Below are 52,039 nucleotides of genomic sequence, written 5' to 3'. Positions count from 1 at the left end.
TTTTAACAATAATATTTTAAGTAATGAACAACAAAGATATTTAATACGACATTCCATGTCGTATGGCTTACGCCAGTCGCTTATATCCTCGTGCTGAACCACGAGGTTTTACGCTCCAAGTGATAAATTTAAAAGCACTCGCGAATGATTGAAATGACAGCTCAGTCAAATCAATAATGTTGCTGTTTTTGTTTCTTTTGCTGCTGGTTGTCTTGTTGCTGTTGCTGATCATTTTGTTGTTGCTGCTGATCAGATTGCTGGTTTTGTTGATGCTGTTTACGAGACATTTCATTTCTCCTTTTTCATCATGATGAGTCATCAAGTATTTCTACTGAAGAACATCAACCAATGTACCCCCAATCCCTGCAAAGCCAAGCCAGTAAATGTGTCCAAATACTTCATTGTAAAATCGTCATGAAATTTTTACTAAGAAATCAATATCACAGCTTTTTTGTAATTACGAATATTCACGGGATAGGTGCTTTTCAAAACGTCTTGTTACATTCTAGCAATGTGAAAATCTATTTCTGTATGTAGCTACATACACTTCCCATCCTCTTTTTAAATGAATATTTAAAATTTGAGATAAAAAAAGACCCGCCTAAACGAGTCTTTTCACGCTATGTAAGCATTTATTCCATATTTTCAATCACCGCTTGCCCAAACTCTGAGCAACGCAATAACGTTGCATTTGGCATTAAGCGCTCAAAATCATAAGTGACCGTTTTTGCTGCAATCGCACCAGATATACCTTTGATAATTAAATCGGCAGCTTCAATCCAGCCCATATTACGGAGCATCATTTCCGCAGACAAAATAATCGAACCTGGATTCACTTTATCTTGTCCTGCATATTTTGGGGCTGTACCGTGCGTTGCTTCATATACTTGCACCGCCCCACCAATATTTGCACCTGGAGCAATACCTATTCCACCCACTTCAGCCGCCAAAGCATCTGAAATATAATCACCGTTTAAGTTTAATGTCGCAATGACTGAATAATCGGCAGGACGCATTAAAATTTGCTGCAAGAATGCATCCGCAATAACGTCTTTAATAATGATATCTTTGCCAGTTTTTGGGTTTTTAATTTTCACCCACGGCCCACCATCTAAAAGTTCACCACCAAATCGCTCTAGTGCAACCTCATAGCCCCACTCTTTAAATGCACCTTCAGTATATTTCATGATATTACCTTTATGCACTAAAGTGACACTCGGTTTGTCATTATCAATAGCAAACTGAATGGCTTTACGCACCAGTCGCTGTGTGCCTTCTTTAGACACCGGTTTAATGCCTATCCCGCAATTTTCTTCGAAACGAATATTGGTAACACCCATTTCTTCTTTTAAAAATTTAATAATTTTTTTCGCTTCGGGTGAATCTGCTTTCCACTCAATCCCCGCATAAATATCTTCTGAATTTTCTCGGAAAATCACCATATCGGTTAATTCAGGGTGTTGCACTGGTGAAGGTACACCTTCAAACCAACGAACTGGACGGACACATACGTATAAATCTAATTCTTGTCGCAGTGCAACATTAAGTGAACGAATCCCACCACCGACAGGTGTGGTTAATGGCCCTTTAATAGAAACCACATAATCTCTTAAGGCATCTAGTGTTTCTTCAGGCATATACGTGCCATAAATTTTGTTGGCTTTTTCGCCGCAATAAACTTCCATCCACTCAATAGAGCGCTTATCACCGTATGCTTTTTGCACAGCAGCATCTACCACTGCTTTCATTGCTGGTGTAATATCCACACCAATTCCATCTCCCTCAATAAATGGGATAATTGGATTTTTTGGTACATTCAGTGATAAATCTGCATTTACGGTAATTTTACTACCATCCGCAGGAACAACGATCTTCTGATAACCCATTATGTAGGTTCTCCCTCTATATCTCGCGATTTTGAAAATATTTACCGATTAGGCAATACTTTCCTCCTTTCTTATCGCATAATAGATTAATTGAAATTACCTTTTTTGGAGATTTATATGAGAAATAACATCATTTCTCTGTTTAATAAATCACCATATTTTCCATATTCATACATTTAAAGAAGTCATTTTTTATGAAAATCGTCATTCTTAACAAGCCATATGACGTGCTCTCCCAATTCCGTAAAGACGAAGCACACATGACCATGTCGGACTTCGTAGACGACCCTACTTTGCGTTTAGCAGGTCGCCTAGATATGGACTCGGAAGGTCTGGTTTTCCTCACAGATCATGGTGGTCTCAATCAATACATCACCAACCCTGCCAATAAAAAATTTAAAACGTACTTGGTGCAAGTTGAAGGTGATGTTACTGAAGAAGCTTTAGAGCAACTTCGTAAAGGTGTTGAGCTTAAGGATGGCATGACACTTCCAGCCAAAGCACATAAAGTTGAACAGCCTGAATGGTTATGGGAGCGCGATCCTCCTGTTCGTTTCCGCGCTTCAGTTCCAACGTCTTGGGTTGAAATTTCTATTTGTGAAGGTCGAAATCGTCAAGTACGTCGCATGACTGCTGCGGTTGGTTTCCCAACTTTACGTTTAATTCGTACGCAAATTGGTGGCATTAGTTTAGTTCAGATGCAACTAAAGCCAGGTGAAACAAAAGAGATCGAACCGTTACTTTATCCAGACTTCCAAAATGTGCCTGCCGAAGAACCATATCGTTCACGTTCTTATGTGAAAAAACCTGGTGGTACAGGTGGTAAGCCAATGGTTCGTAAGAACAAAGATGGTTCTGTTAAAAAGTCTGGTACTAAACGTATTTGGCAAATGGAAGAACATGAAAAGCCAAAACGTCGCACCAATGGTACAACCCGCCCAAATACCAAAGCGCCACGTGGACGTAATGGTCGTTAATCCAGTTATTTAAAAACTATTAAAAGCTCACATTCGTGGGCTTTTTTTTTATTTTTCACAAAAGTTTAGGAACGTAACAATTATTTAAGATTAATTTCATATTTTCTGTTTAAAATCAGTTATAACAATTTAAACGTTGAATATTTAAACAGAAATTATGAACACGCCATTTAATCGCGATAGAAATAAAGTGCTTGTAATTCATGATAACCGTGTTGGTCATTTGAATCCGTCTATTGCTGTGTCTGAAATGATTGAAAAAAGCTTTTTCCTGCAAGCTGAATTATTTCAGATTCCATTTTTATCAAAACATCTTGTAAGTCTTTTTAAAAAACTATCGAACTTCCCACGTTTATTTACAGCTGCGGCGCGTCTTATTTTTAAATTTCCAACACCAAATTTGGAGCATACAGATGTTATCGTATGCTCAGGTATGCCGAATTTAATTTATGCAGCATACTTGTCGCAACGCTTTAACATCCCTCTCATCTATGCAGGTGGAACAAGAAAATTTAATTGGCGTTTAATTGATTGGACCATAACGACTATCCCTGAAAATCATGCGGGGGAGACAGATTATTATTCCAACGGGTGCCGTACCTTCTAAAATTACCCGTTTAGTCAATATCCCTTCAAATCATGAAGCGTGTTTGCTCATTGGCGGTCCTACACATGAATATCCATTTAATGAAATTGATTTCATTCAAATGATTGAAAGTTTTGTTCAATTTGCGGAGATACATAAATTTAAAGCGACGGTGGTATGCTCACGACGTACACCAACACTGACTTCTAAGACCATCAGTTATTTACAAAGTAAAAATATTGAGCTCGTATGCCCTCAATCCTCAACCTCAATTTGTGATGTATTCAAACGTAGCGAATTCATATTTGTCACCGAGGACAGTGCAACCATGTTGTCTGAATCAATTCAAACTGGTCGAGTCGTAATTTCTGTTTGCCGTGAGGACTCAAAAACAGATGACATTATTCAAGGTTATTTGGATCACCAATTCATTCAAAGAAAGACTATTTCACAACTCACAGATGTTGAATTAACTTCGACTAAAATTGATCCTAAGCTTATAGAAACGATTATTACCCAACAACTTGCAGATGATTTAAAAGCACAATCAAAAAATCTAAGTTTTTATCAAAGCCATGTGAGCAAGTTAAAAATGTTATGACGCTCAATAGATAATAAAAAACCCATAAAAATATGGGTTTTTTATTTCGTTAATTGATTGAATTAAATATTCAACCACTTTTCAGCTTTGGCCTGATCATCAACCTTTAATTCAACTTCTGCAAGTTCAGTAATACCACCTTGAAGTTCAAACTGCATCAGCTCATCTCTTCGGAATGCAAACACTGTAAAGCGACCTTCACGTTTAGCAAATTTTTCCAATAATTTCGTTGTAGCTTTTATACCATCAATAGCAATAATCACATCATTTGCAGAAAGGCCTGCTTTTGCGGCCACGCAGTCGCGGCGTGCCTGTTGCACCAATACACCTTCTGGCTTATCCGCAAGTTTCAAGCCGAATGGGAGCGATTTGTCCTGCTTGAATGTATATGACACCCCAAACTCAGGGAATAATTGATCAAGTGGCAGCTCATCAGTAGTATTAATCAGATGGTTGATTTGCTCCAACCAGTTATCGCCCGTCAATTCATTACATAAATTAAAAATTGTACGTTCATTTACCTGAATGCCATTTTGCGCATTTTCAAACAACTTACGCATTAAAGCATCAAGGCTCGAACCACGTAAGCGTAAGCCAAGGTCTAAGCAAAGTGCAACTAAACAGCCTTTGTTGTAATAGCTCGTGCCCGCATTATTTGAGTTCTCATCTTGACGGTAGAATTTCACCCAAGCATCAAAACTCGACTCAGCCACCGTTTGAATTCCACGGCCTGGATTTTGCAAATAACGATCAATCTGTGCTTTTAACAATTTCAGATATGAATCTTGATTAATCACACCACTACGCAGCAAAATCAAGTCATCATAATATGAAGTAAATCCTTCAAAGATCCATAACAAAGACGTATAACTTTCCTTGTTAAGATCATAATTCACAAAATTTTCTGGACGAATAAATTTTACCAACCATGAATGGAAGTATTCATGACTGCATAAACCTAGGAAACGTTGATAATCTGCAGATGGCTCAACAGGTTCATCTGCTTTAGGCAAGTCATCACGTGGACTAATCAAACTTGTGCTATTTGGATGCTCAAGCCCACCATAGCTATTGCCTGTCGCCATGGTCATAAAGGTATAGTCTTTGAATGGTGCTGAACCAAACATGCTAATTTCTGTAGTACAGATTTTTTCAATGTCTTGCTGCATACGCTCAGCATTCATTGCATGCTGACCAGATACCACAAACTCATGCGGAATACCGCTAGCTTCAAAGCTAAAACGCGTTTGTTCTGCTAATTCAAAAGGTGCATCAATTAATTGAGCATAATTGTCCGCATATAAAGTATAGCGACCTTTTACAAAGCTCTTCGATTTTAGACCAGTTGCCAATTGGAAATGTTTAAGTTCTGGAGGTAAAAATACTTCGACTTCAATAGGCGTATTTTCCTGCCCATCCAGACCTAAACATGCACATGCTGGATTGACATACAAACGTGTTTGATCAACATAAGCACCACGTACAGACAAGTCATAAGCATATACATCGTATTCAACTGTAATTAGCTCATGGTCGGTATTAAATAAGCGCCATTTATTCTTTTCAAATTTTTCAATTTGTAATAATCGACCATCTTCATCATAAGCACGAACAGCTTCAATATGCTTTGAAAATTCGCGAATCAGGTAGCTTCCCGGTATCCAAGTAGGCAAAGAAAGCACTTGCGTAGGGTTCGCTAGAAAACGCGCAGTCACATGGACTAAATGCTGACGATAATCGTCGAATTCGATTTGATAATGCAACATCATGGGCAATATAAAATAATTGAAAGATAACTTATCAATTAGCTTAACATTTTTTACAACTGAATGCGGAACTGTCGCAATTGTCTACAATTTTGACTAGTCAGCAGAAAAAAAAAGGCATAGCATGCCTAAAAATTTTTTCGTTTTACCACCAACGGAATGGTTGGTTAAGGAACCTCATTGAAACCCGTGATCTACCTCATCGCGTTGCTTAGTTTTCTATGCTCCACGATAGCAAATGCCACCCTATTAAATGTTATGCCTGAAACTGTCGAAGCAGAAGCTTGGACCATTTTAGACCCTCAATCTGGCCAAGTGATTGCGGAGCATAATAGTCATGTGCAACGTGCACCAGCATCCCTAACCAAAATGATGGTGGGTTATATCGCATTAAAAGAAATTCAAGCTGGCCATCTACGTAAAGATGAAATTTTAACCGCAACGCCTGTGGTACAAATCGTGCAATGGGATGAATCGCAAATGTACCTTAAACAAGGTGAGCAAATCTCTGTAGATCAGTTGCTTGCTGGTTTAGTGGTTATGTCTGCAAATGATGCAGCCGTTACTTTAGCGGAACGTATTTCAGGTGATGTTCCTCGCTTTATTGATCGCATGAACAAAGAAGCAAAAGCTTTAGGTATGAAGGATACACACTTTCAAAATCCAGCTGGCATTACCATGCCTGATCATTACTCTTCAGCAGCTGATCTTGCGCGTTTAGCTCAAGCACTGGTTACCGAAACACCAGATTATCTTTATTATTCAAAACAACAAAGTTTTAGCTATAACCAGCGATTTCATCGCGCCACCAATATTTTACTCAAACAAGATCCTTCAGTAGATGGTCTTAAAACGGGCTTTACAAAAGCAGCTGGCTACAATTTAGCACTTACCGCCAATCGACCTATGGCAAATATAGAAGCACCAGAGCGTCGTTTAATTGTGGTAGTCATGGGTGCTAAAAGCGGAATTAAACGTGCTGAAGTTGCTCATCGTTTAATGAACCTAGCTTATACCTATACACGTAATGAAGTTGCGATTAAAGATAAACAATTGATTGCTGAATTGCCTGTAGTGAAATCAACCTTGAAAATGTTTAAAGTTGAAACCAAAAAACCTAAACTTATCACCACCTCTCTATACGATCAGGCTTATGCCATTGATCTTCAAGCATTTGATCAACTTCAACAACGCATTATGCTCAATACAGGCAATGGACAAATTCAAGCTATTGAACCACTGCATGAAACGCAAACCAAAATGAATGTAGAAATGAACAAACAGGAACTCACTGCACCACTTGCTGAAGTGATGAAATTAGCCACTGTTTCGGTCTATCAAAATAATAAATTAATCAATACCTTTGATATTGAAGATAATGTTCAAATTGAAGAAGCTAATATTTTTGAACGTTTCTTTATGTGGATTAAAAGCTTATTCAGTATTTTTTCAAATGAAACTACTGAACTGAAAACCTACCCAATTGGTCAGTGATGTGATTATGTAACTTGTAAGACAATTCGTTATTCAGCTAAAAAAGAAGATGGCATACTCTTGTCATCTTCCTTTTCTTAAAATAATAAATAGGTATATCAATGAATAACGCGGATAATTCCAAGTTACATCATATCGTTATTGTCGGTGGTGGTGCGGGCGGTCTGGAGCTGGTCACACAACTAGGCGACTTACTCGGTAAGAAAAAAAAAGCACGTATAACACTGGTTGACATGAAACTGACCCATGTTTGGAAACCACTGCTACATGAAATTGCAGCAGGAACGATGTCAATTAGTGATGAAGAAATTAACTACTATGCACATGCGGCAAAACATCATTATGAATTTGTTTTAGCTAAACTTGAAAACGTTGATCCATCCAAAAAAACAATTCAACTCAGTAAAGTCCAGCAAGGTAAATACGAAGCCCAAAATGAGCAACTTGATTTAGCTTATGACACACTTGTGCTTGCGGTAGGCTCTGTTTCAAATGACTTCAACACACCAGGGGTTTATGAACATTGTCATTACCTCGACAGCTTGCAACAAGCTGAAGTTTTTCAACAAGACCTTCTACAGCTGTATCTAGATGCACAAAATAGCGATGCTCAACGTGAACTTAAAATTGCCATTATTGGCGCAGGCGCGACTGGCGTAGAGTTGTCAGCAGAACTTGTGCAAGCCAAGCACAATTTTTATAAATATGGTTTAAACAAAATTCATCCGAAAAGTGTTCAAATTAATCTGATTGAAGGTGCAGATAGAATTTTACCTGCCCTGCCGGAAAAAATGGCTGAGCATGCCAAACAACAACTAGAACGCATGAAAGTTGAAGTATTAACTGCGAAGCGTGTTGAAAAAGTAGATGCTGAAAAAGTTTATTTTAATGATGGCAGCAGCATTAATGCTGAACTCAAAGTATGGGCAGCTGGTATAAAAACCCCTGAAGTGATTCATAAATTAGATGGCTTTGAAAAAGATCGTATGGGCCGTCTCAGTGTTTATGCCACCTTACAAACCAAAGCACATCCAGATATTTTCGCCTTTGGTGATTGTGCACACTGCCAACCGCGCGCAGATGAGCCTGTATTAGGCCCGAGAGCGCAGGTTGCAAGTCAGCAAGCATCGTTCCTAGTAGACTGCTTAAAGGCACGTTTACGCGGGGAACAGCTCCCTATGTTTGTATTCTCAGACAAAGGTTCGTTGGTTTCATTGAGTAAACATAAAGCGGTCGGTGAATTATTAGGTCAAGTCAATGTACAAGGCTTTGTTGCAAAATCAATGTACGTTTCGCTTTATCGCATGCATCAAGCGACGATTTATGGTTATACCCATGCAGGTTTGCTGACAGCTAAAGATTTTGTTACACGAAAAATTGCACCAAAAATAAAATTACATTGAAATTCAAATAATCGTCCCTATTTAAGATGAAAGCATTATAAATGTCCAAAAATTGCATTTTTTTGATAAATTTAGTCTACAAAAATGCAATTTCACTTTATGATGTAACCCTTAAAAAATTGAATGGATCAATAACATGACTGCTATTGCAAATAACTCTGTGGTTTCTTTCCACTACACATTGACTAATGCTGAGGGTGAAACTCTTGACCAATCTCAAGGTGAACCACTAGCGTATTTGCACGGCGCTGGCAACATCATCCCAGGTCTTGAAAAAGCACTTGAAGGTAAAACAGTTGGTGAAAAATTCACTGTAAATGTACCTGCTGCTGAAGGTTATGGCGAATACAACCCAGACCTAGTTCAAGAAGTTCCTGCGCAAATGTTCCAAGGCGTAGATAACATCCAAGCGGGCATGCAATTCCAAGCTCAAACTGATGATGGCGTTCAAATCGTTACTGTTAAATCTGTTGAAGGCGACAACGTAATCGTTGATGCGAACTTCCCACTTGCTGGCCAAGATTTAACTTTCGAAGTTGAAATCGTTGAAATCCGTGAAGCTTCTGCTGAAGAACTTGACCACGGTCACGTACACGGTGCAGGTGGTCACCATCACTAAGATCTTTTAGATCTACACCAAAAAGGCAAAGTTTTTACTTTGCCTTTTTATTGCTTTCAAAAAAGCAATTCAATGTTAGACGATTTATAAATAAAAAAGGCAGACCGAAGCCTGCTTTTTTTTACACCAAACAATTATTTACGTTGGTTATAGAGTTGTTGTGCCGCTGGCAAGTTTTTACGCATAGCTTCGATACGTTGTGAGTTTGAAGGGTGAGTAGAAAGGAAAGACGAACCACCAGCCCCTTCAAGTTTGTTCATTTTTTCCCAAAGTGTAATTGCCGCCTGCGGGTTATAACCTGCACGTGCCATCAACATTAAACCACCTTGGTCAGCACGACTTTCTAATGAACGTGAATATGGCAAACCTACACCAATTTGACTACCCAACTGCGCAGCAGCTGTACCCAATTGACCAACATTATTACCTGCTGCACTTAAACCAATATTTAACGCTAAATCCGTTAAGGCTTGCGCACCCAACTTACTTTTCGCATGTTCTTCTAAAGCATGCACCATCTCATGTCCCATAACTGCTGCAATTTCAGCATCAGTCAGGTTTAATTTATTTACAATACCTGTATAGAACACCACTTTACCTCCTGGTGCTACAAAGGCATTAACTTGATCTGATTTCATCACAGCCAGTTGCCATTGGAAAGCCTGACCGGTTTGATTCATTTGATCTGCATAAGGACGCAGTTTTTGGAATACAGTATTAATGCGCTTATATGTACTCGAAGAGGTATCGAGCTGATTTTTAGAACGTGCGTCGGTAACCATTTGGTTATAACTTTGAGTTGCCTGAGCATTTAATGTCGCAGTATCAGCACCTGCCATATCTGCAACAGTTGCACAACCAGAAACAGTCAATACGCCTGCTACGCATAAGCTTGTTAGAATTATTTTCTTCACTGAAATTACTCCAGACCGTTAAAATATAAGTAAATAATTGTGACATTATATTCTGAAGGTCAGAAGCAGAAAACGAAGATATAGCGACTTATAATAGTATTTATGTAACTTTATTTAGCCAAAAACTGAATGATCAACCAATACGCCAAGCAAATTACATTCAACACCAAATATACATGTAACACGGGCTTAATTTTTTGCTCAAGCACGACGTCATTACGTTTAAGAAATAGATAAGCATTTTGAATTAAAACTATAGGCACCAAAATACAAGCAATAATGACAGATAAACCAATTAGTGCTTGATAGATCACTTGTGGATCTTGTGTTTGTCCACGAATAATCATCATGGCGATGGTTGGTGCGCCGCCCATCGCAAACAATAATGAATAAAAAATTGTGGTGGAAATATTTTTCTGCATCCTGCACTACACTCCTCTTTCAAGTTTGCATTTTAGCAAGTCCACATACCGTGTATAGCTCACCAAAATGCAACTTTAGTCTCGAAACTTTAGACAATCATCAAAATAAATTAACGACGTACCACTGCTGGCGATGCATTTTTATAATATTGCTGCGCTTCAGGCATCATTTTTTTCATGGCTGCAATCCGGTCATTGTTACTTGGATGCGTTGACATAAACTTGCTCAGTGCGTCATTACCACGATTGTCATTCGCGTTCATTTTTGTCCAAAGTGAAATTGCAGCTTCTGGGTTATAACCCGCTTTCGCCATCATCACGAGACCGCCTTTGTCTGCGCGGCTTTCTAAATTACGTGAATATGGCAGTCCAACGCCAAATTGACTCCCCAAGTCCAATAAGGTCGCACCATAACCACCTGCTGCATTTCCAACGTATTGCGCACCAATACCGACAGCAAGATTCGTTAATGCAGTTGCACCAATTTTATTTTTTGAATGCTCTTCTAAAGCATGAACCATCTCATGCCCCATAATGGCTGCAACTTCATCATCCGTCAGTTTTAAGGTTTCAACGATACCAGTATAAAACACCACTTTTCCGCCCGGAGCGACATAGGCATTAATTTCTTTTGATTTAATTACTGCCACTTTCCAATCAAAAGCCTGCCCAGTCTGGTTCATTTGATCAGCGAAAGGTTTCATTTTCAGGAAGACGCGATTTACTTTTTGATATGTTGCAGACTTCGTATCCAATACTTGTTTACTTTGCGCGTCCTTTAACATCGCATTATACGACTGTGTTGCTTGTAGATTTAAAGTTGCAGAATCTGCACCTGCTAAATCGGCAATCGTGGTACAACCGGTAAATGATACTGCTACAGCTAAACATGCCAAAGTTTTCTTATAATTCATAATGATCTCTAGTTATTTATAAAGAATGTCAAATATATACAAAAAAATTAATCTCTCAATATTTTTACATATTTTTTTAAAATCTTTTTGAATCAATATGTTTTATTTAACAATTCAATTTATTATTCATTTTAACTAAAACAATTTATATAAAAAAAGCCTCGCATGAGCGAGGCCTTTCAACGTCTGAGTTCTAATGCGTATTAAGCATCGAATGGGTGACGTAGAATAATCGTTTCATCACGGTCTGGACCAGTTGAAATGATGTCGATTGGACATTCAATTAACTGCTCAAGGCGTTTAACGTAGTTTATAGCTGCTTCAGGCAATTGATCAATTGATTTTGCACCGAAAGTAGACTCAGACCAACCTGGCATAGTTTCATAGATTGGTTTTAAAGTTTCAAATGCAAGCGCATCAGAAGAACCGATACAACCCGAATCTGCTGCTTCGTAACCTACACAGATTTTCACTTCTTCTAAACCATCAAGAACGTCAAGTTTAGTTAAGCAAATACCAGAAAGTGAGTTCACTTCTACAGAACGGCGAAGGATTTCAGCATCGAACCAACCACAACGACGTTGACGACCAGTAGACGCACCAAATTCTGAACCAACAGTACCCAAGTGTTTACCGATTGCATCACCAACATCATTCGCTGCATCGTAAACAAGTTCTGTAGGGAATGGACCAGCACCTACACGAGTTGTGTATGCTTTAGTAATACCCAATACATAGTCAAGGTGCAAAGGACCAAGACCTGAACCCGAGCTTACGCCGCCCGCAGTTGTGTTTGAAGACGTTACATATGGATATGTACCATGGTCAACGTCAAGAAGTGAACCTTGAGCGCCTTCAAACATGATATTGTCACCGTTTTTACGGTATTTATGCAATTCGCCTGTTACATCCATCACTAATGGAGCAACCACTTTACGCCATTCGTCACAAAGCGCGATTACGTCTTCTAATTTAACTGCTTCTACGCCGTAGAATTGAGTCAATTGGAAGTTATGGTATTCAAGCAGCTCTTCAAGTTGAGCTTTAAGATGATCACCACCACGTACCAAGTCCGCAACACGTACTGCACGACGAGCCACTTTATCTTCATACGCTGGACCAATACCACGACCTGTAGTACCGATTTTCGCATTACCACGTTTTTTCTCACGCGCTTGGTCAAGTGCGATGTGGTTTGGAAGAATTAAAGGACAGTTTGGAGAAATACGTAAACGTTCTTTAACTGGCACGCCTTCTTTCTCTAAAACATCCATTTCATGGATAAGTGCTTCAGGAGAAAGAACAACACCGTTACCAATTAAGCACAATACGTTTTCACGTAAAATACCAGATGGAATGAGGTGTAATACAGTTTTCTTACCACCAACCACAAGTGTATGACCTGCGTTGTGTCCGCCTTGATAACGAACTACCGCAGCCGCTTGATCTGTGAGCAGGTCGACGATCTTACCTTTACCTTCGTCGCCCCATTGGGTACCAAGTACCACAACATTCTTGCCCATAATAGCCTCATTGCATCATGCTGTTAAAATTGAAAAACGTTTATGTGAGATACACATCACGCGATTAAATTTGTTTGATTGTCCACTCGCCATTTGCATTCACCAATTGATGGCTTGCAGATGAAACTGAGCTTAAATCATCATTACCTAACAATTGAACCACACTGAAACCTTCGTTTCGTGCTGATGCAATTGCATTTAATAAATCTGCTTCAATACCTTTGGGTGCAACCAAAACTTTAGCACTCTGAACTTGACCCGCAGTTAATGCATATAAGTCACAAGAGAAGCCTGTTGCTGGACGTGCACGACCAAAATGTTCACCAATACCATCATAGCGACCACCTTGAGCCAGTGGTGCAGCACGGTTTGGTGCATAAACGGCATACATTAAACCAGTGTGGTAGTGATATGAACGAAGTTCAACGACATCGATACCAATATGTAGTTCTGGCCAACGCGCCTGAATTGCGGCTTGTGTCGATTTCACTGCATCAAATGCAAGTTTAAATGCTTCGTTATTTAAAACTTCAGCACTTAAATTTGCTTGTAACGCATCTAAATCACTTGCAAAACGACCTAAGGTATAAAAATCTTGACCGAATTGAAGCGTTTGTGTGAATTCAGCCAACTCAGGCAAAGCTTTACGTTGATACAAGTCAGAAAGCTGACGTTCAATCGCTTTACTTAAACCAGCTTGCTTAACCAAGCTACGGAATAAACCGACATGCCCTAAATCTAGATGGATACCGTCTGAATGACCTGCTGTTTGAAGCAAGTTAATCATGACATCGATCAACTCAACGTCAGCATCAATGCTGTCCGAACCAAAAAGTTCTGCACCTAATTGTAATGGTGCACGTGTGGTATTAAATCCCTGAGGCTTAGTATGTAACACTGTTCCAGCGTAGCAATAACGAGCTACACCTTCGACAGGATGTACATGCGCATCAATACGAGCCACTTGTGGTGTCATATCGGCACGCACACCAAGTAAACGACCAGACAACTGATCGATAACTTTAAAAGTGGCTAAGTCTAAATCTTGATTCGATTCTGAAAGAGAAGATAGAGATTCGATGTATTCAATGAATGGCGTGTACACCAACTGATAACCTCGAGATGCGAGGAAATCTAATGCTTTACGACGCAAAGATTCAATCACTTGCGCCTGTTCTGGCAGTACATCAGCTACACCATCAGGTAATAACCATGTCTCTGAAATGGGCATGTTGTAAACCTAAATTCATGTCAGCGCGGAACGAATCCGCATAAAAAAATCGGGAGCACACCCGATTTCTCCTAGTTTAGCACGATAGTTTTCAGCTTGCACATGACTTTTTTATAAAAGATGCATAACTACTTATAGAATAATCAGACTTACTTCTTAATATTCATAAATAATTGTTTATTATTACCTTTTAAATTTCACAACCAAATTTATTTCAACCATTTGATAAAATATCATTCACTAATCTATACAATAAATACACTTTGAAGGACTATTTACAAAAATTCTTAGCGTTCAAACATTTAGCTTTAAAACCTAAAAATTTATTCCAATGGCAATGCCGTGGTCTTTTTCACCGTCTGTAAAGGAATTTCAGTTTTGACATTTTGCACACATTCAATTTGTGTTAAATGATGAATTTGAAACTTACGATAAGCTTCCAAATCGGCAACTACAATTCTTAAAAAGAAGTCACAATCGCCTGCCATGAGTTGACATTCCACTACTTCTGGCATGGTTTGGATCGCATCCACAAAACCATTCACAGTTTTTGCATCCTGCCCTTTCAACCAAATACGCGCAAAAACCGTCAGCCCAAGATTTAGTTTATTGGCATTTAACAGTGCAACATATTTTTCGATATAACCGTCATCTTCAAGCTGTTTGACCCGACGCAAACATGGCGATGGAGATAATCCTACCAATTGCGCAAGTTCATTATTTTGCAATTTTCCATTTATCTGCAATTCCTGCAAAATGCGCTTATCAATCTGATCCATCTTTTAACACTAAATTCCAAATTTATTTATATTTTAGCAATATTAGTTTAAACATAAAGCTAAAGATGCAAAAATCAGCGCCTAATTTCCATAAAATCCACCTAAAATAGCTGTTCTAATTATTTTAATGCAAAGAGCTTAAGCATGTTGTTGTTTAGAAACACCACATCACACTCAACTTCGTCACCGCAAGTGCTCGAGTTTAAGCGTGGACTCAAAACATCAATTCCTTTGCTCTTAGGCATCACACCGTTTGCATTGGTTTTAGGCGCTCAAGCCACTCAAAAAGGCTTCAGTACACTCGAAGTTCCATTACTCACAGGTTTAAACTTTGCTGGTGGCTCTGAATTTGCCATTTTAGAAATGTGGACTAATCCCCCCAATATTTTGATGTTGGTTTTCATTACATTTTTAGTGAATTGTCGACATTTATTGATGGGAGCAAGTTTAGTACCGTATTTACGTCATCTCCCGAATAAAACTGTTTTTCCAGCCTTATTCTTTATGGTGGATGAAAGTTGGGCCGTGGGTTTAGCAGATGCACAAAAAAAAGCACAATTGGTCGGTTATCACCGCGCATTTAGCATGATGTTTTATGCGGGTTTGTGCTTTGCCCTTTATTTAATGTGGGTCGGGTTCACCACTTTAGGTGCTGTGATCGGTCCTGTATTAGGCGATATCAATCGCTTCGGATTTGACATGGCATTCCCTGCTGTTTTTTTAGTGCTGTTACGCAGTATGTGGAAAGGCATGAGCGCAGCTCGTCCATGGCTGATTAGTCTCATCACCGCAGCACTTGCCTATTTGTATTTACCTTCGGGCTGGTATGTTCCAATTGGTGCTATCAGTGGCATTGTCTCTGCCTTTTTCTTGATTGGAGATGAGGCATGATTCACACACCGACCGTAATCGCTATTCTATTCATTGCTGCGACAACCTATCTCACCCGCATATTGGGCTATGTTTTATTGAAAAATCGTAGCTTAACCAATAAGCAACGTCAAATCATGGAAGTTGTACCTGGCTGTGTGCTCATTTCTGTGATCGCGCCATATTTCGTGAAAGATAATCCAGCAGATATGATTGCCATAATTATTACGCTGATTGCCGCTTCACGCTTTTCACTTTTACCAACCGTTGCTATCAGTATGGCTTCTGCCGCACTTTTGCGTTTGGTTTTAATCTGAAAATCAAAAAACACCATAGCGGGCTCGTCATGGTGTTTTAAAAGTGTGTGCTTTCTTTTCAACATTTGCTCATAATTGAGATAAATATCAATCCGATTTCACCATTTGACTAAGCAATGTCACGAGTTCGGCATTTTGCAATTCAACTTTTTGTAATTTTTGCGTGGTCTGATCAAGTACTTCTTGTTGCGTATGCATTTTTTTCGCCAGATCTTGCATAATTTCTAAAGTCTTTTTTAAATTCGCTTCTAAATGCGCTACTTTTTCTTCGAGTGGTAATGTTTCATGTGCAGTGGATTGTGAAACGTCACGATTAAATTGCAGCCAAATCAAAAATATGACAGCCAATGACAATAATAAAATGAATCCCCAAAGTAACATCAGCATCATGCGTAAAACTCTTATTACATTTATTTGTATTTCATCTTACTAAAATCAATTGATATTAAGTAAAGAATTTAATGTTTTTCAATATTTTTTAGGTCATTAACTTGCGAAGATGTATTTCAATTATCAATGAAAAATCTAAGCGTCATGTAAAAAAGCACCTCCTTTGAGATGCTTTAAACTTATTTTTCTTTATGCAGCATGAAAACTTTCACACAGATCAAGTAAACGATTTGCATAGCCCCATTCATTATCATACCAAGCAAAAACTTTCACTTGATTACCCACCACCATGGTTTGGGTTAAATCCACAATTAGTGAGTAAGGTGAATGATTAAAGTCGGACGATACTAAGGGCTCATCCGTCACTTGCATGATTTCTACATAATCGTGCTGTGCAGCCTTTACTAAGACTTCATTGATACGGTGTACTGTTACAGGCGATTGTGCAATAAAAGTTAAATCAATTGCGGCCACATTGATGGTTGGTACGCGAATTGAATATCCATCTATACGCCCTTCCATTTTAGGCATCACGCGTTTAAGTGCACCCAAAGCCGAAGATGTGGTCGGAATAATATTTTGACCTGAAGCACGGGCACGACGTAAATCACGATGTGCGTGATCCAAAACAGATTGATCAGCGGTGACTGCATGGATTTCAGTCATCAATGCCGTTTCTATACCGAAGGCATCATCAATAATTTTCACTAAAGGTACTAAGGCTTGCGTAGTACATGACACACTAGAAATAATTTGATCACTGGCTTTGACTTCGTAATGATTTACACCATAAACAATCGCAGCATCAACGGTATCAAAAGGCGCTGCACCAATAATCACGCGTTTAGCACCCGCAGTTAGATGTTGAGTGGCTGCTTCGCGTGAGCGAAATAGACCTGTACATTCAAGTACCACATCGACACCGAGTAACTGCCAAGGCAAATTCTGCGGTTTGGCTTCATTCAATATTTGGACATTTAAATGTGCATCTGCATAACGAATATCGAGAAAAATTTTGTTATTTTCTTCAATAATTTCAACATTCCCAGCAAAGCGGCCATGTGTTGTATCGTATTTAAACAAATGCACCATGGTCTCAACATCAGCAATATCATTAATGGCAACAATTTCATAATGAAATTCTTTAGGATTTTCAAACCATGCACGTAAAACATTACGTCCGATTCGACCAAATCCGTTAATTGCCACTCGTTGCATGACTTACCCTTCATTTTGAAACAGTTATAAAGCGCTTATATATTAAAGGATTTCAACAATAATTCGTAATCATTAATTCTCTTAATACTTATTAAAATGGGTGTTGAGTGAAAACATTCAAAATAGCTTTTCGACTTTATAATGAAGAAAAATATTCTATAGACCATAAATCACAATGATGAAGCAAACACTACAACCATTTTATTTGTTCTGGCAAAAGCTTAAACCTACAAAGCTCTTTTACGCTTCCATCTCAATATTTTTGATATTTTTATTAGGTTCAACCGAGACTACAGCGCAAATATATCAACACTGTTCATCAGCGGATATACAAAAATTACAGCGCCTATTCTCAGACAATAATTCCGCCAATACCAATAAACCTGTATTTCAGGACTGCATTCAACTTCAGCATAGTCGTCGATTATTAGCCCTTTCTAGTAATGCGACTGACGTGATTCAGGACAATGCGGGCAATTATGATCTAAATCTTTATCTTATAGATAAAGGCACATTTCAAGTACTAAAAGTATTTAAGTCACCTAAAGGCATTGTGCCTACGACACGTTTAGATAAGGTTCAATTTGATCTCACCCCCTATGCAAAAGATCAGGACTTGGTGGGTATTGCTTTAAAACAATCGCACATAGGCGGTATTCATTCATCAAGACGATTGCTTTACCTATATGCCATTCAAACTGATTCAAAAATTTTAGCTGTCTTAAATGGACTAATGACCAACTACAACAGCAGTACACAAAGTGCTTGTGATGACTGGAATACTGAAGAATTGAAGCGCACCTTGCACATCAGCAATCAAACCCATAAGGGCTTCCCTATTTTCTTAATCAAAGAGTCGAGCATTAGCAGCCATTACAATCACAAAAACTGCAAAGCGTCCGCTGAACATGACCAAGGTCGTTATCAGCTCAAATTTGATGGCAAGGAATTCCCCATTCAACACATAAAAAAGACAGATCCTGACTTATAAGCTGATTCATTCACGCCTTTAAAATTTGAAAATGCGTTTAGGATTTAAGTAAAATTTCATCTCAAATTTCATCTCAAATTTCACCCTAAATTTATAAATAAACCAAAGTACCATTGAGTAAAAACTGCCAAAATTTTCACAACCATAATGAAAATGAATCAATTCAAATGAATTATATAAAAAGTCATATAGTTCATTGAAAATCATTGGTCGCTACGCCTTTTTCCGTTATAATTTAGCGTTTTTAAATTTTATGTCAGCATCTCAAGCCAGCTTTAAAATTTTGTAAGACTTGCTTGATATGCTATTACCAAATCGAAATTAGGAGAGACTTGGTTGTGAGTACTCGTTTTATGACATCAGCTGAAATTCGCGAAGCTTTTTTAAGCTACTTTGAATCGCAAGGGCATACACGTGTCGCGTCGAGTTCTCTGGTACCTGCCAACGACCCAACATTATTGTTCACCAACGCGGGTATGAACCAGTTCAAAGACTGCTTCCTTGGTCTTGAAAAACGTGACTACGTTCGTGCTACATCTTCACAAAAATGTGTACGTGCAGGTGGTAAACACAACGATTTAGACAACGTTGGTTATACAGCGCGTCACCATACATTCTTTGAAATGTTGGGTAACTTCTCATTTGGTGATTACTTTAAACGTGATGCAATCAAATTCGCATGGGACTTTTTAACTGGCGAACAATGGTTAGCACTTCCAAAAGATAAACTATATGCCACTGTTTACCATACCGATGATGAAGCTTTTGATATCTGGAACAAAGAAATTGGTCTAGATGCTTCTCGTATCATCCGTATTGGTGATAACAAAGGCGAAAAATACGCATCAGATAACTTCTGGGCAATGGGCGATACAGGTCCATGTGGTCCATGTTCTGAAATCTTCTTTGACCATGGCGATCACATTTGGGGTGGCTTACCAGGCACGCCTGAAGAAGATGGCGACCGTTTCATTGAAATTTGGAACAACGTATTCATGCAGTTTAACCGTACTGCTGATGGCGTATTACACCCGCTTCCTGCACCTTCTGTAGATACAGGTATGGGCTTAGAGCGTATTTCTGCGGTTTTACAACACGTAAACTCAAACTACGAAATCGATCTATTCCAAAACTTACTCAAAGACGCTGCACAAATTATTGGTTTAGATACATCTGAACTTGAAGCGAAAGCACAAGCAGAAAATAAACCTGTTGAATACCCTGCTTCTCTTAAAGTGGTTGCTGACCACGCGCGTTCATGCTGCTTCCTCATTGCAGATGGTGTTAACCCATCAAACGAAGGTCGTGGTTATGTACTTCGCCGGATTATTCGCCGTGCAGTGCGTCACGGTAATAAATTAGGTGCGACTGGTTCATTCTTCCACAAAATGCTTCAACCATTAATTAATGTAATGGGCGCTGCATACCCTGAGCTTGAAGCACAAAAAGCGCGTATCGAAGCACAGCTTTTGAAAGAAGAAGAACAGTTTGCTAAAACACTTGAGCAAGGTTTGAAATTGCTTGAAGGTGAATTGGCTCAACTGAAAGGTTCAGTGATTCCAGGCGAAACCGTATTTAAACTCTATGACACTTATGGCTTCCCAACTGACTTAACTGCTGACATCGCACGTGAACGTGATTTAACGATTGATGAAGCTGGCTTTGAAGTTGAAATGGCTGCTCAACGTCAACGTGCACGTGATGCTGGTAAATTTGCAGTTGACTACAACAGCATTGTTAAGGTTGATGGCGAAACTCAATTTGATGGCTATGAAGCAACTCAAGGTCAAGGTCAAATTGTTGCGATCTATAAAGATGGCGAACAAGTTGACGAAGTGTTTGAAGGCGACGAAGCACTGATCGTACTGAACCAAACACCGTTCTATGCAGAAAGTGGTGGTCAAGTTGGCGATACAGGTATCTTCAAAAACGAAACTGGTATTTTTGAAGTACAAGACACCAAAAAATCTGGTGGTGCTTTTGTACACCAAGGCATCGTGACCATGGGCAACTTAAAGGCTGCTCAAGCGGTAGAAGCAATTGTTAAAGCTGATTTGCGTGACGCAACTGCCCGCAACCACTCTGCAACTCACCTTCTACATGCAGCGCTCCGCAAAGTACTGGGTACACATGTACAACAAAAGGGTTCATTGGTTGCAAGCGAACTATTACGTTTCGACTTTGCTAATGACCAACCTGTGTCATTTGAACAACTGCAAGAAATCGAACGTATTGTTAATGCTGAAGTGATTGCTAACACTGCTGTTTCTACTGAACTTTTAGACATCGATGCTGCCAAAGAAAAAGGCGCAATGATGTTGTTCGGTGAAAAGTATGGCGACGAAGTACGTGTATTGTCTATGGGTTCAATCTCTGAAGATAAAAACTTCTCCATTGAACTTTGTGGCGGTATTCATGTAAAACGCACCGGTGATATTGGTCTATTCAAAATCACGTCTGAAGGTGGTGTTGCTGCTGGCGTACGCCGTATAGAAGCTGTTACAGGCACAAAAGCAGTTGAAGTAGCACAAAAAGCTGATCGTGATATTCACGCAATCAACGATTTGTTAAAAGCACAAAAAGATCAAACTTTAGAAAAAGTTGAAGTGCTTTCTCACACAGCATCTAGCTTGCAAAAGCAAATTGAACAATTGAACCAAAAACTAGCGAGTTTCCAAGCTGCTGAGCTTTTAGGTCAAGTTCAAGACATCGCAGGCCGCAAAACATTAATTACAACAGTAAACAATGTAGATGCGAAATCACTGCGTAACTTACATGACGGTGTTAAATCTAAGTTAGACAATGCCGTTATCGTGATTGCTGCTGTAGATGCCGACAAAGTCAGCTTGATTGCTTCAGTGGCGAAAGAATACACAGCAACTGTAAAAGCGGGTGACATCATCAAGCACCTTGGTCAAGAACTTGGTGGTAAAGGTGGTGGTAAACCTGACATGGCTCAAGGTGGTGCGCCATATAGCGACAAACTTGAAGCTGTAATGACTGACCTTGTTGCATGGTTAGCTGCAAAATAAGACCAAAAGTCCTATCGCCTAAGGTGACTCTCCTTACCTTAGGCCAATCAACCGGTTTAAGTAGTGTGTTTTTTAATGCTGGATCCTACTTAAACCACGTTGATGCGTATACACGCAAACTCAATCATTCATGTTGAAAGCAACATTCAACCTCTGGTTATATGATGAAGATGGAGTCTAAAAGGCTGTGTTCACTTGAACCACCTGCGGACACAAAGTATCTATTGAACAAAACCTACCTCGGCATTGTTCAGGAGCTACGTGGTATATTAAAACCGCACTCAATTGTGGTCTTAAAATATGTGTAAGTGCTTTAAGTCTTTAGACTTATTTACTTGGTAAGGATAGTTATGGCATTAATCGTTCAAAAATATGGCGGTACCTCAATGGGTACTCCAGAGCGCATTTTAAATGTTGCTCGTCGTGTAAAGCGTTGGCATGATCACGGTCACAAAGTTGTGGTTGTTGTATCTGCAATGAGTGGCGAAACCAATCGTCTACTTGCTTTAGCGAAAGCCATTACCGAAACCCCTGATCCACGCGAATTAGACCAAATGGTGTCTACAGGTGAACAGGTAACGATTTCTATGTTAGCAATGGCACTTAACTCAATTGGTGTTGAAGCTAAATCTCTTACAGGCCGTCAAGTTGGTATTAAAACCGACAGCGCGTTCAATAAAGCACGTATTGAATCTATTGACACAGATGTCCTCACCTCCAACCTAGATGCCGGTCGTGTACTTGTTGTTGCTGGTTTCCAAGGTTTTGATGCTGATGGCAATACAACCACTTTAGGTCGTGGCGGCTCAGATACTTCTGGTGTGGCACTTGCTGCAGCACTCAAAGCAGATGAATGCCAAATCTACACAGACGTTGATGGTGTTTACACCACTGACCCACGTGTCGCTCCAAAAGCGAAAAAAGTTGATCGTATTTCTTTTGAAGAAATGCTGGAAATGGCATCACTTGGTTCAAAAGTCCTTCAAATTCGCTCTGTAGAATTTGCAGGTAAATACCAAGTGCCTTTACGCGTATTATCAAGTTTTGATAATGACGATGATGGCGCATTCGACGAAGACTTTAAACAAAACGTCGGTACACTAATCACCACAGAAGCGGAAGATAACATGGAACAACCAATCATCTCAGGCATCGCATTCAACCGTGATGAAGCTAAATTAACAATTCTTGGTGTTCCAGACGAACCAGGTATTGCAGCAAACATTTTGTGCCCAATTGGCGATGCAAACATCGAAATCGATATGATCATCCAAAATGTTGAAGAAGATGGTACAACTGATTTTACGTTCACTGTTAACCGTAGCGAACTTGCAAAAGCTAAATCAATTCTTGAAGCAACTGCTCAAGAAATTGGCGCACGTGAAGTTGCTACACGTTCAGACATCGTTAAAGTATCAATCGTTGGTGTTGGTATGCGTTCGCATGCTGGTGTCGCAAGCAAAATGTTTACAGCACTTGCAAAAGAAGGTATCAACATTTTGATGATCTCTACATCTGAAATCAAAATTTCAGTGATCATTGAAGAAAACTACTTAGAACTTGCTGTACGTGCACTGCACACAGCATTCGGTCTTGACCGCGAAACTGGTGAATCAAGCGTTCGTGCTTAATTAACCATGCAAGGTGTCAATTTTTGTCATTGTTAGACAGATTTTGAAAAACATCGTAAAAATACAGAGCCACTATAGTTTTTTTTATAGTGGCTCTGTTATATTAACCCTGAGGATTTTGAAAAAATTTAATTAGAATTGTATCTGTCACAATGAATGTTTCAGATGTTCTGTTAAAATTTTTTTGCTTTTACAGGTTATGAATTTTACATAATTGATCAATTGCAGGTTTTGCATTTTGCAAGGAGATAAACATGCTGATTCTGACTCGTCGTGTCGGAGAAACATTAATGATTGGGGACCAAGTCAGCGTGACTGTACTTGGGGTTAAAGGTAATCAGGTTCGTATTGGTGTGAATGCACCAAAAGAAGTATCTGTACACCGCGAAGAAATCTACCAACGCATTCAACATGAACGTGCGATGCACGAACATCTCCAAAATATTGATCAAGAATATCAACCTTCTTTCGAAGAAGGTGATTTTCCACAGAACAATTATAATCGTTAAGATTAAATGCGTTTCAAAAATAAAGCGGCTTATTAGCCGCTTTAAATTTATCTAAAATATTCTTCTCAAATCTCACAATGAGATAAAGCTTAAGCTTTCGCCTCTAGAACTTTACGTACCGGACCAAAGCTACGACGGTGCTCATCAATAACACCAAACTCAGCTATCGCTTCAAAATGCGCTTTAGTCGGATAGCCTTTATGCTTTGCAAAACCATACTGCGGATATTTTGCATCAAGTTCTACCATTTCATGGTCTCGAGTAACTTTTGCTAAAATACTGGCAGCCGAAATTTCAGCATGTATTGCATCACCACCAACCACGGCATCACAGCTCATGCTAAGCCCTTGTGGGACTTTATTGCCATCAACCAGCACGTGATCAGGTTGAATTGCCAATTGTTCAACAGCACGACGCATTGCTAAGAGAGAAGCTTGCAAAATATTGATCTCGTCAATTTCAGCAGCCGAACTTTCAGCAATCGCCCAAGCCAATGCTTTTTCTTTAATTTCGACAAACAGTTTTTCCCGTTTTTTTTCGGTGAGCTTTTTAGAGTCATTTAATCCCTCAATTGGATTATTTGGATCTAAAATAACAGCTGCCGCCACAACTGAACCCACCAATGGGCCACGCCCTGCCTCATCTGCACCAGCTACTTTCATTTCTTTTCTCACACAATAAAAAACGACCCTCTTGCGCCAAAACCAGCTCAGCGTAGAGGATCGTTTTATTTCAATACTTAGTTTTTGAGTGTTTCAACTACGCATGCATTTAATGTATTCGTAACAATTTTAGCTGCAAGATTTGCTTGTGACGTTTTATCCATTGCCGCAACAACTAAATCTGTAGCAGTAACACTGGTCGTCGCTTTTTCACCGACACATGAACATACTTCAGTTTGAAGTTCAGACTTTTGAGTCTCAGTTAAAACTTTAGAAGCAGTTTTCCAATATGTATTGTTATTTAATTCAGTTACGCATTTCGCTTGCACGCCTACTTTAACCGCCATCATTGCAAGACTATTGGTCGTTGTTGCAGCCGAAGTACCTGTACCAGTGGTACCTGTTGCAGCACATGCAGAAAGAACTAAGGTAAGTGGCGCTAGAACTGCAGCTAATTTTTTCACAGATGAATCCTTTGTTATGTTAATCAGTGGGCGTATTGTGCACCAACTCGCCCTATAAACGGTAAGTCTATTTAAAAATAATGCTGTAATTGTGTAGTTTAACAGCAAAATCAGTGTTGCAAATTCTCAATACTGTGTCTCAGTTACATGTATGTTTTCAAGCACAAGAATGCTTTAATATCTTTCATCGTATAAATTTTTTACTTTTCAAAATGAACAATAATTCGCAATATTACACGCGTACTGCTCAAATTCTACATTGGTTAATGGCTATTATTTTTATTGGTGCATGGATCATTGGCTTTTATAGTGGAAACTTTTTAAGTTATGACGTCGATGGTAGTTTTAAAGGTCAAGTCATTACCTTACATAAAAATATTGCAACGACCATCATTTTCCTTGTAGTCATTCGTATTTTTTGGCGATACACCCATCCTGCCCCTGAACTCCCAAATACAATGTCTAAAAATATGAAGACATTAGCTCACTTTGGCCATTTAGCACTGTATTTTATGTTACTAGCACTTCCAATTACTGGTTGTTTATTTAGTTGGAGCGCTGGACACCCTGCGCCTGTGCTGTATTTATTTGAAATTCCACGTTTAGTACAAGACAATCCCGAATTACTTGCGATTGTTAAACCTTTACATATTTGGATTTCTTGGGCTGCTGGAGTACTGTTAGTTGGCCATATTCTTGCAGCATTAAAACATCACTTTATTGATAAAGACCACGTACTCAAAAGCATGACGCAACAACCGAAATAGAGTATTCGAACTTTATTTTTTTCCAAAATTTAAAAAGCCACTTTATCGTGGCTTTTTAAATCCTAATAGTCTTAATTTAGTGCCTGCTGCGCACAACCACGTAGACTATTTAAAACCGCTTTTGAAATTAATTTATTTTTTTCAGATTCACTTACCGCGGCTGTCATCAAATCTTTAGCTGTCATTTCATCCATTGCATGTTCACTCACACACTGGCAAATGGCTGTTTGATTGTCTTTCTTTTGCGCCGCACTCATAAACATAGATGCTCCTTTCCACACTTTAGATGCATTCAGTTCTTGCCCACACTGATATTCGATAACAGGTTTCAACATTTTTTGACTGAGACTTTGCGACTTTTCCGCCATTGCAGCAGAGCTCAATCCCACTGTTAAAACAGCAACGATTAAGTTGAAAGAAAAAATTGACGATGATTTCATGACAGATAACTTAGACAAATAAAAAAGGCAGTGAGGATTCACTGCCTAAGTAGTATACGCCGATGTTTAATTCAACGCCTTGATCTTTTCTACCCAAGTTTGCTTATCTTCATCTGATATGAATGACGCTTCAAATGAATTAATAGCAAGCTGTTTCAATTCATCATTATCTAATGCTAGCGCTTCTGCAATAGCAATAAAATTATCATTCATATAGCCACCAAAATATGATGGATCATCTGAATTGACAGTGACATGTACACCTTGCTGCAATAAGCGACGAATATTATGATCAGCCATATCATTCACCACACAAAGTTTTAAATTACTCAGTGGGCAAACGGTTAATGGCATTTTTTCAGCAATGAGACGCTGCATCAATTTAGGGTCTTCTTCAGAACGAACGCCATGATCGACACGGTTCACTTTTAATAAGTCTAGCGCTTCCCAAACGTATTCTGCGGGACCTTCTTCACCAGCATGTGCAACCACCAAGAAACCTTCTTCACGTGCTTGTGCAAATACACGCTCAAATTTAGAAGGTGGATGTCCAACCTCACTCGAGTCTAAACCCACACCAATAATTTGTTCTTTATATGGCAATGCTTGTTGCAATGTTTCAAATGCCGCTTCTTCTGACAAATGGCGTAAGAAGCACATAATCAAATGTGAGCTAATTCCAAATTTTGCTTTTGCATCGTCACAAGCACGTTGCAAACCATTTATAACTGTCGCAAATGCAACACCACGATCGGTATGGGTTTGTGGATCAAAGAACATCTCAGTATGAACCACATGATCTGCTGCACATTTTTTAAAATATGCCATCGCTAGATCATAGAAATCTTGTTCAACAATCAGGACATTTGCACCCGCATAATAAATGTCGAGGAATGATTGTAGATTGTGAAAGTTATATGCTTGTTTTACTTCCTCAACCGATTTATACGGGATTTCAATCTGGTTGCGCTGTGCTATAGCAAACATTAACTCAGGCTCAAATGTGCCTTCAATATGTACATGCAATTCAGCTTTAGGCATGCGTTGAATCAGCTCAAGTTGGTTCATATCCTAACCTCGTAAAATTCATGTTCAGAAAATAAAAAAGGGTGTAAACAACGTTTACACCCTCCTGTGTTTAGGGTGTATTAACCACCAAACAACGCAAATTTAAGTGCCCAAAGTACAGCAATAATCCATACCATATACGGTACAGTTGCTGCTTTACCTGTGAACAATTTCACTAATGCGTAGCTAATAAAGCCCATCGCAATACCGTCTGCAATTGAGTATGTAAACGGCATGAAAATAATCGTTAAAAATGCTGGAACGGCTTCAGTAATATCATCCCATTCAATGTGAACGATACCTTGAATCATCAACACACCAACGAACAGTAGTGCTGGCGCAGTCGCAAAACCAGGTACAGATTGTGCAAGCGGTGCCAAGAATAAACACAGCAAAAACAACACTGCAACAACAACAGCAGTTAAGCCAGTACGACCACCCGCAGCAACACCTGCAGAAGATTCAATATAAGGTGTTGTTGAAGATGTACCTAATGCAGCACCTGCAACAATCGCTGATGAGTCAGCAAATAACGCTTTTTTCAGACGTGGTAATTTTCCATCTTTTAACAAGCCTGCACGGTGAGAAACACCCACCAATGTACCTGTAGAGTCAAACAAATCGACTAAGAAGAAGACAAAAATTACACCAATCAAGCTTGCTTCAAACAAACCAGAGAAGTCCATTTGCATAAATGTCGGTGCAATTGATGGAATATGACCAACAACGCCTTGGAATTCATTAAAGCCAAACATGGTTGCAATAGCAGTAATTGCAAGGATACTGATGATGATCGCACCACGCACCTTGAACTGATGCATAATGACAATCAATAGGAAGCCAAGCAAAGCCAACAGTACAGATGGTTGACCCAAATCACCCAAGCCAACTAGAGTTGCTTCATTCTTCACAATAATGCCAGCATTTTTTAATGCAACTAAAGCAAGGAACAAACCAATACCACCGCCAATCGCAAGTTTAAGTGACATTGGGATTGAATTGACAATCGCCTCACGAATCTTAAACATACTGATTGCGATAAAGATTAAACCTGATACAAATACTGCTGCTAATGCAGTTTGCCAAGGTACACCCATTCCTAAACATACAGAATAAGTAAAGTACGCGTTTAATCCCATACCGGGCGCAAGTGCAATTGGATAGTTAGCTACAAGCCCCATAACCAAACAGCCGATAGCTGCGGCTAAACAGGTTGCAACGAAGACAGCCCCATGATCCATCCCTGTAGCGGACAAAATCATTGGATTGACAATAATGATGTAACACATCGTAAGGAATGTAGTTACACCTGCAATCACTTCTGTTTTAAACGTCGTTTTGTTTTCACTCAGTTTAAACAGGCGTTCAAGCATATTTTCGGAAGATGGATTAGGAGTCGTCATGACCTAGCCCCTATTAAGTAAACTTTATGCCTTTGGCATTCCACAAAATTAATCATGATGTTTTCCCATCATTAATTTTGTAGAAATTCTAGCAATGTACATGCCAGCAAGGCTGATTTAGGGTTTAAAACAATCCTTTTTTCAGCATATTACACACTGAAAAATGCAAACAAAAAAGCTGCATAACCATATGCAGCCTTATTTTAACTCCATTTAATCAGACTTAAATTCAATAAAATCTGACCAAATGTATGAGCAGCAAAATTATAACACATTGATTTTTTAATGTTTCCACAATTTCATCGCAATATTAATCTAGTAAATTTAAATCACTGTTTTAATTATATGTTTATGTATTATTATATATAAAAATAATGTATCTTGACCTATAAGCTATTATTTATGTCTTGTTTAGACATTGTTTCAGAATAAGCAAATTTTGCTTGTTCAGTACGATTAAAAGTCTGATCATCATATTCATTGAATACTTGATCAGCTTCCTGTTGCTTTTTTAATTCAGCATTTTTATAAACAGAAAACCCTAGATAGCAAACACTCAACATTAAGATTGGTATAATTAGTTTTTTCATAACTAAAAATTATTCTTGATTAAACTTTGAATTATCATAACAAAAATTACACATCATTATGTGACATAAATCACACTATTTTGAATTATTTTTAATATTCTTTGCTGTTTTGTGTATAAACCGTAAAAAATGTAATTCAATTTTCACGTTAAGTTTGTGTGATCCATGCCAAGATTCAGGTATTTTAGTCTTTTTTATTTATTAAAAAATTATAAAAAACAATTATATTCAATGACTTAATCTTATTTTTAAGATTCTATTATTTTTGAATGGTATAAACGCATTTTATATTCTGATACACAACTTGAGAATTTTGCGATCAATGTCATTTTATTTGTCTTCTTATCGAAAAATTTACTTTCCGATAAGTGGCTGATCAGCACTCAACACAAATCGCTAAAAAATACCACACCTCAAATTTATTAATAAAATTCAAAGTGTGGCATTGCTAAAATGTAAAATTAAGCTGCTTGTTCATCACGCTTAAAGACCAATTCACCTTTAAGTGAACTCTCCGCATCAAAATAATAACCATCAGTATTGAAGGATTTGATGTCTTCTGCTCGTTCAATTTTATTTTCGAGTAAATAACGCGCCATGAGTCCGCGTGCTTTTTTAGCATAGAAACTAATGACTTTATACTTTCCATTTTTTTGATCAAGGAATACAGGCTTAATAATTTCAGCTTTGATCTTCGACTCTTTCACAGACTTGTAGTATTCATCAGAGGCAATATTCACCAGAAGTTCTGATTCAGCCTGTGCCAAATCTGCATTAATGGTCTCTGTAATCGTATTACCCCAAAACTCATATAAGTTATTGCCGCGAGTATTTTTAAGTTTGGTTCCCATTTCCAAACGATAAGGCATCATTAAATCAAGCGGTCGTAATAAACCATAAAGGCCTGACAACATACGTAAATGTTTTTGAGCATAATCAATATCTTGCTTCTCTAACTGATATGCATTCAAGCCTGTATACACATCACCTTTAAAGGCAAAAATAGCTTGACGGGCATTCGCAAAATTAAATTCAGGTTGCCAATCACGGAAACGCTCTGCATTTAGAGTGGCTATTTTTTCGCTTACGCTCATTAAACTGGCAATTTCACTTGCGGATAATTTGCTAGCCACTTCAATTAATTCTTGAGAGTGATCAAGCAACCGTGGTTGGGTAAATTTTTCTGTCGGTAATGCAGTTTCATAATCCAAAGTTTTTGCAGGAGAAATTAAAGCGAGCATAAACAACCTGATTAAATTTTAATTAAATAAACTATAACAGTTGCGTTATTTCAAAGCCAATCTGTGTTTTTGATAAACATAATCTGTAAACTATGCGACTCTCCCGCTTTCACATTTTAGTCATTATGTCAGAACAACTGTTCATTCAAGGGCCTGTTGGTCAGCTTGAAATTTTTATTGATTATCCACAGGGTGAAGTGAAAGGATTCGCGGTAGTTACACACCCTCACCCACTGCAAGGTGGCACACCACAGCACAAAGTCCCTGTACTATTAGCACAAATGTTTTTAGAACGTGGCTATGTGGTTTATCGCCCTAGTTTTCGCGGTTCTGGCCAAAGTGCTGGAATACATGATGAAGGCAATGGTGAAACCAAAGACACCATGCTAGTGATTGAATATGCACGCAGCCAACATCCTAACTTGCCATTTTATGCAGGTGGTTTTAGTTTTGGTGCGAATGTAATGACAAAATGCTATGCGTTGTTACCTATCGAATTACAACCTGTACAGACCATTTTATGTGGTTTACCAACCACGACAGTTGCAGGTGTTCGTCACTATGTAACCCCTCATATTAAGGGTGATATTCTCTTTATCCATGGTGAAGAAGATAATGTAACCCTGTTGTCTGACCTCATTCAGTGGGCTAAACCTCAGCGCCATTTAATTACCGTTTTACCGGGTGCAAATCATTTCTTTACGGGTTACTTAAAACAGCTCCGTATTGCAATTTCGCGCTTTTTAGTTTGATCCCAATTTGTATCAAAATTAATAGAATAAAAAGTCAGTCTCGCTGGCTTTTTATTCTTAATTTTTAGGTATTTCAATAAATATGTAACTTTCAAACTGAATTTAAATAAGTGTTTAATTGCTTGATGGCCAAGCAAATAGAATAAAAAGACTAAAAGATATTTATAAAATGTCAGAATGAAATATTGTTTTAAATATAACTTTTCATTAAAAATACAGAAAAAAATATACAACAATAATTTTCCAAGGGGAAACATGAAATTTATCATCGCCATAATAGCCAGCATGATCATTGCATTGTTGGTTTATTACTTTAATTCAAAGTCAGAAACGCCAACAGCTATACCTGCATCCACAGTCTCTGCTGAAAGTGGTCCTAAAGCCTATTTAACTGCATCTTATAAAATGAATGTACAAGGTCGAGACTTCAACTTGAAGATGGTATATGACTTTCCAAATACGGATATATGCCAAGCTCAACTCAATAGCTCTGAATCAAGTAGCATGATTTCAACATTCAAACAGCGCTGTGACAACGATTCTGTCTGCCAAGCTGCTGAAGTTTCTTCGTGTTCAACGTTTACCGATCAAAAATACAAAGACATGCTCGATAAAAATTATCATGATACGCACTATATTCATATTAGTGATCCTAAAATCGCTAATCAGCGTGGTGTGATTGTATTTTGGGGTTTGAATGAAAGTGAAGCATCAGGCATGTGTGACCATATGAAAAAAGGCAATCGCACAATTAACCCTCTGATTATTGAATGTTTATAAAACGCTGTTCAATAAATAAAAAAAGCAGCTGATTGCTGCTTTTTTTATATCAGTTTTTAACACGTTACTTATTAATGGTTTTCCATTGAAATTCACTATAGCTTTCATTTTCCTTTAAAGTATTTTCAACCGCTTGTGCTAATTGATTCAGCAAACTTTGTTCAGTAATTCTATCTAGCCAGTCTTGATCTTCATCTGGATAAGAGGTGATTTCACAGACCAAACGACCCGCCTCGTCTTTGCCTTGGCACATGACAGAAAGTGGCAATTCATGTTGATCAACACTTACTGCAATTTGGTCACCACTTTGCGAAAGGGTTTGAAAACCATATTTCTCAAGCTTACTTGCTAAAAACTCAGCCACTTGAGTTTGAGTATCCACCGTCGTATCCGCAAGATCTTGTTCACTGTTTGCAGTAAATTGTAGTTTTCTCATTACGCTATCCAAAGGCTTTATTGTTGTATGGTTTTAGCATAAGCAATAAATACAAAACAGCCAAGCATTTGCTTGGCTGTTGTCTAACAAATATACAATTTCTGTGAAATATTTTTTATTCACTTACTGCAATTTCAAGACCTGCTTGCGTTGTAAGCTCAGTAAATGTTGGGAAACTTGTTGCAACAGTTTCTGTACCCAGAATATTAATTTCACCAGAAGTTCGTAAACCTGCCATAGAGAAGCTCATGGCAATACGGTGATCATGATGTGATTCAATTTGACCACCTGTGAAAATAGCACCCCACTCACCAGACTTACCTTTACCTTCAATGATAATGCCATCGTCAGTCGGTGTGCATTCAATACCCATAATTTTCAGGCCATCAGCCATCACTTGAATACGGTCTGACTCTTTTACGCGCAGTTCAGCTGCACCTGTTAAAATTGTTTGACCTTCCGCACATGCAGCAGCAATAAATAACGCTGGGAATTCATCAATCGCCAATGGCACTTGATCTTCTGGCATATGAATGCCTTTGAGTGTACGTGAACCACGAATACGAATGTCTGCAATTGGTTCACCGCCTGCAATACGTTCATTTTCAACCGTCAGATCAGCACCCATTTGTTTTAAAATTTCAATCACACCAGTACGTGTCGGGTTAATCCCCACCGCTTCCAGAGTGACATCCGAACCTTCGGTAATTGCTGCACCAACCATAAAGAATGCAGCTGATGAAATGTCTGATGGAACTTGAATATCAGTACCCACTAGCTTTCCACCGCCTTGCAGTGAAATACGGTTACCCTCAGTTTTCACTTCATAACCAAAAGCACGCAGCATACGCTCTGAATGGTCGCGTGTAGGTTCAGGTTCAGTCACAACTGTTTCACCTTCAGCCCATAAACCTGCCAATAAAATACCTGATTTTACTTGTGCAGATGCCATTGGCAAGTCGTAATGAATCCCCTTTAGCTTTTGACTTCCTGAAATCGAAACTGGTGGTGTACCACGTTCACCTGTAGTCTGAATTTGCGCACCCATTTCACGTAAAGGTTTTGCAATACGCTCCATTGGGCGTTTAGACAATGAAGCATCGCCCGTCATAACCGAGTCAAACTGTTGTGCAGACAACATGCCTGAAAGCAGACGCATTGAAGTACCTGAGTTACCCATATATAACGCACTTGCAGGCGCTTTTAAGCCATGCATGCCTACGCCGTGAATGGTGACTTCACCATTTTTCGGGCCTTCAATACTCACGCCCATATCACGGAAAGCTTGTAATGTTGCTAACGCGTCTTCACCTTCAAGGAAACCTGTTACATGAGTCGTTCCCTCTGCAATGGCACCAAACATGATGGAACGATGTGACACAGATTTATCACCTGGCACAGTAAATTTACCTTGGAATTTCTTAACACCTGGTAAAATTTTGAATTGCTGTGTCGTCACTTTGTTTTTCTCCATCAGTGGTTTCTTTGCGAGCATGTGATTGAAATGCTGACGTGCTGCTTGTGCATGCCCCAGCAATCCCATCAATGCTTGTGAATTTTCATCTTCAATCAGTTTACGTAGAACGGCCAATTGTCTTTCAAAGCCATCCACCGCATTTAAAATTGCCTTTTTATTAGCAAAAAAGATGTCATGCCACATATGTGGGTCGCTTGCAGCAATTCGTGAAAAATCACGAAAGCCACCAGCGGCATAACGGAAAATATCTAAATTGTCTTCTCGGTTAGCCAGCTGCTCTACCAAGTTAAATGCCATTAAATGTGGAAGATGACTGGTATGGGCCAACACTTCATCGTGTTTTTCCACATCCATACAAATCACTTCCGCTTTGGCAGCTTGCCACAATCGAATCAGTTTCTCTACTGCCCAGTCTGCACTGCTTGGTAACGGCGTCAAAATGACTTTGTGATTTACGAATAAATCAACCTTACCTGCGTGTACACCAGTATGCTCAGCGCCTGCAATTGGATGACCTGGAACAAAACCAGCTGGCAATTGCTCACCATAAACCGCTTTGGCAGCATCAACAACATTTCCCTTGGTGCTACCAACATCTGTAATAATGGTCTGTTCAGACAAATACGGTTTGATAATTTCCAAGACTTTTTGCGTTGCACGGACAGGCAATGCAAGAACAACCAGGTCTGCACCTTTGACCGCTTCAGCGGGGTCGTTATAGCCCTGCTGAATCAGACCTAAATTTTTAGCATCGTCCAAAGTTTTTTGTGAGCGTGTAGACGCCACAATTTCTTTGGCCAAGCCTTCTGCAACAATGACACGAGCCAGACTTGAGCCAATGAGCCCAAGCCCAATAAAAGCAACTTTTTCGAATAGTGGCACAGACATAACTTACGCTTTTGCCTCTAGGCCCAATACTTTAGCCAATGCAGCGAGGAATTTTGCATTTTCAGCTTCAGTGCCAATAGACACACGAAGATGTTCTGCAATACCTACAGGACGTACAATCACACCTTCTTTTAATAAAGCGTTGAATGTTTGTGCAGGATCTGCTTTTACATTTACTAAAATGAAGTTGGCACGTGAAGGTTCATAGTCTAAGCCTAAAGCCTCAAAACCTGCTTCAAGCTGAGCCATACCTGCTTTATTGACAACACGTGATTTTTCAATAAACGCTTCGTCTTTAAGTGCAGCAACCGCAGCAACCATTGCTAAATGGTTGACGTTGAACGGCTGACGAATACGATTTAAGAAGTCGGTTACTTCAACTGACGCGAGTGCAAAACCAATCCGTAGTGCAGCCAGGCCATAGCACTTAGACATGGTACGGCTCACAATTAAGTTTGCGTATTGGTCTAAGAATTTCAAGCTATTGAAGTTTTCTGGGAAATATTCCACATACGCTTCATCTAATACCACAATCACATTTGCAGGCACATTTTGCATGAATGCTTCAAATTCAGCTTCTTCAAACCAAGTCCCTGTTGGGTTATTTGGATTGGCAATGAAGATCAATTTAGTATTAGCTTTAACCGCAGCAGCCATTGCCTCTAGATCATGTGAGAAGCCTTTCGCAGGGACTTCAATTGCTTCAGCATTAATTGCTTGAGTCACCAAACTATAAACAGCAAATGCATGTTGGCTATAAACAACTGAATCATTTTCAGAAACGAATGCGCGAGCAAAAATTTCCAGAAGATCGTTTGAACCATTACCCAAAGTAATACGGTTATGCGCTACACCAAATTGTTTTTCAACTTGGTCTTTTAGAATAAAACCGCCACCATCCGGATATCGACCAATTTCAGCAAGTTCAGCAGCAACAGCTTCTTTAACTTTATCTGAACAACCCAATGGGTTTTCATTTGATGCGAGTTTGACGATATCAGTAATACCCAACTCACGCTCAAGTTCACTAATTGGTTTACCTGGTTGATAAGGCTTTAACTTTGCAATGCCTTCATTGGCTGGGACAAACGTCATTTTACACTTCCGGTTATTTCAAGTGATGAAGGTGATCAACTCCTGTTGAAGCTGATCACAGTTGTGATCTTAAAGAACAGCAATCGGATATGAACCCAATACACGAATTTCTTTTACTAACGGACGAATTTCTTCAATTGCCGCTTTCACGTTTTCTTGCTCAACATGACCTTCTAAGTCCACAAAAAATACATAAGCCCATTTTTCAGGCAATGCAGGACGGGTTTCGATACTGGTTAAGCTGATGTTGTGCTTGGCAAACGGTGCAAGAATTTCAAGTAATGCCCCTGCACGGTCATGTGCAGAAATCAACAATGAAGTTTTATCATTGCCCGATTGCGGTACTTTCTCACGGCCAATCACTAAGAAACGTGTGGTGTTTTCTGGGTTGTCTTCAATATTGCTATGCAAAATTTCTAGATTGTAGATATTCGCTGCCACTTCAGATGCAATTGCAGCAGAGTGCCATTCATTACGAATACGACGCGCAGCTTCTGCGTTTGAGCTTAAAGCCACACGTTCTACACCTGGATAATGTGCATCTAACCAACTACGGCATTGTGCTAACGTTTGTTGATGCGCATAAATTTGCTTAATGCTGTCTTTACGAGTGTTTTCAGACACCAGAAATTGGTGGTGAATACGAAGTTCAACTTCACCAATCACATTGAGATGTGAAGATTTGAAGCAATCTAGGGTATGGTTCACTACACCTTCAGATGAGTTTTCAACTGGCACAAGACCATAGTGCGCACTGCCTGCTTCTACTTCGCGGAATACTTCATCAATCGTTGGAAGTGGGCGAACAACAGCATCTTGACCAAAATGTTTTAAAACAGCCGAATGCGTATAAGTTCCGACTGGACCTAAAAACGCAATACTTTGTGGTGCTTCAAGTGCCAAACATGCCGACATGATCTCACGAAATAAACGCGCCATAGTCACATCAGATAATGGCCCTTCATTACGATCCATAACTTTACGTAAAACTTGTGCTTCACGTTCAGGACGATAAAACAGTGGATTCTCTTCAGCAGCAAATTTTGCTTTTGCAACTGCTTCTGCCAGTTTCGCACGACGGTTGATAAGTTGTTGAATCTGCATATCAACAGAGTCAATATCATCACGAATCTGAACTAAGTCAAGAGAAGTCGTAGTGTTCTGATCATCGTGGATCATTGTTATGTCGCCCTTCAAAAATATTTTGCAAACAGTATAACAATAGTTAGCTTTCAATTGTTGCGCAATACGACTTTGATTGATTCAGTCTTAAAAACATACAGTTGATTAAACCATCATCAGTTCAACTGAAGAACCAAAACAGGTAAATTGATCAACTTAGCAATTTTTGTTGAATATGAATTGAAAGAACCATCATTCGGAGAATTTGGACATTTTTAAATAAAATTTCTTAGCAAAAGTTCAAGCCAAATAATCTTTAAAACAAACCTAAGTAATCTGTGCCACATACCAGCTAAAAGACTCTACATACTGCAATAACTTGAAACGAATACAGGTGATTTAAAACAAACTGTCATTGGTCATCTTTTCAGTGATTTATGCTTTACCATCACCTAATATTTACAGACGTTGACGCATTGATAACAAATAAGACAGACATTTATCTGAATTTAGATATAGTCGTTTAGAACTAAAACAAAAATAGTCTCAAAGGGTACGGTTATGCACAAAAGAATTGCTGTGTTGGTGACCTATGATTTTGAAGATGTCGAATATATTGAACCTGTAGAGGCATTCAGAGCTGCTCGACATAGTATTATCAATATCGAAGAACAGGTCGGTAAAATTGTTTATGGGATGAAACGCCAATCCCAAATCACTATTGATCAAAGCATTGATGATGCTTCCGTACATGAATTTGATGCGCTGTTTATACCGGGTGGATTTTCACCAGACAAACTGGCATTAGATGATCGCTTTTTATATTTCGTTCGTCACTTTGCTGATAGCCAAAAACCTATTCTGACCAGCTGTCATGGCCCTTTACTGTTATTAGAGGCAGGTGTCGTCAAAGGTCGACATTTGGCTAATATTCAAACATTAAATGAAGACTTATTAGAAGCAGGTGCTGTTTTATCCGATTTACCTGTCGTCAATGACTGTAATTTATATATTACCTCACGCAGCACATCGGACACCCCTAAGTTTATAGATGTGTGTTTACAAGTATTGGGGCAACCTCACCCGCCTATTCAATAATTTCCTTCTACTATTGAATAAAAAAAAGCGGAACTGAATCCGCTTTTTTTTATTCACAAGAACTAATTCTAAGTAACGATCATCTGCTGTTATTTAACGACCTAAAATACTACGTGCAACAATCTCTTTCATAATTTCGTTCGTACCACCATAGATTTGTTGGATACGTGCATCTACAAAGAAACGTGATATCGGATATTCCGTCATGTAGCCATAACCGCCAAATAACTGCAACAAATTATCGGCAACTTTCATTTGCATATCCGTAGCGAAACTCTTCAACGCAGCCGCAGTTTCAACATCAAGTTTACCTTGCATATACAATTCTACGTTTTGGTTATAAAAAGCTGCTGTTGCCAGTTCATCAATTTTTGCTTGCGCCAAAACAAAACGTGTATTTTGGAATTGACCAATTGCCTGCCCAAATGCTTGGCGTTCTTTGACATATTGTGTTGCCACATCAATTGAACCACGAATAGCGCCAATTGCAGTCGAAGCAATTGCTGTACGTTCTCGAGGAAGCTCTTGCATTAAATATGCAAAACCATGCCCTGCCTGCCCTAAAAGTTGTTCCTTTGGTACTTTGACATTGTCATAGAAAAGCTCAGATGTATCTTGTGCATGTAAGCCTATTTTGTCTAGATTCGTGCCTTTTTTAAAGCCTTCCAAATGTGTATCCACCAATAACAGCGATACACCTTTGGCACGTGCTTGAGGATCTGTTTTTGCTGCTAATACTACTAAGTCAGCATGCTGGCCATTTGAAATAAAAGTTTTTGAACCATTTAAAAGATAATGATCACCTTGCAAAATTGCACTACTGCGCATGGACTGTAAATCTGAACCTGCACCCGGTTCAGTCATCCCAATTGCGCCCACCACTTCACCGCTAACCATTTTCGGTAGCCAATATTGCTTTTGCTCTTCATTGGCAATATGCAGAATATATGGTGCTGCAATTTCAGAATGACATGAAATACCGGTAGATAGAGCACTAAAGCCAGCACGAGCAGATTCTTCCACCAACATGAGTGAATAATGTGTCGGAACGCCATAACCACCATATTCTTCAGGAACATCTACACATAAGAAACCATTTTCACCCAACGCACTCCACACAGAACGCGGCATGATGCCCTCTCGTTCCCATTGCTCATAATGTGGTGCGACCTGCTCAGCTAAAAAGCGGCGGAAATTATCACGAAATAATTCTAAATCTGCATCATACGCCAGCATATTATTGCTTCCTTGTATTTCAATTTGTTGTTTTGTTGAGCCACATCCTATTGCACTTTTAAGGTAGCGTCATGCTGAAAAACTAAAGCGTTCAAAATTATTCATCATCATTTAAGCTTAAAAAAAAGGAAGCCGAAGCTTCCTTTTATCACAGCACAATCAGCATATGCTTTTATGCATGATTTGCTTCACTTGCCATTTGCTTATCAATTTCTTCAGGGTTAGCCAAAGCATAGTCCAATTTTTCTTTGTCTAATTGACCTACCCATTTTGCAACCACCAATGTTGCTAATGAGTTACCCACAAGGTTAGTCAACGCACGAGCTTCTGACATGAAACGGTCAATACCAAGAATCAATGCCAAACCAGCAACAGGAATATGACCAACAGCAGACAATGTTGCAGCCATAACAATGAAGCCTGAACCTGTTACACCAGCAGCACCTTTAGATGAAATCAATAACACCAATAACAAGGTAATTTGGTGAGAGATATCAAGTGGTGTATTTGTTGCTTGTGCAATAAAGATCGCAGCCATGGTTAAGTAAATTGAAGTACCGTCTAAGTTAAATGAATAACCTGTTGGAATAACCAAGCCTACAACTGATTTTTCAGCGCCTGCAAGCTCAAGTTTTTTCAACATACGCGGTAGTACAGATTCAGAAGATGATGTACCCAATACAATCAATAACTCTTCACGAATCATACGAATCATTTTCAAAATACTGAAACCGCAAATACGTGCAATCGTACCCAGTACAAGGAAAATAAATAGTAGACAAGTAATATAGAAACAGATGATTAATTGACCCAATTGAGCCAATGAACCGATACCATATTTACCAATGGTAAATGCCATTGCACCGAACGCACCAATTGGCGCAAGTTTCATGATCATGTTTACGATGTTAAAGAACACGTGAGAAACTTGATCGATGAATTTCAATACAGGTTTACCTGCATCGCCCAATTTATGTAGCGCGAAACCAAATAAAATAGCGAATAACAATACTTGTAGAATTTCACCTTCAGCGAAAGCACCCACAACAGTATTCGGAATAATATTCATGAAGAAGTCGATGGTCGACTGAGATTCACCTGAAGCAACATATTTAGAAATACCTGAGGTATCTAATGTTGCAGGGTCAATGTTCATGCCTACGCCTGGTTTTGCAATGTTAATTACAAGCAAACCAATAATCAGTGCGATAGTCGAAACGATTTCAAAGTAAAGTAAAGCAACACCACCGGTTTTACCGACAGATTTCATGCTTTCCATACCCGCGATACCACTTACAACGGTACAGAAAATTACTGGAGCGATGATCATTTTGATCAAACGAATGAATGCATCACCTAAAGGTTTAAGTTGCTCACCTAAACCTGGAACATATTGCTCTGCACCATTAATAATTTGCGTACCACTTGGTGAGAAATGCCCCACTAAGATACCCGCAATAATGGCAACAATCACTTGAAAATACAGCGACTTATAAATTGGTTTTTTAGCCATGACATTACTTCACGATATATTTCTAAGCTAGAAATATTCAGTTTTTGTCTATTTTAAAAAAATAAACAGCCCAAAACTCTTTTATCCAAGTAAAAGAGCACCAAAGCATCTAGAACACTAAATACTGTAAAAAAACTAAACTGTGCACGAGTGATGAAATTGCGATCACTTCAAGACCTGACATCAAATCAGTGAATTGAACAGGAGATGAAACACATACTAAAGTAGGTTAAATTTTACCTGTTTTTTATTGGCTTGTTTTGCTGCAAATGTTAATTTGGGTTAAATAATAATCGCAACTCATTATACTATAGTCTAATAAAGCTCATTTTTAACCATAATATAAAGCTGAAAAATACCACCTATAGAAGTAAACTATCCTTAAGTCCTAGTTTTAAGCCGAATTTTTACATGAACAATAAACGAAATATCTATAAAGATTTTGAACATCCATTTGCCCAATTTGTTCGAATTGTGGGTAAAGGTAAAAATGGGGCCCGTTCACTGACTTATGATGAAGCCTATCAAGCATTCAGCATGATCTTAAAAGATGAAGTTTTAGACGTACAATTAGGCGCTTTTTTAATGTTATTGCGCGTAAAAGAAGAATCTGTAGATGAATTAACGGGTTTTGTACAAGCAACACGTGATCAACTCAGCTTTAAACCGCTTGATGTCGATTTAGATTGGTCATCCTATGCAGGCAAACGTAAACATTATCCATGGTTTTTATTGGCAGCATTAACACTTGCAAAACATGGTTATAAAATTGTGATGCATGGTGCATCTGGTCACACCATTAACCGCCTTTATACCGAAGAAGTATTAGAGTATTTGGGTTTTCCTATTTGCCAAAATGACCAAGATGTGGAACAACAACTCAAACAACGTAATTTTGCCTATATTCCACTCGAAGTCATCTCCCCAATTTTAAGTGAACTAATTTCTTTAAGGAATGTGATGGGTTTACGCTCACCAATTCATACGCTTGCGCGCTTAATTAATCCCTTTAATGCAAAAGCCACTATGCAAGCAATTTTCCACCCAGCCTACCGCAGCTCACACCAACGCGCAGCATTTCAATTGGGCTATCAAAACAGTGCTGTCATTAAAGGCGAAGGTGGTGAGTTTGAGCGCAATCCAGATGCTAAAACGTTAATCTGCGGTATTAAAGCTGGTCAATTATACGAACACGAATTGCCAAAACTTACGGACAATCGTAGTCCGATTGAGGAAGAGTTAGATCTTGCTGTATTTAAATCAGTTTGGGAAGGTCAGCAAGATCATGCTTATGGTGCAGTAGCTGTCCCTGAAACCATCGGAATTGCCTTATATACGATGGGTGTTTGTGAAAGTTATGACGAAGCAATGTTAAAGGCCAAACAACTTTGGGAAAATCGTAATTCTAAAATCTAATTTGATGATTCCACACATACCCAAAAAAATTAGGATAAAAAAAAGACACATCAGTGTCTTTTTTTCTAAGAATACTTAGACAAAACGAATTGGCTTGAACTCTGGCTCTTCAACATGTGAATCGCAATGTTCATCTTCTTCTTTCGTACCACGGTCAATATAACCGCTACGCTCTTCTTCAGGTAGATGTTTAATTTCCCAAGCATAAACTGCTTGCATGCAAATTTGACGTTGCTCTTTAGTTAAAACAACACCGTTTGGCCATTTACCGATTTCAATTGCTGTTTTAAGACGAGCCACAATTTCAGGATCGAGTACAGTCAGCATTTGTTCAATATTCATATTTAATCCTGCTTTAATAAGTCAAAATCTTGGTTCCATCCCAGTTTAGTCCGACATGCCATATAGAAGTCATAACCAGGTGGATGCAATAAATTCAGCTTAAATGGATGTTTGCGAATATGTAAAGTATCGCCTACACCCATTGAGACACTATGTTGACCGTCTGCACTCACCATTGGCAGTACACGGTTTTCACGAATGACAAGTTTAATTTCACTTTGTCCGCCCACAACAATCGGACGTGATGACAAGGTATGTGGATGCATTGGTACCAGTGCAATAGCATCCATACTTGGATGAACAATCGGTCCACCACCTGAAAGCGCATAAGCCGTAGAACCAGTTGGGGTTGAAACAATCAATCCATCACTGTGCTGGCGATACACATATTGACCATCAATATTCAGTTCAAAATCGATCATGTGCACAGATTTACCTGAGTGCAACACAATATCATTCAATGCAATCGCATTATAAATCGATTCACCTTTGGAGCGAACTTCCATCTCCAATAAAAAGCGTCGATCTAGTTGGAATTCACCTTTTAATACCTGATCTAACTTAAAGATGACTTCTGTCGGCTTGATATCGGTTAAGAAACCTAAACGACCACGGTTTACACCAATCACTGGCGTATTATATTTCACCAATGCACGTGCAGCGTGGAGTAATGAGCCATCACCACCAACCACAATCACTAAATCGACCACTTCACCCAATAATGCGCGGCTGACCATTTGTGTATTGGCATAAGGAACCAATTGTGCTGTTTGCGTATCAAATACAGGATGTAATCCTAAACTTAAAAGATGATCATGAATCAGACATAAGGTTTCGATTACCGAAGATTTGTCTGGACGACCAATCAACCCAATGTTTCGAAATGATTTATGTGAAATTTGCACCTGCGCCATAGCTCCGCTTCGCCTCAGCCTTATCATATCATTAACACTTATGATTTAAAAAAACTTTAAAGTTCCATTGTTAATGCTTTTCTTCTCATATTTTGCATACATATAACAGTTTAAATATTGCAAAATACTGAAAAGCTTCGCATGATTAGCAAAATTTCTCAGGGTCTTATCAGTATTTATGAAGTCTGAACGTGGCATAGGCTTAATTGCACTTATTTTTTCGCTGCTGGTTATCGGCGGATTTTTAGTGTTCAGCATTTATCTCATTCGTCTTGATAATATCGTACGGGATAAATTTGAAGGACAACGTTGGGACATTCCAGCTAAGGTATTCGCTCGTCCTTTAGAAATTTATACCAATGCCCCTGTGAGCCAAGCTGATTTGAACGAAGAACTCAAACTATTGGGTTATAAATCACAAGACAGCTATGCCAAAACGGGCAATTATGTTACTTCTGGGAATGTGACCTATATTCATACCCGAGGTTTTGACTTTGGTGATAGTGTCGACCCTGAACAAGTTCTTAAAATTACTTTTGGTGCAGACCAAATTACCGAGGTGAGTGCAACTAAACCTTCTAGTAGTGGTATTGCACGTTTAGAACCCATGCTGATTGGCGGTATTTTCCCGCAGCACAACGAAGACCGTGTATTGATTAAATTGGATAAAGTGCCAAAACCTTTAATCCAAGCTCTAATCGCAACGGAAGACCGTAATTTCTATCAGCACCATGGTATTTCATTCCGTGGTACAGCGCGTGCAATTGTAAGTAATGTGACTGGTGGTAAGCGTCAAGGTGGTTCGACACTAACGCAACAGTTGGTGAAAAACTTCTATTTATCTCCTGAAAAGACCATCAAACGTAAAGCCAATGAAGCCTTAATGGCAATGTTAATTGAGCTACATTACGACAAAGATGAAATTTTAGAAGCTTACTTAAATGAAGTGAACTTAGGCCAGAACGGTAACTATTCTATTAATGGGTATGGTCTAGCTTCACAGTTCTATTTTGGTTTACCTCTTCGTGAACTCAATATTGCACAACAAGCTTATTTGGTTGGCTTAGTTCAAGGCCCTACCCTATATAATCCATGGAAAAACCCTGAACTTGCAACCAAACGTCGCAACATCGTATTGAATAATATGGTGGTCATGGGCTACTTAACTCAGGAACAATATGAAACTGAGTCTGCACGTCCTTTAAATGTTATTTCAAAACCAACACTTGGCCCTTCTCGCTTCCCTGACTTTATGGATATTGTACGTCGTCAACTACGTACCGAATATCAAGAAAGTGATTTGACCAATCAAGGTTTGCGTATTTTCACCACTATGGATCCAATTGCACAAACTCATGTACAGGATGCCTTTAAAGCCTCAGTACAACGTTTAAGTAATGCCAATCCTGCACGGTTAAAAGACTTGCAAGGTGCGGTATTGGTGTCACATCCTGAAAATGGTGAATTGGTCGCTGCTGTCGGTTCTACCCAAGATTTTACTGGCTTCAACCGAACGATGGATGCCAAACGCCAAGTGGGCTCACTGCTAAAACCCGTTATCTACTTAAGCGCAATTGAATCAAATCGCTATAACTGGGCAAGTCAAATTGAAGACAGCCCGATTAGCGTACAAAGTGATGGTAAAGCATGGACACCGAAAAACTACAGTGGCGGCGCACATGGTGTCGTGCCAATGGTTGATGCGCTCGCTAATTCTTATAACCTTTCAGCCGTGCGCTTAGGTCAAGAATTTGGGATGTCGACGTTCATCAATCATTTGAAAAAGTTTGGTGTGACTTCGAATATTCCGAATTACCCATCTATTTACTTAGGTGCCATTGATATGTCACCTATGGAAGTCATGAGTATTTATGGCAACTTCGCTACTGGTGGTTTTAAATACCCAACCAAAGCTATTCGCTCGGTTGTGGACTCGAACGGTCGAATGTTAGATCGTTATAGTTTAACGGTTCAACCAACCATTGCTCCTGATTCAGCCTTTATTTTGAACTATGGCTTACAACAAGTAATGAGTGCCGGTACAGGTCGTTCTGCTTATGCCTCACTTCCAACTTCACTTAAACTTGCCGGTAAATCAGGAACAACCAACGACACCCGTGACTCATGGTTTGTAGGCTACTCAGGTAATTACCTCAGTGTGGTTTGGTTAGGCTTAGATAATAACAAAGTAACAGGCTTAACTGGTTCATCAGGCGCTCTGCCAGTATGGACCAATGTTATGAAGCAATTGCGTCAAAAACCAGTTAATTTACGACAACCAGACAGCGTGCAATGGCAGTGGCTAGATCGTTATTCAGGTAATTTATCTGCTCAACATTGTACAGGTGCGATATACATTCCACTATCGCGCAACTCGATACCAAACCAAGCAACTGCATGTGGTTCTACACAATATGAAGTAGAACCTTACACAGTTAACACTGAAGAAACACAGCCTGTAAATGAGCAAGATGATAGTTTAGGCGACTACATTCGTGAAAGTGAATCCGAGTCTAATCAGGGTACAACTGATCAACCTCGTATTATCTCAAGTGGAGAGTATGCAAATTAATTTACGTCATTCAAATGCATTTTTAACCCTGTTGCTCCCTAGCATGCTGGTTATGACACTTGCAGGCTGTCAGACCCTTCCGCAGGCACAATTAGACCCCAAACCGTCAATAAACCAGCCTGAAAAAAAAGTGGATATCCATGAGCCATCAGGCGTTATTATTACACCTTATGACCATCCTGAAATTAAACGCCAACGTATCATTATTCCTGAACAAAAAACTCAAGTTCAAGAATTTGACGATGGTCGTGATTTACCTGCGTTTAAAAAACTAATTCAAAATACCCAAACAGCTTACACCAATGGCAAATGGAATGAAGCTGAAGCAGCGGCAACGCAAGCACAACGCCTTGCCCCCCAATCTGCCGAAACATTTTTATATTTAGGCATGATTGCCAATCACAAAAACCAACCTGCTAATGCTGAAGCATTAGCGCTCCGTGGTTTGAGTTATGCGCAAAGCAATGCTATGAAAAAACAATTATGGAATGTGGTTCTCAAAGCAGGTCAAATACAAAAGAAAACGGCAACCATTAGCAAAGCACAAAACGCGTTAAAAACACTTTAAATAAATCCATAAAAAAGCCTCGTGATCATCGAGGCTTTTTTATTACACTACAAACCCATTTACTTACTTATTAATAGTAACAATCAAAAGCATAGTATGAGATTCGATAGATTTTATTTATGAATACTTCATATTTCGAAACTGAGCATTTAAAACACTATCTATCTCGTTATCTATTTAAAATGGATAGACATTACAAGAAACGAATGCCTGCAATACCATATGCATGGTGTTGCTGAGCAGTCTCGATTACATCCAATGACATGCCGCCTAAGGCAAATACTGGGATATCCAACGATCCTGCAATCTCTGTAAATTTGTCCCAGCCCAACGCTTTCGCATCTGGATGTGTTGCGGTTACAAATACCGGACTGAGTAATACCGCATCACACCCTATTTTTTGGGCATATTGAGCCGACACTACATCATGACAGGCGGCAATATATCGTTTACTTATGATTAAATCCTTCGCCGTCATCTGCATGAGTTGCTGCTGTTTAATATGAATAGTTGAAATCTGAGCCTGAGTTTCGACATTTAACAACTTATATAGTTCAATATTTACAATTAACTGTGCAAGTGACTTAGCTTCAAGTTGATTGAGAAATTCGGCATTCTTTTCAGTTGCTTCGACGCGCCAGTAATATAAATAATCAGGCAACAAAGAAATTGAACTTTCTAAGTGATCAATAATTTTTATTTTTTCTGCCCAAACCAAGCGGTTTATAATTGACTGATTAGCTTTAGGGAAATTTAAATTAAGCAACTGTTGACGCGTATACCAGGCCCAAGGTGGTTGAATTTCATTGAGCAATTCATTAGGCACCACCGCATGAAATAAATGTAATTTCACCACAATATCATCATATTCATGCTGAATATAATCAAAAGCATGCCAGTCTTGAATTCCGACGCCGACCTCTTCAAAGATTTCTCGGCGACAAGCTGCTAAAGGAGTTTCTCCCTGTTCAACTTTCCCTCCAGGGAATTCATGTTTATTGCCCTGATGCTGTTTTGCTTCACGCCAACCGACCAGTACTTTATCTTGATGTAATAAAATTGCGATAGCGACATCTAATTGTGGTTTAGACATGATCCCTGCTCTGTACCATTTGATGCCCAAGTGTAAGCAAATTTAACTTTTTTATAAATTAATAAAAATAACGTTGACAGCTCTATTCGATAATGATTATCATTTAAACCATTCAGAAATACACCACGGAGTCGACGGAATGAACGCACCATTTAGCTTTTTTACACGCACTAACGAAACACACCATTCACTACCAATGCTGCACTCAAATAACCTATTTGCATTGGGTCGTGAAATTCGCATTATGCATGCGGGTGAAGAATATCGCTTACGCTTAACACGTAATAACCGACTTATTCTGACCAAATAATTTTCAGATAAAAATAATAATTATCAGCGCAATAAAAATAATCGTGGAAACAAGCAGCATGTTACGCCATGCTGCTTTTTAATTTTTCAGTGAAAGAAATATCCATTCAATCCATTTGCACATTATCAGTAAAGATCCAATTTAATTTTTCGGCAATCTAATTTGAATCTTTAGCCCCCCAAGTTTTGATACGGCTATGTCCAGTGTCCCTTGATGCAATTGAATAATTTTTTGCGCAATAGAAACACCTAATCCAGAACCTTCGGTTTTATTACCGAGTATTCGATAAAAGCGCTCACCAATACGCTGAATTTCCTGTTCAGTTAAGCCCAGTCCTGTATTTTCAATTTGCCAAATCACGGTTTTTAGCTCATCTATAAAATCAATCTGAACCATGCCCTGCTCGGGTGTATAACGTATCGCGTTATCAATCAAATTACGAATGCAGGTGTAGATCAACTCACTATTCATATTGATATGCAAAGGAAAGGTATTCATTTTCCAATGTGTACCTTTTTCATCGGCAAAGGGTTGTAAAGCTTCAAACGCCTGTAAAGTCACTTGCTGCAAATCTGCCTTTTGCTTTTCCACTTGAGCTGTATCTGTCGGATCTAAACGAGCGAGTATTAATAGATTTTCTAAAACACGTGTTCCGCGAGTCACATCTTTTTGAATGACCTCTAAATCTTGTTGTATGTCTGGATATCTTCTTTTTAATACTTGCAGACGCATCTGTATTGCAGAAAGTGGTGAACGTAACTCATGTGAAGCATCCGCCGTAAATCGCTGCTCCGCTTGTAAGGATAATTCTAGCCGCTGGAGTAAATAATTAAGCTGTGTTTGGATAGGAGCAAGTTCGTCTAAAATAGGATGAGGTAATTTAATAGGTGCTAAGTCATCAGCGCTTTTTTGTGCAATTTTGGCTGAAAAAATATTTAGTACTTTTAGCTGGCGTTTAATATAAATATGTAAAAGTAGCCACTGTATTAACCATACAATCAGTAGAATACCTGCGTATCCCATAACACTTTGTAAGGTTTCCAGCACACGCTTTTCAATCGGCTGAATAATTTGTACCGTTAAACCATCATCCTGCTGTTGATAACTACGCCACAATTGTCCATCAGACCATACAAAATGATGTCCATTTTCGATAGCCATAGCAGTTGTGTTCACTTCTTCATTTTTTTCAGATTGTGTTAAAAGATCTGAACCACGAAAAAGTTGATAATGCATGTCGAACTCTTCACTGAGTTCATCTATTTGCTTACCATTTACTTGTGTTAAATCTGTTGCAATAAGCATATCGGCAACTTCATCCATCAGTTCATCATGGACACTCATTACATGGTATAAGCCAAAACCAACCATCAAAAACAATGAAATCAGTCCTGCCCAAATTGCACTGAGCAGAGAAGTTTTTATCAGTTGCTTTTGTAATGATACGCTTTGCTTTGCAGCCATAATTTAACTCGATTCCGGTAAATTCATGCGATATCCCAAGCCACGTAATGTTTTAATATAGTGACTGCCAATTTTCTTTCTTAATTGATAAATAAAAACTTCGATGGCATTGCTTTCAATTTCATCGCCCCATGCATAAAGCGATTCTTCTAGCTGCTCACGGGTCATAATATGTTGAGGATGCAGCATCATTTTATGCAGTATTTGATACTCTCTTGAGGTTAAAGCAATTAACTCATTATTTTTATGTAATGTTTTCGCTTGGGTATCTAAGGTTAATTCAGCAAAATTCAGATGATTATCGACCTGTTGATGTTGTACACGTAACTGCGCCCTCACTCGAGCAGAAAGCTCTTCCAAACTAAAGGGTTTAACTAAATAATCATGCGCTCCTAAATCTAATCCCTCGACCCGATCTGCAATACTGTCACGTGCAGTAATAAAAATAACCGGTGTTAGTGGATACACTTGTCTGAGTCGTCTTAATATTTCATCGCCCGTAGCTTTCGGCAAACCACGATCAAGCAATACACAGTCATAAACATGCTGTTCAATTGCCAATAAGGCATGGTCGCCGCGTTCAACCCAATCAACACTATAACCATCCATTTCTAGCCAGGTTTTAATACTGTCTGCCTGTGAAGCATCATCTTCTGCTAAAAGTATGCGCATTCAGCTCCCTCTTTGAGTAGTTGACTTAGTTTGAGTGTAACGAAAAAGTAAGCGTCCGCTGAACCCCATGTCTATTTTTTAATTCGGTTCAGGTTTCCAACGATGTGGCAGCAATTCTTCAATCTGGGTCACTTTATGTGTCGGTAGCCTTTTCAGCACATCACTTAAATAGGCATACGGATCCAGCCCATTCAGCTTTGCTGACTGGATTAATGTCATGATGTTTGCCGCTCGCTGACCACTGCGCAGCGAACCTGCAAACAGCCAGTTCTTGCGCCCCAACGCCCAGGGACGCATCTGATTCTCGACCCAATTATTGCAAATAGGTAGATTGCCATCATCCAGATAGCGGCTTAAAGCTGGCCAACGCTTCAGAGTGTAATTGATGGCCTTGGCGGTGGGAGAACTCGATGGCACTGTCAGATGGTGTTGGTTGAGCCATTCATACAGTTGTTGCATCACCGGTTGACTATGCTGTTGTCGGTATTCGCGGCGCTGTTCTGCTGTACCATCGGTCTTTTTCCTGAGTTCTGCTTCTATCGCATACAGTTTCTGAATCAGCACCAATGCATGTTCAGCGACCTGACTTTTCCCGGTCACATGCAGTTCATGGAATTTACGACGTGCATGGGCCATGCAGCCCACCTCTATGACCTGGCCTGATTTAAAGCGTGCTTTATAACCACTGTAATCATCACAGACTAGATAGCCCTGCCAGCCTTTCAAGAACTCTGCAGCATGCTGGCCTGAACGACTATCCTGAAAGTCATAGATCACCGCCTGAACTGGATTGTACTGTGTAGTGGCATAGGCCCAGACATAACCTTTCTTCGGTTTTTTCTCATTCTCACCCATCCGCATGATGGTGACCGGTGTTTCATCTGCATGCAGCACCTGCTGTTGTAGTACCACCTCTTTTAAGGCATTGGCCAGAGGTTCCAGTTCTACACCGCAGCGACCTATCCAGTCAGATAAAGTTGATCTAGAAAGCTCGATTCCCGCCCGCTGATAGATCAGACGTTGACGGTACAGCGGTAAATGATCGGCATACTTCGATACCAGCACATGGCTGAGCAGTTCAGGTGAAGCAATGCCTTTATCAATCACATAGGCAGGCATCGCTTGCTGAGTCAGGGTGTCACACTCATCACAGACCCATTTGCCACGCACATGCTGTTCCTTATAGAACTGTGCCGGTCTGAAATTCAGTTTCTCGCTGACATCTTCACCGATACGACGCAAGGTGCAGCCACAGCTGCATTGGGTTGATGCAGGTTCATGCTCAATACGGATGGTGTGTAGATGATCTGGCAGCAGTCGACGTTTAGGTTTGTTGGCTGGGGCTTTCTGTGCAGCTGCATCGGTTTTATCTGCATTCAGCCGTTCCAGTTCCAGATCAACCGCTGCGATATCTTCTTCAACCGCCTCATCCCACAGATGGATTTGTTTTGCAGTGAGATGTTCGTTTTTACTGCCAAATTTGTGCTGTTTAAATAGTGCGAGCTCATGCTCGTATTTTTGCGTGAGAATGGAAAGATGTTGAACTTTGGCATCCAATTGCTGGTTTGATTTTTCTAATTCTT

General features: G+C 39.2%; 49 protein-coding genes. 20 read left to right on the top strand and 29 right to left on the bottom strand.

All coding sequences use genetic code 11. The features are described 5' to 3' along the window. Positions 1 to 632: 632 nt before the first annotated feature. Entirely contained in the window at positions 633 to 1,886 is a 1,254-nt protein-coding gene (icd, locus tag FTV09_RS06645; protein ID WP_180057438.1) for an NADP-dependent isocitrate dehydrogenase, read from the bottom strand. 194 nt (positions 1,887 to 2,080) lie between these two features. Here icd and FTV09_RS06640 point away from each other — a divergent pair, with 194 nt between their 5' ends. The 3 genes from FTV09_RS06640 to FTV09_RS06630 all read left to right on the top strand — a co-directional run bounded on the left by FTV09_RS06640 (position 2,081) and on the right by FTV09_RS06630 (position 4,050). Next, positions 2,081 to 2,863, top strand: coding sequence for an rRNA large subunit pseudouridine synthase E (locus FTV09_RS06640; RefSeq protein ID WP_180057435.1), 783 nt, complete (start codon positions 2,081 to 2,083; stop codon positions 2,861 to 2,863). A gap of 157 nt (positions 2,864 to 3,020) precedes the next feature. Next, positions 3,021 to 3,470: a hypothetical protein gene (locus FTV09_RS06635; RefSeq protein WP_180057433.1), complete on the top strand. Its 450-nt coding sequence runs from the start codon at positions 3,021 to 3,023 to the stop codon at positions 3,468 to 3,470. Next, complete coding sequence (locus FTV09_RS06630; protein WP_180057430.1) at positions 3,424 to 4,050, top strand: ELM1/GtrOC1 family putative glycosyltransferase; 627 nt, start codon at positions 3,424 to 3,426, stop codon at positions 4,048 to 4,050. Before FTV09_RS06635 ends, FTV09_RS06630 begins: the two co-directional genes overlap by 47 nt. Before the next feature lie 62 nt (positions 4,051 to 4,112). Here the strand turns inward: FTV09_RS06630 and FTV09_RS06625 are convergent, their stop codons facing one another. Then, positions 4,113 to 5,816, bottom strand: coding sequence for a M61 family metallopeptidase (locus FTV09_RS06625; protein WP_180057427.1), 1,704 nt, complete (start codon positions 5,814 to 5,816; stop codon positions 4,113 to 4,115). 180 nt (positions 5,817 to 5,996) lie between these two features. Between FTV09_RS06625 and FTV09_RS06620 the strand changes: the two genes are divergently transcribed. From FTV09_RS06620 to slyD, 3 genes are all read left to right on the top strand, one after another. Then, the gene (locus tag FTV09_RS06620) at positions 5,997 to 7,310 is read left to right on the top strand and encodes a D-alanyl-D-alanine carboxypeptidase PBP6B (RefSeq protein WP_067762617.1); all 1,314 of its coding nucleotides are present in this window, start codon (positions 5,997 to 5,999) and stop codon (positions 7,308 to 7,310) included. Between the two features lie 101 nt (positions 7,311 to 7,411). Then, positions 7,412 to 8,713, top strand: a complete 1,302-nt coding sequence (locus tag FTV09_RS06615) for an NAD(P)/FAD-dependent oxidoreductase (RefSeq protein WP_067762618.1) — start codon at positions 7,412 to 7,414, stop codon at positions 8,711 to 8,713. 136 nt (positions 8,714 to 8,849) lie between these two features. After that, entirely contained in the window at positions 8,850 to 9,332 is a 483-nt protein-coding gene (gene slyD, locus FTV09_RS06610) for a peptidylprolyl isomerase (protein WP_067762619.1), read from the top strand. 134 nt (positions 9,333 to 9,466) lie between these two features. On the opposite strand, the gene FTV09_RS06605 is transcribed toward slyD, so the two are convergent. The 6 genes from FTV09_RS06605 to FTV09_RS06580 form a co-directional block, all read right to left on the bottom strand. After that, the gene (locus FTV09_RS06605; RefSeq protein WP_067762620.1) at positions 9,467 to 10,246 is read right to left on the bottom strand and encodes a M48 family metallopeptidase; all 780 of its coding nucleotides are present in this window, start codon (positions 10,244 to 10,246) and stop codon (positions 9,467 to 9,469) included. Positions 10,247 to 10,356: 110 nt separating this feature from the next. Next, a complete protein-coding gene (locus tag FTV09_RS06600) occupies positions 10,357 to 10,668 on the bottom strand; it encodes a hypothetical protein (protein WP_180057424.1) in 312 nt (103 codons plus the stop codon). A gap of 110 nt (positions 10,669 to 10,778) precedes the next feature. Continuing rightward, the gene (locus FTV09_RS06595; protein WP_067762622.1) at positions 10,779 to 11,582 is read right to left on the bottom strand and encodes a M48 family metallopeptidase; all 804 of its coding nucleotides are present in this window, start codon (positions 11,580 to 11,582) and stop codon (positions 10,779 to 10,781) included. A 203-nt stretch (positions 11,583 to 11,785) separates the two neighbouring features. After that, positions 11,786 to 13,105 (bottom strand): adenylosuccinate synthase, encoded by a 1,320-nt coding sequence (locus FTV09_RS06590; protein ID WP_067762623.1) that lies wholly within the window; start codon positions 13,103 to 13,105, stop codon positions 11,786 to 11,788. A gap of 64 nt (positions 13,106 to 13,169) precedes the next feature. Then, a complete protein-coding gene (locus tag FTV09_RS06585; RefSeq protein ID WP_180057421.1) occupies positions 13,170 to 14,336 on the bottom strand; it encodes an ATP phosphoribosyltransferase regulatory subunit in 1,167 nt (388 codons plus the stop codon). Between the two features lie 323 nt (positions 14,337 to 14,659). Beyond that, positions 14,660 to 15,115, bottom strand: a complete 456-nt coding sequence (locus tag FTV09_RS06580) for an Lrp/AsnC family transcriptional regulator (RefSeq protein WP_067762625.1) — start codon at positions 15,113 to 15,115, stop codon at positions 14,660 to 14,662. 144 nt (positions 15,116 to 15,259) lie between these two features. Here FTV09_RS06580 and FTV09_RS06575 point away from each other — a divergent pair, with 144 nt between their 5' ends. Then, complete coding sequence (locus tag FTV09_RS06575; protein ID WP_180057419.1) at positions 15,260 to 16,006, top strand: AzlC family ABC transporter permease; 747 nt, start codon at positions 15,260 to 15,262, stop codon at positions 16,004 to 16,006. Beyond that, entirely contained in the window at positions 16,003 to 16,302 is a 300-nt protein-coding gene (locus FTV09_RS06570; RefSeq protein WP_180057416.1) for an AzlD family protein, read from the top strand. Before FTV09_RS06575 ends, FTV09_RS06570 begins: the two co-directional genes overlap by 4 nt. Before the next feature lie 87 nt (positions 16,303 to 16,389). Here FTV09_RS06570 and FTV09_RS06565 read toward each other — a convergent pair whose 3' ends face one another. Together FTV09_RS06565 and gap are read right to left on the bottom strand one after the other, a co-directional pair. Beyond that, on the bottom strand, positions 16,390 to 16,686 hold the full coding sequence (locus FTV09_RS06565) for a hypothetical protein (protein ID WP_180057444.1): 297 nt from the start codon (positions 16,684 to 16,686) through the stop codon (positions 16,390 to 16,392). A 195-nt stretch (positions 16,687 to 16,881) separates the two neighbouring features. Then, a complete protein-coding gene (gap, locus tag FTV09_RS06560) occupies positions 16,882 to 17,910 on the bottom strand; it encodes a type I glyceraldehyde-3-phosphate dehydrogenase (RefSeq protein ID WP_067762628.1) in 1,029 nt (342 codons plus the stop codon). 175 nt (positions 17,911 to 18,085) lie between these two features. On the opposite strand from gap, the gene FTV09_RS06555 reads away from it, so the two are divergent. The 4 genes from FTV09_RS06555 to csrA all read left to right on the top strand — a co-directional run bounded on the left by FTV09_RS06555 (position 18,086) and on the right by csrA (position 24,073). Continuing rightward, positions 18,086 to 18,901 (top strand): hypothetical protein, encoded by an 816-nt coding sequence (locus FTV09_RS06555; protein ID WP_067762629.1) that lies wholly within the window; start codon positions 18,086 to 18,088, stop codon positions 18,899 to 18,901. A 338-nt stretch (positions 18,902 to 19,239) separates the two neighbouring features. Then, the gene (gene alaS / locus FTV09_RS06550; protein WP_171256655.1) at positions 19,240 to 21,933 is read left to right on the top strand and encodes an alanine--tRNA ligase; all 2,694 of its coding nucleotides are present in this window, start codon (positions 19,240 to 19,242) and stop codon (positions 21,931 to 21,933) included. A gap of 350 nt (positions 21,934 to 22,283) precedes the next feature. Next, entirely contained in the window at positions 22,284 to 23,564 is a 1,281-nt protein-coding gene (locus FTV09_RS06545) for an aspartate kinase (RefSeq protein ID WP_067762632.1), read from the top strand. Positions 23,565 to 23,818: 254 nt separating this feature from the next. Next, positions 23,819 to 24,073, top strand: a complete 255-nt coding sequence (gene csrA / locus FTV09_RS06540; RefSeq protein ID WP_067762633.1) for a carbon storage regulator CsrA — start codon at positions 23,819 to 23,821, stop codon at positions 24,071 to 24,073. A gap of 89 nt (positions 24,074 to 24,162) precedes the next feature. On the opposite strand, the gene rnhB is transcribed toward csrA, so the two are convergent. Together rnhB and FTV09_RS06530 are read right to left on the bottom strand one after the other, a co-directional pair. Then, positions 24,163 to 24,735, bottom strand: a complete 573-nt coding sequence (gene rnhB, locus FTV09_RS06535) for a ribonuclease HII (RefSeq protein WP_067762634.1) — start codon at positions 24,733 to 24,735, stop codon at positions 24,163 to 24,165. A 77-nt stretch (positions 24,736 to 24,812) separates the two neighbouring features. Continuing rightward, positions 24,813 to 25,199, bottom strand: a complete 387-nt coding sequence (locus FTV09_RS06530) for a hypothetical protein (protein ID WP_067762635.1) — start codon at positions 25,197 to 25,199, stop codon at positions 24,813 to 24,815. 212 nt (positions 25,200 to 25,411) lie between these two features. On the opposite strand from FTV09_RS06530, the gene FTV09_RS06525 reads away from it, so the two are divergent. After that, positions 25,412 to 25,966, top strand: a complete 555-nt coding sequence (locus tag FTV09_RS06525; RefSeq protein ID WP_067762669.1) for a cytochrome b — start codon at positions 25,412 to 25,414, stop codon at positions 25,964 to 25,966. Positions 25,967 to 26,037: 71 nt separating this feature from the next. Here the strand turns inward: FTV09_RS06525 and FTV09_RS06520 are convergent, their stop codons facing one another. From FTV09_RS06520 to yaaA, 5 genes are all read right to left on the bottom strand, one after another. Then, positions 26,038 to 26,406, bottom strand: a complete 369-nt coding sequence (locus FTV09_RS06520; RefSeq protein ID WP_067762636.1) for a hypothetical protein — start codon at positions 26,404 to 26,406, stop codon at positions 26,038 to 26,040. Between the two features lie 66 nt (positions 26,407 to 26,472). Next, a complete protein-coding gene (locus FTV09_RS06515; RefSeq protein WP_180057413.1) occupies positions 26,473 to 27,474 on the bottom strand; it encodes an adenosine deaminase in 1,002 nt (333 codons plus the stop codon). Positions 27,475 to 27,554: 80 nt separating this feature from the next. After that, entirely contained in the window at positions 27,555 to 28,877 is a 1,323-nt protein-coding gene (locus tag FTV09_RS06510; protein WP_067762638.1) for an NCS2 family permease, read from the bottom strand. Positions 28,878 to 29,263: 386 nt separating this feature from the next. Further along, the gene (locus tag FTV09_RS06505; RefSeq protein WP_067762639.1) at positions 29,264 to 29,467 is read right to left on the bottom strand and encodes a hypothetical protein; all 204 of its coding nucleotides are present in this window, start codon (positions 29,465 to 29,467) and stop codon (positions 29,264 to 29,266) included. 461 nt (positions 29,468 to 29,928) lie between these two features. Further along, positions 29,929 to 30,708 carry a peroxide stress protein YaaA gene (yaaA, locus tag FTV09_RS06500; protein ID WP_180057411.1) on the bottom strand — a complete coding sequence of 260 codons (780 nt, stop codon included), beginning with the start codon at positions 30,706 to 30,708 and terminating at the stop codon, positions 29,929 to 29,931. A 125-nt stretch (positions 30,709 to 30,833) separates the two neighbouring features. Between yaaA and FTV09_RS06495 the strand changes: the two genes are divergently transcribed. After that, the gene (locus FTV09_RS06495) at positions 30,834 to 31,460 is read left to right on the top strand and encodes an alpha/beta hydrolase (RefSeq protein ID WP_180057408.1); all 627 of its coding nucleotides are present in this window, start codon (positions 30,834 to 30,836) and stop codon (positions 31,458 to 31,460) included. Between the two features lie 255 nt (positions 31,461 to 31,715). Further along, on the top strand, positions 31,716 to 32,240 hold the full coding sequence (locus FTV09_RS06490) for a hypothetical protein (RefSeq protein WP_180057405.1): 525 nt from the start codon (positions 31,716 to 31,718) through the stop codon (positions 32,238 to 32,240). A gap of 64 nt (positions 32,241 to 32,304) precedes the next feature. On the opposite strand, the gene FTV09_RS06485 is transcribed toward FTV09_RS06490, so the two are convergent. From FTV09_RS06485 to pheA, 4 genes are all read right to left on the bottom strand, one after another. After that, positions 32,305 to 32,676, bottom strand: coding sequence for a hypothetical protein (locus FTV09_RS06485; RefSeq protein ID WP_067762644.1), 372 nt, complete (start codon positions 32,674 to 32,676; stop codon positions 32,305 to 32,307). A gap of 115 nt (positions 32,677 to 32,791) precedes the next feature. Next, complete coding sequence (locus FTV09_RS06480) at positions 32,792 to 35,041, bottom strand: bifunctional prephenate dehydrogenase/3-phosphoshikimate 1-carboxyvinyltransferase (protein ID WP_180057402.1); 2,250 nt, start codon at positions 35,039 to 35,041, stop codon at positions 32,792 to 32,794. A gap of 3 nt (positions 35,042 to 35,044) precedes the next feature. Beyond that, complete coding sequence (hisC, locus tag FTV09_RS06475) at positions 35,045 to 36,136, bottom strand: histidinol-phosphate transaminase (protein ID WP_180057399.1); 1,092 nt, start codon at positions 36,134 to 36,136, stop codon at positions 35,045 to 35,047. 69 nt (positions 36,137 to 36,205) lie between these two features. Next, positions 36,206 to 37,315, bottom strand: coding sequence for a prephenate dehydratase (pheA, locus tag FTV09_RS06470; RefSeq protein ID WP_067762647.1), 1,110 nt, complete (start codon positions 37,313 to 37,315; stop codon positions 36,206 to 36,208). 504 nt (positions 37,316 to 37,819) lie between these two features. On the opposite strand from pheA, the gene FTV09_RS06465 reads away from it, so the two are divergent. After that, positions 37,820 to 38,356 carry a DJ-1/PfpI family protein gene (locus tag FTV09_RS06465; RefSeq protein ID WP_067762648.1) on the top strand — a complete coding sequence of 179 codons (537 nt, stop codon included), beginning with the start codon at positions 37,820 to 37,822 and terminating at the stop codon, positions 38,354 to 38,356. Positions 38,357 to 38,449: 93 nt separating this feature from the next. Here the strand turns inward: FTV09_RS06465 and FTV09_RS06460 are convergent, their stop codons facing one another. Both FTV09_RS06460 and FTV09_RS06455 read right to left on the bottom strand, forming a co-directional pair. Further along, positions 38,450 to 39,592, bottom strand: coding sequence for an acyl-CoA dehydrogenase family protein (locus tag FTV09_RS06460; protein ID WP_067762649.1), 1,143 nt, complete (start codon positions 39,590 to 39,592; stop codon positions 38,450 to 38,452). A gap of 172 nt (positions 39,593 to 39,764) precedes the next feature. Continuing rightward, positions 39,765 to 41,105, bottom strand: a complete 1,341-nt coding sequence (locus FTV09_RS06455) for a dicarboxylate/amino acid:cation symporter (protein ID WP_067762650.1) — start codon at positions 41,103 to 41,105, stop codon at positions 39,765 to 39,767. A 411-nt stretch (positions 41,106 to 41,516) separates the two neighbouring features. Between FTV09_RS06455 and FTV09_RS06450 the strand changes: the two genes are divergently transcribed. Continuing rightward, positions 41,517 to 42,521, top strand: coding sequence for a glycosyl transferase family protein (locus tag FTV09_RS06450; RefSeq protein WP_180057397.1), 1,005 nt, complete (start codon positions 41,517 to 41,519; stop codon positions 42,519 to 42,521). Between the two features lie 75 nt (positions 42,522 to 42,596). On the opposite strand, the gene FTV09_RS06445 is transcribed toward FTV09_RS06450, so the two are convergent. Together FTV09_RS06445 and FTV09_RS06440 are read right to left on the bottom strand one after the other, a co-directional pair. Beyond that, positions 42,597 to 42,863: a YeaC family protein gene (locus FTV09_RS06445; protein ID WP_067762652.1), complete on the bottom strand. Its 267-nt coding sequence runs from the start codon at positions 42,861 to 42,863 to the stop codon at positions 42,597 to 42,599. 2 nt (positions 42,864 to 42,865) lie between these two features. Continuing rightward, on the bottom strand, positions 42,866 to 43,804 hold the full coding sequence (locus tag FTV09_RS06440) for an NAD(+) kinase (RefSeq protein WP_180057394.1): 939 nt from the start codon (positions 43,802 to 43,804) through the stop codon (positions 42,866 to 42,868). 151 nt (positions 43,805 to 43,955) lie between these two features. Between FTV09_RS06440 and mrcB the strand changes: the two genes are divergently transcribed. Then, the gene (mrcB, locus tag FTV09_RS06435; RefSeq protein WP_180057391.1) at positions 43,956 to 46,349 is read left to right on the top strand and encodes a penicillin-binding protein 1B; all 2,394 of its coding nucleotides are present in this window, start codon (positions 43,956 to 43,958) and stop codon (positions 46,347 to 46,349) included. Further along, the gene (locus FTV09_RS06430) at positions 46,339 to 46,917 is read left to right on the top strand and encodes a tetratricopeptide repeat protein (protein WP_257222840.1); all 579 of its coding nucleotides are present in this window, start codon (positions 46,339 to 46,341) and stop codon (positions 46,915 to 46,917) included. Before mrcB ends, FTV09_RS06430 begins: the two co-directional genes overlap by 11 nt. Before the next feature lie 193 nt (positions 46,918 to 47,110). On the opposite strand, the gene FTV09_RS06425 is transcribed toward FTV09_RS06430, so the two are convergent. Further along, positions 47,111 to 48,010 (bottom strand): thiamine phosphate synthase, encoded by a 900-nt coding sequence (locus FTV09_RS06425; RefSeq protein WP_180057388.1) that lies wholly within the window; start codon positions 48,008 to 48,010, stop codon positions 47,111 to 47,113. Positions 48,011 to 48,149: 139 nt separating this feature from the next. On the opposite strand from FTV09_RS06425, the gene hemP reads away from it, so the two are divergent. Then, positions 48,150 to 48,320 (top strand): hemin uptake protein HemP, encoded by a 171-nt coding sequence (hemP, locus tag FTV09_RS06420; protein WP_067762657.1) that lies wholly within the window; start codon positions 48,150 to 48,152, stop codon positions 48,318 to 48,320. A 141-nt stretch (positions 48,321 to 48,461) separates the two neighbouring features. Here hemP and FTV09_RS06415 read toward each other — a convergent pair whose 3' ends face one another. The 3 genes from FTV09_RS06415 to FTV09_RS06405 form a co-directional block, all read right to left on the bottom strand. Beyond that, positions 48,462 to 49,784 (bottom strand): sensor histidine kinase KdpD, encoded by a 1,323-nt coding sequence (locus tag FTV09_RS06415; RefSeq protein WP_180057385.1) that lies wholly within the window; start codon positions 49,782 to 49,784, stop codon positions 48,462 to 48,464. A gap of 3 nt (positions 49,785 to 49,787) precedes the next feature. After that, entirely contained in the window at positions 49,788 to 50,456 is a 669-nt protein-coding gene (locus FTV09_RS06410; protein WP_180057382.1) for a response regulator transcription factor, read from the bottom strand. 78 nt (positions 50,457 to 50,534) lie between these two features. After that, positions 50,535 to 52,039: IS66 family transposase (locus tag FTV09_RS06405; protein WP_180057380.1), on the bottom strand; the 1,505-nt coding region annotated here is incomplete at its 5' end.

The organism is Acinetobacter sp. YH12227 (assembly GCF_013417785.1).
In the GTDB taxonomy this organism is placed as follows: Bacteria; Pseudomonadota; Gammaproteobacteria; order Pseudomonadales; family Moraxellaceae; genus Acinetobacter; species Acinetobacter gandensis.
This window is presented reverse-complemented; position numbering and strand designations above follow the sequence as displayed.

Excerpts from the sequence above, each read along its gene's own strand:
- FTV09_RS06490 (WP_180057405.1), top strand. The coding sequence starts at position 31,716 with ATGAAATTTATCATCGCCATAATAGCCAGCATGATCATTGCATTGTTG.
- FTV09_RS06545 (WP_067762632.1), top strand. The coding sequence starts at position 22,284 with ATGGCATTAATCGTTCAAAAATATGGCGGTACCTCAATGGGTACTCCA.
- FTV09_RS06480 (WP_180057402.1), bottom strand. The coding sequence starts at position 35,041 with ATGTCTGTGCCACTATTCGAAAAAGTTGCTTTTATTGGGCTTGGGCTC.
- slyD (WP_067762619.1), top strand. The coding sequence starts at position 8,850 with ATGACTGCTATTGCAAATAACTCTGTGGTTTCTTTCCACTACACATTG.
- icd (WP_180057438.1), bottom strand. The coding sequence starts at position 1,886 with ATGGGTTATCAGAAGATCGTTGTTCCTGCGGATGGTAGTAAAATTACC.
- FTV09_RS06640 (WP_180057435.1), top strand. The coding sequence starts at position 2,081 with ATGAAAATCGTCATTCTTAACAAGCCATATGACGTGCTCTCCCAATTC.
- FTV09_RS06630 (WP_180057430.1), top strand. The coding sequence starts at position 3,424 with ATGCGGGGGAGACAGATTATTATTCCAACGGGTGCCGTACCTTCTAAA.
- FTV09_RS06635 (WP_180057433.1), top strand. The coding sequence starts at position 3,021 with ATGAACACGCCATTTAATCGCGATAGAAATAAAGTGCTTGTAATTCAT.
- hemP (WP_067762657.1), top strand. The coding sequence starts at position 48,150 with ATGAACGCACCATTTAGCTTTTTTACACGCACTAACGAAACACACCAT.
- FTV09_RS06590 (WP_067762623.1), bottom strand. The coding sequence starts at position 13,105 with ATGGGCAAGAATGTTGTGGTACTTGGTACCCAATGGGGCGACGAAGGT.
- FTV09_RS06445 (WP_067762652.1), bottom strand. The coding sequence starts at position 42,863 with ATGAATATTGAACAAATGCTGACTGTACTCGATCCTGAAATTGTGGCT.
- FTV09_RS06465 (WP_067762648.1), top strand. The coding sequence starts at position 37,820 with ATGCACAAAAGAATTGCTGTGTTGGTGACCTATGATTTTGAAGATGTC.
- csrA (WP_067762633.1), top strand. The coding sequence starts at position 23,819 with ATGCTGATTCTGACTCGTCGTGTCGGAGAAACATTAATGATTGGGGAC.
- mrcB (WP_180057391.1), top strand. The coding sequence starts at position 43,956 with ATGAAGTCTGAACGTGGCATAGGCTTAATTGCACTTATTTTTTCGCTG.
- FTV09_RS06450 (WP_180057397.1), top strand. The coding sequence starts at position 41,517 with ATGAACAATAAACGAAATATCTATAAAGATTTTGAACATCCATTTGCC.
- FTV09_RS06460 (WP_067762649.1), bottom strand. The coding sequence starts at position 39,592 with ATGCTGGCGTATGATGCAGATTTAGAATTATTTCGTGATAATTTCCGC.
- FTV09_RS06625 (WP_180057427.1), bottom strand. The coding sequence starts at position 5,816 with ATGTTGCATTATCAAATCGAATTCGACGATTATCGTCAGCATTTAGTC.
- FTV09_RS06585 (WP_180057421.1), bottom strand. The coding sequence starts at position 14,336 with ATGCCCATTTCAGAGACATGGTTATTACCTGATGGTGTAGCTGATGTA.
- FTV09_RS06525 (WP_067762669.1), top strand. The coding sequence starts at position 25,412 with ATGAACAATAATTCGCAATATTACACGCGTACTGCTCAAATTCTACAT.
- FTV09_RS06495 (WP_180057408.1), top strand. The coding sequence starts at position 30,834 with ATGTCAGAACAACTGTTCATTCAAGGGCCTGTTGGTCAGCTTGAAATT.
- FTV09_RS06555 (WP_067762629.1), top strand. The coding sequence starts at position 18,086 with ATGATGAAGCAAACACTACAACCATTTTATTTGTTCTGGCAAAAGCTT.
- FTV09_RS06570 (WP_180057416.1), top strand. The coding sequence starts at position 16,003 with ATGATTCACACACCGACCGTAATCGCTATTCTATTCATTGCTGCGACA.
- FTV09_RS06520 (WP_067762636.1), bottom strand. The coding sequence starts at position 26,406 with ATGAAATCATCGTCAATTTTTTCTTTCAACTTAATCGTTGCTGTTTTA.
- FTV09_RS06425 (WP_180057388.1), bottom strand. The coding sequence starts at position 48,010 with ATGTCTAAACCACAATTAGATGTCGCTATCGCAATTTTATTACATCAA.
- gap (WP_067762628.1), bottom strand. The coding sequence starts at position 17,910 with ATGCAACGAGTGGCAATTAACGGATTTGGTCGAATCGGACGTAATGTT.
- FTV09_RS06415 (WP_180057385.1), bottom strand. The coding sequence starts at position 49,784 with ATGGCTGCAAAGCAAAGCGTATCATTACAAAAGCAACTGATAAAAACT.
- FTV09_RS06580 (WP_067762625.1), bottom strand. The coding sequence starts at position 15,115 with ATGGATCAGATTGATAAGCGCATTTTGCAGGAATTGCAGATAAATGGA.
- FTV09_RS06600 (WP_180057424.1), bottom strand. The coding sequence starts at position 10,668 with ATGCAGAAAAATATTTCCACCACAATTTTTTATTCATTATTGTTTGCG.
- FTV09_RS06575 (WP_180057419.1), top strand. The coding sequence starts at position 15,260 with ATGTTGTTGTTTAGAAACACCACATCACACTCAACTTCGTCACCGCAA.
- FTV09_RS06410 (WP_180057382.1), bottom strand. The coding sequence starts at position 50,456 with ATGCGCATACTTTTAGCAGAAGATGATGCTTCACAGGCAGACAGTATT.
- FTV09_RS06485 (WP_067762644.1), bottom strand. The coding sequence starts at position 32,676 with ATGAGAAAACTACAATTTACTGCAAACAGTGAACAAGATCTTGCGGAT.
- FTV09_RS06595 (WP_067762622.1), bottom strand. The coding sequence starts at position 11,582 with ATGAATTATAAGAAAACTTTGGCATGTTTAGCTGTAGCAGTATCATTT.
- FTV09_RS06430 (WP_257222840.1), top strand. The coding sequence starts at position 46,339 with ATGCAAATTAATTTACGTCATTCAAATGCATTTTTAACCCTGTTGCTC.
- FTV09_RS06615 (WP_067762618.1), top strand. The coding sequence starts at position 7,412 with ATGAATAACGCGGATAATTCCAAGTTACATCATATCGTTATTGTCGGT.
- FTV09_RS06440 (WP_180057394.1), bottom strand. The coding sequence starts at position 43,804 with ATGATAAGGCTGAGGCGAAGCGGAGCTATGGCGCAGGTGCAAATTTCA.
- rnhB (WP_067762634.1), bottom strand. The coding sequence starts at position 24,735 with ATGAAAGTAGCTGGTGCAGATGAGGCAGGGCGTGGCCCATTGGTGGGT.
- FTV09_RS06515 (WP_180057413.1), bottom strand. The coding sequence starts at position 27,474 with ATGAACCAACTTGAGCTGATTCAACGCATGCCTAAAGCTGAATTGCAT.
- yaaA (WP_180057411.1), bottom strand. The coding sequence starts at position 30,708 with ATGCTCGCTTTAATTTCTCCTGCAAAAACTTTGGATTATGAAACTGCA.
- FTV09_RS06505 (WP_067762639.1), bottom strand. The coding sequence starts at position 29,467 with ATGAAAAAACTAATTATACCAATCTTAATGTTGAGTGTTTGCTATCTA.
- hisC (WP_180057399.1), bottom strand. The coding sequence starts at position 36,136 with ATGACGTTTGTCCCAGCCAATGAAGGCATTGCAAAGTTAAAGCCTTAT.
- FTV09_RS06510 (WP_067762638.1), bottom strand. The coding sequence starts at position 28,877 with ATGACGACTCCTAATCCATCTTCCGAAAATATGCTTGAACGCCTGTTT.
- pheA (WP_067762647.1), bottom strand. The coding sequence starts at position 37,315 with ATGATCCACGATGATCAGAACACTACGACTTCTCTTGACTTAGTTCAG.
- FTV09_RS06455 (WP_067762650.1), bottom strand. The coding sequence starts at position 41,105 with ATGGCTAAAAAACCAATTTATAAGTCGCTGTATTTTCAAGTGATTGTT.